Origin of the sequence: Winogradskyella sp. SYSU M77433 (assembly GCF_029911945.1) — a bacterium.
Taxonomy (GTDB): Bacteria; Bacteroidota; Bacteroidia; order Flavobacteriales; family Flavobacteriaceae; genus Winogradskyella.
In genome coordinates this window covers 115,343-173,013 of the sequence record NZ_JARYTG010000009.1, presented here as the reverse complement: position 1 = coordinate 173,013, position 57,671 = coordinate 115,343, and the positions used below count along the sequence as shown (strand labels likewise).

General features: G+C 33.6%; 53 protein-coding genes and 2 tRNA genes (1 of these 55 cut by a window edge). 32 read left to right on the top strand and 23 right to left on the bottom strand.

The window, feature by feature from the left end; genetic code table 11:
• The 3 genes in view from QGM60_RS16775 to QGM60_RS16765 are tightly spaced (at most 54 nt apart) and all read left to right on the top strand, a layout consistent with a single transcriptional unit that may run on beyond the window.
• Window positions 1-243, top strand: partial view of a transketolase gene (locus QGM60_RS16775; protein ID WP_281141408.1) — the final stretch only. 603 nt of this gene lie to the left of the window's left edge; 243 of the gene's 846 nt are visible here — the last part of the coding sequence; the start codon falls outside the window, past its left edge; it ends in the stop codon at window positions 241-243.
• 17 nt (window positions 244-260) lie between these two features.
• Complete coding sequence (locus tag QGM60_RS16770) at window positions 261-1,214, top strand: transketolase family protein (RefSeq protein ID WP_281141407.1); 954 nt, start codon at window positions 261-263, stop codon at window positions 1,212-1,214.
• Between the two features lie 54 nt (window positions 1,215-1,268).
• On the top strand, window positions 1,269-1,868 hold the full coding sequence (locus QGM60_RS16765) for a porin family protein (RefSeq protein WP_281141406.1): 600 nt from the start codon (window positions 1,269-1,271) through the stop codon (window positions 1,866-1,868).
• Between the two features lie 74 nt (window positions 1,869-1,942).
• On the opposite strand, the gene QGM60_RS16760 is transcribed toward QGM60_RS16765, so the two are convergent.
• On the bottom strand, window positions 1,943-2,980 hold the full coding sequence (locus QGM60_RS16760; RefSeq protein ID WP_281141405.1) for a hypothetical protein: 1,038 nt from the start codon (window positions 2,978-2,980) through the stop codon (window positions 1,943-1,945).
• Window positions 2,981-3,113: 133 nt separating this feature from the next.
• On the opposite strand from QGM60_RS16760, the gene QGM60_RS16755 reads away from it, so the two are divergent.
• Genes QGM60_RS16755 through QGM60_RS16745 form a run of 3 tightly spaced genes read left to right on the top strand, consistent with a single transcriptional unit; the run spans window position 3,114 to window position 4,568 of the window.
• Window positions 3,114-3,485 carry an RNA-binding S4 domain-containing protein gene (locus QGM60_RS16755; protein WP_281141404.1) on the top strand — a complete coding sequence of 124 codons (372 nt, stop codon included), beginning with the start codon at window positions 3,114-3,116 and terminating at the stop codon, window positions 3,483-3,485.
• Window positions 3,472-4,074 (top strand): methyltransferase domain-containing protein, encoded by a 603-nt coding sequence (locus QGM60_RS16750; protein WP_281141403.1) that lies wholly within the window; start codon window positions 3,472-3,474, stop codon window positions 4,072-4,074. Before QGM60_RS16755 ends, QGM60_RS16750 begins: the two co-directional genes overlap by 14 nt.
• Entirely contained in the window at window positions 4,065-4,568 is a 504-nt protein-coding gene (locus QGM60_RS16745; RefSeq protein ID WP_281141402.1) for a phosphoribosyltransferase family protein, read from the top strand. The genes QGM60_RS16750 and QGM60_RS16745 overlap by 10 nt, the downstream gene beginning before the upstream one ends.
• Here QGM60_RS16745 and QGM60_RS16740 read toward each other — a convergent pair.
• The gene (locus QGM60_RS16740; protein ID WP_281141401.1) at window positions 4,560-5,081 is read right to left on the bottom strand and encodes a shikimate kinase; all 522 of its coding nucleotides are present in this window, start codon (window positions 5,079-5,081) and stop codon (window positions 4,560-4,562) included. The genes QGM60_RS16745 and QGM60_RS16740 overlap by 9 nt on opposite strands.
• A 137-nt stretch (window positions 5,082-5,218) precedes the next feature.
• Here QGM60_RS16740 and QGM60_RS16735 point away from each other — a divergent pair.
• The 6 genes from QGM60_RS16735 to QGM60_RS16710 all read left to right on the top strand — a co-directional run bounded on the left by QGM60_RS16735 (window position 5,219) and on the right by QGM60_RS16710 (window position 9,237).
• Window positions 5,219-5,291, top strand: a tRNA-Lys gene (locus QGM60_RS16735).
• Between the two features lie 53 nt (window positions 5,292-5,344).
• Window positions 5,345-5,428: transfer RNA gene (locus QGM60_RS16730), tRNA-Leu, on the top strand.
• 120 nt (window positions 5,429-5,548) lie between these two features.
• Complete coding sequence (locus tag QGM60_RS16725; RefSeq protein ID WP_281141400.1) at window positions 5,549-6,448, top strand: MerR family transcriptional regulator; 900 nt, start codon at window positions 5,549-5,551, stop codon at window positions 6,446-6,448.
• Window positions 6,448-7,923 (top strand): phytoene desaturase family protein, encoded by a 1,476-nt coding sequence (gene crtI / locus QGM60_RS16720; RefSeq protein ID WP_281141399.1) that lies wholly within the window; start codon window positions 6,448-6,450, stop codon window positions 7,921-7,923. Before QGM60_RS16725 ends, crtI begins: the two co-directional genes overlap by 1 nt.
• 11 nt (window positions 7,924-7,934) lie before the next feature.
• On the top strand, window positions 7,935-8,774 hold the full coding sequence (locus QGM60_RS16715) for a phytoene/squalene synthase family protein (RefSeq protein ID WP_281141398.1): 840 nt from the start codon (window positions 7,935-7,937) through the stop codon (window positions 8,772-8,774).
• 16 nt (window positions 8,775-8,790) lie between these two features.
• A complete protein-coding gene (locus QGM60_RS16710; RefSeq protein WP_281141397.1) occupies window positions 8,791-9,237 on the top strand; it encodes a sterol desaturase family protein in 447 nt (148 codons plus the stop codon).
• Between the two features lies 1 nt (window position 9,238).
• Here QGM60_RS16710 and QGM60_RS16705 read toward each other — a convergent pair whose 3' ends face one another.
• The 8 genes from QGM60_RS16705 to QGM60_RS16670 form a co-directional block, all read right to left on the bottom strand.
• Entirely contained in the window at window positions 9,239-9,709 is a 471-nt protein-coding gene (locus QGM60_RS16705) for a TlpA disulfide reductase family protein (protein ID WP_281141396.1), read from the bottom strand.
• A gap of 241 nt (window positions 9,710-9,950) precedes the next feature.
• On the bottom strand, window positions 9,951-10,889 hold the full coding sequence (locus QGM60_RS16700) for a hypothetical protein (protein ID WP_281141395.1): 939 nt from the start codon (window positions 10,887-10,889) through the stop codon (window positions 9,951-9,953).
• Window positions 10,890-10,961: 72 nt separating this feature from the next.
• Window positions 10,962-11,633: a Crp/Fnr family transcriptional regulator gene (locus QGM60_RS16695; RefSeq protein ID WP_281141394.1), complete on the bottom strand. Its 672-nt coding sequence runs from the start codon at window positions 11,631-11,633 to the stop codon at window positions 10,962-10,964.
• A 111-nt stretch (window positions 11,634-11,744) separates the two neighbouring features.
• Complete coding sequence (locus QGM60_RS16690) at window positions 11,745-14,012, bottom strand: aconitate hydratase (RefSeq protein ID WP_281141393.1); 2,268 nt, start codon at window positions 14,010-14,012, stop codon at window positions 11,745-11,747.
• A gap of 397 nt (window positions 14,013-14,409) precedes the next feature.
• Window positions 14,410-15,363: a MoxR family ATPase gene (locus tag QGM60_RS16685; RefSeq protein ID WP_281141392.1), complete on the bottom strand. Its 954-nt coding sequence runs from the start codon at window positions 15,361-15,363 to the stop codon at window positions 14,410-14,412.
• A 6-nt stretch (window positions 15,364-15,369) separates the two neighbouring features.
• The gene (locus QGM60_RS16680; protein WP_281141391.1) at window positions 15,370-16,779 is read right to left on the bottom strand and encodes a peptidylprolyl isomerase; all 1,410 of its coding nucleotides are present in this window, start codon (window positions 16,777-16,779) and stop codon (window positions 15,370-15,372) included.
• A complete protein-coding gene (locus QGM60_RS16675; RefSeq protein WP_281141390.1) occupies window positions 16,772-17,623 on the bottom strand; it encodes a peptidyl-prolyl cis-trans isomerase in 852 nt (283 codons plus the stop codon). The genes QGM60_RS16680 and QGM60_RS16675 overlap by 8 nt, the downstream gene beginning before the upstream one ends.
• A gap of 4 nt (window positions 17,624-17,627) precedes the next feature.
• The gene (locus tag QGM60_RS16670) at window positions 17,628-19,571 is read right to left on the bottom strand and encodes a peptidylprolyl isomerase (protein ID WP_281141389.1); all 1,944 of its coding nucleotides are present in this window, start codon (window positions 19,569-19,571) and stop codon (window positions 17,628-17,630) included.
• Window positions 19,572-19,797: 226 nt separating this feature from the next.
• Here QGM60_RS16670 and QGM60_RS16665 point away from each other — a divergent pair, with 226 nt between their 5' ends.
• Window positions 19,798-20,253, top strand: coding sequence for an SRPBCC family protein (locus QGM60_RS16665; RefSeq protein WP_281141388.1), 456 nt, complete (start codon window positions 19,798-19,800; stop codon window positions 20,251-20,253).
• The gene (locus QGM60_RS16660; RefSeq protein WP_281141387.1) at window positions 20,246-20,485 is read left to right on the top strand and encodes a hypothetical protein; all 240 of its coding nucleotides are present in this window, start codon (window positions 20,246-20,248) and stop codon (window positions 20,483-20,485) included. The genes QGM60_RS16665 and QGM60_RS16660 overlap by 8 nt, the downstream gene beginning before the upstream one ends.
• Here the strand turns inward: QGM60_RS16660 and QGM60_RS16655 are convergent.
• On the bottom strand, window positions 20,482-21,621 hold the full coding sequence (locus QGM60_RS16655; protein ID WP_281141386.1) for a lycopene cyclase family protein: 1,140 nt from the start codon (window positions 21,619-21,621) through the stop codon (window positions 20,482-20,484). The genes QGM60_RS16660 and QGM60_RS16655 overlap by 4 nt on opposite strands.
• A 118-nt stretch (window positions 21,622-21,739) precedes the next feature.
• Between QGM60_RS16655 and QGM60_RS16650 the strand changes: the two genes are divergently transcribed.
• From QGM60_RS16650 to QGM60_RS16635, 4 genes are all read left to right on the top strand, one after another.
• A complete protein-coding gene (locus QGM60_RS16650; protein WP_281141385.1) occupies window positions 21,740-22,165 on the top strand; it encodes a hypothetical protein in 426 nt (141 codons plus the stop codon).
• 124 nt (window positions 22,166-22,289) lie between these two features.
• A complete protein-coding gene (locus QGM60_RS16645) occupies window positions 22,290-23,381 on the top strand; it encodes an efflux RND transporter periplasmic adaptor subunit (RefSeq protein ID WP_281141384.1) in 1,092 nt (363 codons plus the stop codon).
• Between the two features lie 25 nt (window positions 23,382-23,406).
• Window positions 23,407-26,655 (top strand): efflux RND transporter permease subunit, encoded by a 3,249-nt coding sequence (locus QGM60_RS16640; RefSeq protein ID WP_281141383.1) that lies wholly within the window; start codon window positions 23,407-23,409, stop codon window positions 26,653-26,655.
• Window positions 26,648-28,096 carry a TolC family protein gene (locus QGM60_RS16635; protein ID WP_281141382.1) on the top strand — a complete coding sequence of 483 codons (1,449 nt, stop codon included), beginning with the start codon at window positions 26,648-26,650 and terminating at the stop codon, window positions 28,094-28,096. Before QGM60_RS16640 ends, QGM60_RS16635 begins: the two co-directional genes overlap by 8 nt.
• Window positions 28,097-28,170: 74 nt before the next feature.
• Here the strand turns inward: QGM60_RS16635 and QGM60_RS16630 are convergent, their stop codons facing one another.
• Entirely contained in the window at window positions 28,171-29,610 is a 1,440-nt protein-coding gene (locus tag QGM60_RS16630; protein WP_281141381.1) for an aminotransferase class V-fold PLP-dependent enzyme, read from the bottom strand.
• A gap of 119 nt (window positions 29,611-29,729) precedes the next feature.
• Here QGM60_RS16630 and QGM60_RS16625 point away from each other — a divergent pair, with 119 nt between their 5' ends.
• Complete coding sequence (locus tag QGM60_RS16625) at window positions 29,730-30,209, top strand: DUF1572 domain-containing protein (protein ID WP_281141380.1); 480 nt, start codon at window positions 29,730-29,732, stop codon at window positions 30,207-30,209.
• Here the strand turns inward: QGM60_RS16625 and QGM60_RS16620 are convergent.
• Together QGM60_RS16620 and QGM60_RS16615 are read right to left on the bottom strand one after the other, a co-directional pair.
• Window positions 30,184-30,810 carry a hemolysin III family protein gene (locus QGM60_RS16620; RefSeq protein ID WP_281141379.1) on the bottom strand — a complete coding sequence of 209 codons (627 nt, stop codon included), beginning with the start codon at window positions 30,808-30,810 and terminating at the stop codon, window positions 30,184-30,186. The two genes, QGM60_RS16625 and QGM60_RS16620, sit on opposite strands and share 26 nt — an antisense overlap.
• Window positions 30,810-31,490: a DUF4294 domain-containing protein gene (locus QGM60_RS16615; protein WP_281141378.1), complete on the bottom strand. Its 681-nt coding sequence runs from the start codon at window positions 31,488-31,490 to the stop codon at window positions 30,810-30,812. Before QGM60_RS16615 ends, QGM60_RS16620 begins: the two co-directional genes overlap by 1 nt.
• A gap of 125 nt (window positions 31,491-31,615) precedes the next feature.
• On the opposite strand from QGM60_RS16615, the gene QGM60_RS16610 reads away from it, so the two are divergent.
• The 6 genes from QGM60_RS16610 (at window position 31,616) to QGM60_RS16585 (ending at window position 37,520) form a co-directional block, all read left to right on the top strand.
• Window positions 31,616-32,704: a M42 family metallopeptidase gene (locus QGM60_RS16610; protein ID WP_281141377.1), complete on the top strand. Its 1,089-nt coding sequence runs from the start codon at window positions 31,616-31,618 to the stop codon at window positions 32,702-32,704.
• A 29-nt stretch (window positions 32,705-32,733) separates the two neighbouring features.
• The gene (locus QGM60_RS16605) at window positions 32,734-33,297 is read left to right on the top strand and encodes an NUDIX domain-containing protein (RefSeq protein WP_281141376.1); all 564 of its coding nucleotides are present in this window, start codon (window positions 32,734-32,736) and stop codon (window positions 33,295-33,297) included.
• The gene (locus tag QGM60_RS16600; RefSeq protein WP_281141375.1) at window positions 33,294-33,971 is read left to right on the top strand and encodes a PrsW family glutamic-type intramembrane protease; all 678 of its coding nucleotides are present in this window, start codon (window positions 33,294-33,296) and stop codon (window positions 33,969-33,971) included. The genes QGM60_RS16605 and QGM60_RS16600 overlap by 4 nt, the downstream gene beginning before the upstream one ends.
• A 69-nt stretch (window positions 33,972-34,040) precedes the next feature.
• The gene (locus QGM60_RS16595) at window positions 34,041-34,526 is read left to right on the top strand and encodes an acetyl-CoA carboxylase biotin carboxyl carrier protein subunit (RefSeq protein ID WP_281141425.1); all 486 of its coding nucleotides are present in this window, start codon (window positions 34,041-34,043) and stop codon (window positions 34,524-34,526) included.
• A gap of 1 nt (window position 34,527) precedes the next feature.
• Window positions 34,528-35,970 (top strand): acetyl-CoA carboxylase biotin carboxylase subunit, encoded by a 1,443-nt coding sequence (accC, locus tag QGM60_RS16590; RefSeq protein ID WP_281141374.1) that lies wholly within the window; start codon window positions 34,528-34,530, stop codon window positions 35,968-35,970.
• Between the two features lie 8 nt (window positions 35,971-35,978).
• Window positions 35,979-37,520: an acyl-CoA carboxylase subunit beta gene (locus QGM60_RS16585; RefSeq protein ID WP_281141373.1), complete on the top strand. Its 1,542-nt coding sequence runs from the start codon at window positions 35,979-35,981 to the stop codon at window positions 37,518-37,520.
• Here QGM60_RS16585 and QGM60_RS16580 read toward each other — a convergent pair.
• Window positions 37,517-37,963, bottom strand: coding sequence for a DinB family protein (locus QGM60_RS16580; protein ID WP_281141372.1), 447 nt, complete (start codon window positions 37,961-37,963; stop codon window positions 37,517-37,519). The two genes, QGM60_RS16585 and QGM60_RS16580, sit on opposite strands and share 4 nt — an antisense overlap.
• 83 nt (window positions 37,964-38,046) lie before the next feature.
• Between QGM60_RS16580 and QGM60_RS16575 the strand changes: the two genes are divergently transcribed.
• Window positions 38,047-39,264 (top strand): multidrug effflux MFS transporter, encoded by a 1,218-nt coding sequence (locus tag QGM60_RS16575; RefSeq protein WP_281141371.1) that lies wholly within the window; start codon window positions 38,047-38,049, stop codon window positions 39,262-39,264.
• Here QGM60_RS16575 and QGM60_RS16570 read toward each other — a convergent pair.
• The 4 genes from QGM60_RS16570 to QGM60_RS16555 form a co-directional block, all read right to left on the bottom strand.
• On the bottom strand, window positions 39,256-40,389 hold the full coding sequence (locus QGM60_RS16570; RefSeq protein ID WP_281141370.1) for an ATP-grasp domain-containing protein: 1,134 nt from the start codon (window positions 40,387-40,389) through the stop codon (window positions 39,256-39,258). The genes QGM60_RS16575 and QGM60_RS16570 overlap by 9 nt on opposite strands.
• 8 nt (window positions 40,390-40,397) lie before the next feature.
• Window positions 40,398-41,420 carry a hypothetical protein gene (locus tag QGM60_RS16565; protein ID WP_281141369.1) on the bottom strand — a complete coding sequence of 341 codons (1,023 nt, stop codon included), beginning with the start codon at window positions 41,418-41,420 and terminating at the stop codon, window positions 40,398-40,400.
• 62 nt (window positions 41,421-41,482) lie between these two features.
• On the bottom strand, window positions 41,483-41,836 hold the full coding sequence (locus QGM60_RS16560; protein WP_281141368.1) for a hypothetical protein: 354 nt from the start codon (window positions 41,834-41,836) through the stop codon (window positions 41,483-41,485).
• 126 nt (window positions 41,837-41,962) lie between these two features.
• Window positions 41,963-42,583: an L-threonylcarbamoyladenylate synthase gene (locus tag QGM60_RS16555; RefSeq protein WP_281141367.1), complete on the bottom strand. Its 621-nt coding sequence runs from the start codon at window positions 42,581-42,583 to the stop codon at window positions 41,963-41,965.
• Between the two features lie 79 nt (window positions 42,584-42,662).
• On the opposite strand from QGM60_RS16555, the gene QGM60_RS16550 reads away from it, so the two are divergent.
• Together QGM60_RS16550 and QGM60_RS16545 are read left to right on the top strand one after the other, a co-directional pair.
• Window positions 42,663-43,622 carry an aspartyl protease family protein gene (locus QGM60_RS16550; protein WP_281141366.1) on the top strand — a complete coding sequence of 320 codons (960 nt, stop codon included), beginning with the start codon at window positions 42,663-42,665 and terminating at the stop codon, window positions 43,620-43,622.
• On the top strand, window positions 43,619-44,563 hold the full coding sequence (locus QGM60_RS16545) for a hypothetical protein (RefSeq protein ID WP_281141365.1): 945 nt from the start codon (window positions 43,619-43,621) through the stop codon (window positions 44,561-44,563). The genes QGM60_RS16550 and QGM60_RS16545 overlap by 4 nt, the downstream gene beginning before the upstream one ends.
• Here QGM60_RS16545 and QGM60_RS16540 read toward each other — a convergent pair whose 3' ends face one another.
• Complete coding sequence (locus QGM60_RS16540; RefSeq protein ID WP_281141364.1) at window positions 44,564-46,897, bottom strand: UvrD-helicase domain-containing protein; 2,334 nt, start codon at window positions 46,895-46,897, stop codon at window positions 44,564-44,566. It abuts the gene before it with no gap.
• A 134-nt stretch (window positions 46,898-47,031) separates the two neighbouring features.
• Here QGM60_RS16540 and QGM60_RS16535 point away from each other — a divergent pair, with 134 nt between their 5' ends.
• Window positions 47,032-48,303 (top strand): amidohydrolase, encoded by a 1,272-nt coding sequence (locus QGM60_RS16535; protein WP_281141363.1) that lies wholly within the window; start codon window positions 47,032-47,034, stop codon window positions 48,301-48,303.
• Here the strand turns inward: QGM60_RS16535 and QGM60_RS16530 are convergent.
• A complete protein-coding gene (locus tag QGM60_RS16530; protein WP_281141362.1) occupies window positions 48,300-49,877 on the bottom strand; it encodes a hypothetical protein in 1,578 nt (525 codons plus the stop codon). The two genes, QGM60_RS16535 and QGM60_RS16530, sit on opposite strands and share 4 nt — an antisense overlap.
• 49 nt (window positions 49,878-49,926) lie before the next feature.
• Between QGM60_RS16530 and QGM60_RS16525 the strand changes: the two genes are divergently transcribed.
• Window positions 49,927-51,483 carry an FMN-binding glutamate synthase family protein gene (locus QGM60_RS16525; RefSeq protein WP_281141361.1) on the top strand — a complete coding sequence of 519 codons (1,557 nt, stop codon included), beginning with the start codon at window positions 49,927-49,929 and terminating at the stop codon, window positions 51,481-51,483.
• A gap of 17 nt (window positions 51,484-51,500) precedes the next feature.
• Entirely contained in the window at window positions 51,501-52,022 is a 522-nt protein-coding gene (locus QGM60_RS16520; protein WP_281141360.1) for a hypothetical protein, read from the top strand.
• 18 nt (window positions 52,023-52,040) lie between these two features.
• On the opposite strand, the gene QGM60_RS16515 is transcribed toward QGM60_RS16520, so the two are convergent.
• Together QGM60_RS16515 and QGM60_RS16510 are read right to left on the bottom strand one after the other, a co-directional pair.
• Window positions 52,041-52,925, bottom strand: a complete 885-nt coding sequence (locus QGM60_RS16515) for a patatin-like phospholipase family protein (protein WP_281141359.1) — start codon at window positions 52,923-52,925, stop codon at window positions 52,041-52,043.
• Complete coding sequence (locus tag QGM60_RS16510) at window positions 52,925-54,883, bottom strand: M1 family metallopeptidase (RefSeq protein ID WP_281141358.1); 1,959 nt, start codon at window positions 54,881-54,883, stop codon at window positions 52,925-52,927. The genes QGM60_RS16515 and QGM60_RS16510 overlap by 1 nt, the downstream gene beginning before the upstream one ends.
• A gap of 157 nt (window positions 54,884-55,040) precedes the next feature.
• Between QGM60_RS16510 and QGM60_RS16505 the strand changes: the two genes are divergently transcribed.
• Complete coding sequence (locus tag QGM60_RS16505) at window positions 55,041-57,581, top strand: DUF559 domain-containing protein (protein WP_281141357.1); 2,541 nt, start codon at window positions 55,041-55,043, stop codon at window positions 57,579-57,581.
• The last annotated feature ends 90 nt before the right edge of the window (window positions 57,582-57,671 follow it).

Here is a 57,671-nt window from a genome sequence, read left to right as displayed (position 1 = left end):
GCTTTTGGCTGGTCGGTTTTAGAAATTGAAGAAGGTAATAATCTAGAAGCTGTACTTGAAGGTATGGCTAAAGCTAAATCCTTAACAGGAAAAGGTAAGCCTGTTTGCGTACTTCTAAAAACAGTTATGGGTAACGGAGTAGATTTTATGATGTACACTCATGCTTGGCACGGTAAAGCTCCTAATGATGAACAATTAGAAACAGCTTTAGCTCAGAACCCTGAAACATTAGGCGATTATTAATTCCTTTACAAAAGACAATGAAAACTTACACATATACAGAAAAGAAAGATACACGCTCTGGTTTTGGAGCTGGTTTAGCAGAATTAGGAAGAACTAACCCAAATGTTGTGGCACTTTGTGCAGATTTGATAGGTTCTTTAAAAATGAATGAATTTATAAAGGAAAATCCCGAACGCTTTTTTCAGATAGGAATTGCAGAAGCAAATATGATGGGAATTGCTGCTGGTTTAACTATTGGTGGAAAAATTCCTTTTACTGGTACTTTTGCTAACTTTTCTACTGGGCGCGTTTACGATCAAATTCGTCAATCTATTGCTTATTCTGGCAAAAATGTAAAAATCTGTGCTTCACATGCTGGTTTAACATTAGGTGAAGATGGAGCAACACATCAAATCCTTGAAGATATAGGTTTGATGAAAATGTTACCTGGAATGACAGTTATAAACCCTTGCGATTATAATCAGACAAAAGCAGCTACTATAGCAATTGCAGAGCATAACGGTCCTGTATACTTAAGATTTGGTAGACCATCTGTTCCTATTTTCACACCAGAAGATCAAAAGTTCGAGATAGGAAAAGCTATTCAATTGACTGAAGGTACTGATGTAACTATAGTAGCAACAGGTCATTTGGTTTGGGAAGCTTTAGAAGCTTCAAAAGCTTTACATGAAGAAGGCATCTCCGCTGAAGTGATTAATATTCATACTATTAAACCTCTAGATGAAGAAGCTATTTTGAATTCAGTTTCTAAAACAGGTTGTATTGTTACTGCTGAAGAACACAATTATTTAGGTGGACTTGGTGAAAGTGTTGCTAGAGTTTTAGCTCTAAAACAACCAACACCTCAAGAATTCATTGCTACTAATGACACTTTTGGCGAATCTGGTACACCTGCTCAACTGATGGATAAGTATGGATTAAACAGTGATGCCATTCAGAAAGCTGTAAAAAAAGTTATAAAAAGAAAATAACTTTGTTTTGGCAACGTTTTTGATATTAAGTTCACAATCTTAAAAACGAACAATATGAAAAATTTGCAAAAAACACTCATTGCTAGTTTAGTAATGGTATTTATTGGATTATCTGTAAATGCTCAACGAGGTAGTGCATTTGGTATTAAAGGTGGTTTAAACTATGGTGCTAATGGAGACTATTTTGAATCTATTGGCGATAATGCTAAGCATCCTGACAGAAACTTAGGATATCATTTAGGTCTATTTGGAAAGATTGGAGATAAGTTTTATTTCCGACCTGAATTAGTTTACACAGCTACCAAAAGTGATTATGACAATGATGATTTTCAGATAAAAAAACTTGATGCACCACTTTTAGTTGGAATAAAAGTTTTAGGTCCCGTTAGTGTATTTGCCGGACCATCGTTACAATATATATTAGATACTGAATTTGATGGCATAAGTATAGACGATGTAGAAGATGATTTTTCTGTTGGTCTAAACTTTGGTATCGGTCTCAATTTCAACAAAATTGGATTAGATCTTAGGTACGAAAGAGGTTTTAATGACAATGAAGCTACTTTTATTAATGATAACATCGGTACAAGTTTGGGAAGCAGGATTGACACAAGGCCTGATCAACTTATTCTAAGCTTATCAATAGCTTTATAATAGATAATAAATTCAAATAAAAAAGCAGCTTATTAGTTAATAAGCTGCTTTTTTATATATGTGAATGACCAAAATTACTCTTCAGCCTCATTATAATTAATTGATACTCCTTCATCCAAATAGTCTAAAATACCATTATTATCAGTATCTAAAGCTGTTACTGTAACAACTGTTATCTCATCATCTTCAATACTTCTACTATATTCATATTCATTTTCTTCTAAAACAGGCTCTGGATCGTTACTATTGAAAACGTAAACCGTTTGGACTAATTCATCAAATGTAGCTACACCATCACCATCATCATCACTATCGACATAATTAGGAAGCCCATTATCATCAGTATCATTATCAGAAACATCATTATCATTATCTAAATCTTCGGCATAAGATGGTATACCATCTCCATCATGATCTCTTTGCTCAAACTGAAGTAACTCAAACTTAAATATCAGACTATCATAAGAAGTTCCTGTGGCGGCACCAGCAAAATACGCCAAACCAGAAGGCAAAAACATAACCCCTAATCCAAAATCCTGAAATTCAACACTTCCATTATTATAAGAGAAGCCTGTAGAGGTTTTAAACATTGGCATTACTAATCTCCACCCTTCAATAGAACCAAAAGTATTAAATCCATCACCTTGTAAAAGTAAATCCTCAGGTGATGAAACTGATTCAAAAACTTCACCATCATTGTTTATGGAAGCACCTTCATATCTTACTCTAACTTCATCAGTGAACTTTGGTGATTCACCACCTCCTTCATTTAATGTTAAAATATAATATTCATAATCTATCTCTAAATATGTGGTATAATGAGTCTCTACAGCGTTTAATAATAATGTATGCCCTTCAGGTACTTCCTCTCCATCTTCTAACTGAGTAATTACAATATCTGTATATTTATATTCACTGTTAACTTCAAAAAAACCAGAATTGTAATAATGTGAAGATAAATAATCGTTTATCTTAGCAATATCTTCAGCTTGTTGCTCAGTTCTATCTCTTAGAGTAACACTGCTAGAAGAGTCATCATCACTCTTACATGATACAAAAGTAATTACAATTGCAGATAGTAATAAGCTAATTTTTAATTGTTTTATTTTCATAGATTTTTTTGTTTCGTATATTAAATTACCACAATTTCAATATACTATTCATTATTGCCTTGTTCAGTGGTGCAAGATACAATAATATAATATTTTTGTACGATAAGATTAACGTAGTTTTTAATAAAAAAATATGAGAATAGATAAATATTTATGGTCTGTACGATATTACAAAACTAGAAGCTTAGCAACTCAGGCGTGTAAAAAAGGACAAGTAAAAATTAATGAAGCTGTTGCCAAACCCTCTCGTGAGGTTTACCCGACTGATGAAATCCAACTACGAAAAAATCAAATTACATATAGCTTAACAGTTAATGATCTCCCTCCAAATAGAGTTGGTGCTAAACTTGTAGATATTTACAGAACAGACACAACACCTAAAGAAGCCTTTGAAGCACAAGAGCTTTTAAAGTACAGTAAAGATTATTATCGTAAAAAAGGTACAGGCAGACCTACAAAAAAAGACCGAAGAGATATTGATAGTTTTTATGATGAAGAAGAATAAATTAGATAAGAGTTACTGGGAAAAACGCTATAAAGAAAATAACACTGGTTGGAATATAGGTTACACCTCCACTCCTATAAAAACCTATATTGATCAATTAGAAAACAAAACTTTAAAAATTCTGATTCCTGGAGCCGGCAATAGTTACGAAGCTGAATATTTATGGAGTTTAGGATTCAAAAATGTGTTTTTAATTGATATTGCCAAACAACCTTTAATTAATTTTAAAGCACGCGTGCCTGATTTTCCAGATGACCAATTATTAAATATTGATTTTTTTGATTTAGATAATGAATTTGATCTAATCCTAGAACAAACCTTTTTTTGTGCCTTAGATCCTAGTCTAAGAGAAAACTATGCAAAGAAAATGTCTGAGCTACTTAAGCCTAAGGCGAAACTCGTTGGACTGCTATTTAACTTTGAACTCACAGAAAAAGGCCCTCCTTTTGGCGGAAGTACATCTGAATATATATCGTTATTTGAGCCTAAGTTTGATATAAAGAGATTGGAAACATCAATTAATTCTATAAAACAAAGACAAGGTAAAGAACTGTTTTTTATCTTTGAAAAAAAGACAATATGGCCTTAACCAAGAACACTATTTTAAGTCATAAAGAGATTGAGCACAAAATAAAACGTATAGCTTATCAAATTTATGAAAGCAATGTAAACGAGACAGAACTCATAATTGCTGGCATTGATAAAAATGGCTATATCTTGGCTAAGAAAATAAAAGCGAGTTTAGATAAAATCTCTGAGATAAATTCAATTTTATGTCGTGTTACGGTTGACAAAGAGCAACCTACAAATGCTGTAAAGACTTCATTGAAAAAAGATGAATACACCAACAAATCTATCGTATTAATAGATGATGTACTAAACTCTGGAAGCACCTTAATTTATGGAATAAAACACTTTCTAGATGTTCCTTTAAAACAGTTCAACACAGCTGTATTAGTCAATAGAAATCATAAAAAGTACCCTGTAAAAGCTGATTTCAAAGGTATTTCACTTTCTACTTCGCTTTTTGAACACGTTCACGTTAATTTATCTAAGCAGCCCTACGAAGCTTATCTAGATTAATTGTAACAAAATTGCTTCGGTAATTTCCTTTTCAGATTTATTGTCACAAGCAATAGTGAACTCAGCTTTATTATAAAACTGAACACGTTCAAAAATATGCTTGCCTATAAACTCCGTGAGATCCTCTTTGTTTTCTATATGACTTATCAAAGGCCTTGTACCTCTTTCTTTAAATAAGCGTTCTACAAGGTTAGGAATAGATAATTTAAGATATAACGATTTAACCTTTTCTTCTTGTAACAGTAGCTCTAAATTAGTTCCATAACATGGTGTACCTCCTCCTAAAGCTAAAATTATATTATCAGAACTGGTTATAACCTCTTTTAAATAAGAAGCTTCTATCTTTCTGAAGTAGATTTCCCCTCTTTTTTTAAAAATTCCGTTGATATTAGTTTTCTCTTTTTCGACTATATAATCATCTAAATCGACAAAACGATAATTTAAAACTTCTGCTAATTGCCTTCCAATGGTCGATTTTCCCGAGCCCATATAGCCCATTAAAACTATTATCATTTCGCTTATCTTTTGATTTTTAAAACCATACGTTTACTGACAACAAAAAAACAAAAAATTATATAAAAAAAGTGTTGTTTTATTAATTAAACATTATATATTTGCACCCGCATTAGAGAAACACATTTAGTGCTTTTGACCGGGTAGCTCAGTTGGTAGAGCATCTCCCTTTTAAGGAGAGGGTCCTGGGTTCGAGCCCCAGCCCGGTCACAAAAAAAGTTAAGCAAATTGCTTAACTTTTTTTTTACCTTTACTTTTTAAAGGCGCACGTGGCGGAATTGGTAGACGCGCCAGCTTGAGGGGCTGGTGGACAATAGTCCGTGGAAGTTCGAGTCTTCTCGTGCGCACTTTTTCATATTTCTTTTCTCAAAATCATTCATTTTATAACCTAACATTATTAATTTTTGTTAATTCTGGCTTTTGTATTGATTTAAAACTTATTTTTGTTTAAACATTTTTTAAAAAGAATGAACAATATTAAAAATAGGTTTAGCATTAAAGATTTAGAAAATCTTACAGGCATAAAAGCTCATACTATTAGAATTTGGGAAAAACGCTATAATCTATTAGAACCAAAGCGCACAGATACCAATATTAGATATTACGATCTAGAAAACTTTCAAAAGTTACTCAATGTTAGCTATCTGAACAATAATGGTTATAAGATTTCAAAAATCGCTACTATTGATGAGCCACAAATCCCTGTTTTGGTTAAAGAAATTGCAGCTAAAAGTAGTTTAGACAACCACGCTATAAATGCCTTTAAGCTCTCTATGCTAAACTTTGATCAAAGTTTATTCTTTAAAACTTATGCATCACTGCTTGAAGAAAAAGATTTCAATGAGATATTCTACAATATTTTTATTCCTCTGTTAGATGAAATTGGCCTATTATGGCAAACCGACACCATCACTCCTGCTCATGAACACTTTTTATCGTCTTTAATTAGACAAAAGATTCTAATTAATACCGAAAAGGCTCAAATGCAGATAAAGGAGCGATCCAAAAAAACATTTGTACTATTTCTACCTGAAAATGAAGTTCACGAATTAGGCCTAATGTTTATCAACTATAGATTATCAGAGAAAGGCTATCACACTATTTTCCTAGGACAAAGTGTCCCTTTAGATAGTCTTAAAGACATTCTTAATTATTACGATGATGTCACCTACATTTCTTATTTTACTATCCATCCTACAAAAGAAGAAGTTGTAGATTACCTTCAAGATTTTGATAATTTAATTATGAAAAAGTCAAAATCTCAACTTTGGGTATTAGGAAAAATTTTAGAAGATGTTCAACACAATAAACTTCCAAAAGGAATTACTTCTTTTCAAAATATAAAAAACCTAATAGACAAACTTTAATGAGTAAGACAGTATCTATAATCGGTTCAGGTTTTTCAGCATTATCAGCATCCTGCTATTTGGCAAAATCTGGCTATAACGTATCTATATATGAGAAAAATGATACTGTTGGCGGAAGAGCGAGACAATTAATTAAAGAGGGTTTTACGTTTGATATAGGTCCTAGTTGGTATTGGATGCCAGATATTTTTGAAAAGTTTTTTAATGATTTTGGAAAAAGCTCTAGTGACTACTATCAATTAGATAAGTTAAATCCTGCTTACAAAATATTTTTTGGGGACGATACTATTACCATTGGAGATCATATGGATGGTATTTGTGAAGAATTTGAACGTATTGAACCAGGAAGCTCCAAACCTTTACGTAAATTCATTAAAACAGCTCAAGAGCATTACGATATTGCTATCAACAAAGTGGTTTTAAAGCCTGGGATTTCACCATTTGAATTAGTTACAAAAGATACAATTACAAGAGTAGACCAGTTCTTTAAAACGATAAGTTCTGAGGTTAGAAAGAATTTTAAAAACCCTAAACTCATTTCAACTCTAGAATTTCCTGTGCTATTTTTAGGTGCTAAACCTAGTGACACTCCTTCTTTTTACAGCTTTATGAATTATGCCGATTTTGGCTTAGGCACTTGGCATCCAAAAGGCGGTATGTATGAAATCATTAAGGCTATGAAAAGCTTAGCAGAAAGTTTAGGCGTTTCAATTCACACAAATAGTAATGTTGAAAAAATTAATGTTGAAAACGGAAAATCAACAAGTATTGTTGTAAATGGCGAAACCATAACCTCTGATCTCATTCTAAGTGGTGCAGATTATCATCATACAGAAACACTATTAGACAAACAACATAGACAGTACAGTGAAACTTATTGGGACAAAAGAACGTTTGCTCCCTCTTCCCTATTGTTTTATGTTGGGTTCAGTAAGAAATTAGAAAACGTTGAGCATCATAATCTTTTTTTTGACACTGATTTTGAAGCTCACGCAGAAGAAATTTATGACCATCCAAAATGGCCAGAGAAACCATTATTCTACGCTAATTTTCCATCTGTTACAGATAAAAGCATGGCTCCTGATGATTGTGAAACGGGATTTTTCCTTATCCCAATTGCAACAGATTTAGAAGATACGGAAAAGCTTAGAGAGCGCTATTTTGAGAAAATCATTAGCCGATTTGAGAAACTCACAGGTCAAAGTGCTAAAAATTTCATACTTTTTAAGGAGTCTTTCTGTGTTAACGATTTTAAAAGCGAATACAATTCATACAAAGGCAACGCTTATGGTATGGCAAATACACTTAGACAAACCGCTTTTTTAAGACCAAAACTTAAAAGCAAAAAGGTGAAAGACCTATATTTTACAGGACAGTTAACAGTTCCTGGACCAGGAGTACCACCATCATTAATTTCAGGTAAGCTTGTTGCCGAATTAATCAATAAAAATCAAAGTTTAACCGCTAAGGCATAAATATTTTAATTATGAAATCAATTTTCGACAATGTCTCAAGAGAATGTAGCAAGACTGTTACGAATGCTTACAGTACATCATTCTCTATGGCTACAAAAATGCTGTCACCAAAAATAAGACAGGATATCTATAATATTTATGGCTTTGTAAGATTTGCTGATGAAATCGTAGATACTTTTCACGATTATGACAAAGAGAAACTCTTCAATAATTTTGAAGCTGATTTAGAAGAAGCTCTGAATGCTAAAATCAGTTTAAATCCCATTCTAAATGCGTTTCAAGAGACTTATCATAGATATAACATAGATAAACACTTGGTTGATGCTTTTATGAACAGTATGCGATTAGATCTTTATAAAAAAGATTATCTAACTACTGAAGAGTACAAAAATTACATCTACGGATCTGCTGATGTTGTTGGTTTAATGTGCTTAAAGGTGTTTGTAAAAGGTGATGAAGAAAAATACAATGACTTAAAGCAATCTGCAATGAGTCTAAGTTCTGCTTTTCAAAAAGTAAATTTCTTACGTGATTTAAAGGCTGATTTTGAAGATTTGAACCGAACCTATTTTCCAAATACAGATTTAAGTCAATTAGACGAAAATTCTAAACGAACTATCATAGAAGAGATTGAGAAAGATTTTGCTGAAGGTTTAAAAGGGATAAAGCGCTTACCTCTAGAAGCTAAATTTGGAGTATTTATGGCGTATCGCTATTACAACAAATTATTAGAAAAGTTGAAAAACACTCCTGCTCTTCAAATCAAATCAACTAGGATAAGAGTTCCTAATTATAGAAAGGTTGAGTTATTAACTAGGAGTTACGTAAAGTATCAACTAAATTTACTGTAACCTAAAATAAACTGCTATGCAAACTGTTTTTTGGATTATAATATTTCTTGGAACATTCTTTATTATGGAATTCAATGCGTGGTTTACCCACAAATATATTATGCATGGATTCTTATGGAGTTTACATAAAGACCATCACAAAAAAGATCATGATAGCTGGTTTGAGCGCAACGATGCTTTCTTTATTTTTTATGCTGTTGTTAGTATGACTTGTTTCTACCTGTGGAGCTATGAAAGCGTTTGGTACACTCTACCTATTGGTTTGGGGATTTTATTTTATGGTATTGCCTATTTTGTGGTGCATGACATTTTTATTCACCAACGCTTTAAATGGCTTAGAAATATAGATAACAAATATGCTAGAGGTGTAAGAAGAGCTCATAAAATTCACCACAAACATTTAGGAAAAGAGCATGGAGAAAACTTCGGGATGCTAATTGTACCTTTCAAATACTTTAAATAAGTTATTCACTCAAGAGTTGATCTAGCTGATTTCTTACTTTGTCACTATTCCAATTTACAGCACCAGATTCATCTACAACAATTTCTCCCTTTTTATTTATGATAAAAGTTCGAGGAATTATGCTTGTTTTAAGTGTCTTTGGACTTTCCTTTAAAGGATTATAAATTTTAAAATTATAACCTTTATCCTCTTTGAATTTTGCCACACGATCAAAATCTTCATTGGTTACAAATAGAAATATCACTTTATCTTTATAATCATCATATAACTTTTGAAAACTTGGCATTTCGGCTATGCATGGAGGACACCAAGTTGCCCAAAAGTTTACCAGCACAACCCTCCCTTGAACTTCTGTAAAATTTAGAACTTTGTTGTCTTCAGACATTAGTTGCCAATTATGGTAACTCACCGTTTTTCTTTCACTTTCTTCTATTATTGAAGATTGATTTACAAAACTCAATCCTTTATGCATAAAGACTTGTAGAGCAACTCTTGTCTTTGGAATAATCAACAGAATTATGACAATTAAAAAAATAATATTGGTTTTATTAATCTTCGATTTCATGGGAATATTAAATCATTGTATTTGCGTCAAACGTAAAATAAATTATCAGAAAATAGCGTGATAAAAGTTACATTTTAAAAATAAAAAATAGAAAAGCGCACCATAAAAAGTACGCTTCTCGTTTAACAATTAATAAATAAACTAAGCGTTATTCCATAAACACCACAGGACAATTAACCGTTGCCACGCCTGTAGCTAAAATGTTCGCCATTCCAGCAGAAGACAGGTTATTAACTATATCAAAATCCATATTGTCATAGACATTTACACTCCATAAAGGCGAGTAAAAATCATCTTGTGGTAAAGAGGCTATAACATTGTGTGTTTGGTCAGTTCCCGTTTCCGAAACAAATCCTGATGCTGGTCCACTTTCTGGATTAGAATCATCAGGGTTGATATTAAAACTTACATATATTGGTGATAACGGTACTATGTTTGAAGCACCTCCATCAAGAATTTTCTCGAAAAATGAAAAATAATATACCACTTGATCTTTATACCAACCCATATGTATTTCATTATCTTCACTTCCCAATCTCATTGATGCCGTAGAACCTTCAGGAACTACAGGACAGTTTACAATAGTTGAAGTAGCTTGAATCTCATAACCTGACGCCAATAAATCTTGCATACTTGTTATAGTATTCGCAACATAGTCATCAGAAACAATAACTCTATTTACTTGCCAAAAATCATTGTAACCAGCATCTCCTGGAATAACATCTATAAGGTTTATTTGATTTTCAACAGCATTACCTTCAGTATCAAAAAATAAAAATATTGGTGCCGGATTTGTAGATTGTACATCAAAATTATAATATCTCACTACATCACCACTTGGCGAAAAACCTTGGGTAATAAATGGTGCACCAGAGTCGTAATTAATAGGTTCATTAGCTTCAGGAAGTCCATTGGTTGCTGTTCTAACCATAAGTGTGCCAGCATTTTCACTAAACCTATCCACACTTGCCTTAGGTGCAGTTTCAGGATCTAGAGCTGCAGGACGAGTGTTATTATCGTCATCGCTACTACACGAATACATACTAAATGCCACTATACATGTGGCTAAAAACATTTTTTTAATCATCGCTTATTTAATTTTAAAATTATGGTTCAAAATTAATAAGCACGAAACTCCTAAAATGTTAGCTAGCTTACACTAAGCAGATTTTTTCAAGATTTTTATTTCTTTCCTATTAAAATCAATGAAGTTTTCATTTTTCAACTCATTCATCAAAATATTAAGTGTTGGTCTAGATGTACCAATTAAGGAAGCAATATCTTTTTGAGAATAGGGATGTCTTATAATTTGATTTCCTGTCTTTTCACAATCGTAACCATAATCTGAACAGAGCTCATTTATAAATTCAACCAAGCGCGTTTTGGTATCTTTAAAGAGTAAAAGCTGAAGACGTCTTTCAAGTTTCTTAAACTTAAAACCAATAAACTTATATACTTTTAGAGTAAATGTTTGATTATCTCTCATTAACTCGTGCATAGTGTCTACACCTATTGGACATATTGATGTAGATTTATCAATAGCTTGAGCGAATTCGGTTCTTTTATTCTCGCCTAAAATAGCTTTTTCCCCAAACAATTCCCCTTTCCCTAAAATAGCCATAATAACTTCAGAACCATCTTCATTATTATAGCCCAATTTCACCTTACCCTTATCAATTAGATAAACTTTGTTTGCCGCATCTTCTTCAAAATATATGTAATCATTCTTATTATATAAATTGAAAGTATGACATTCCTTGTACTCTTTTAACTTATGAGGACATAAAACCTTGAACAGGTTTACATCATTAAAAAACCAGATTGACTGCATTTTTAGAGGTTTTGGTTAGTTTAAAAATTGTCGCCAAAACCTAAATAATCTTACATAAAAAAGCCCTTAATTTCTTAAGGGCTTTCATGTTACTTTTAAAAAAGTATATTATTAAGCGTTTTGCTTTTTAATCAAGTTTAACGCAGAACCTTCATTATACCACTGAATTTGTGCAGCGTTATAGGTATGATTTAATTTAATAACATCTTTAGTTCCATCTGCATGAACAATTTCCAAAGTCAATTGTTTATCTGGTGCAAACTGATCTAAATCTAAGAAGTTGAATGTATCATCCTCTTGAATTAAATCGTAGTCATTTTCATTAGCAAACGTCAATCCTAACATACCTTGTTTCTTAAGGTTTGTTTCGTGAATACGCGCAAAAGACTTAACTATAACAGCCGCAACACCTAAGTGACGTGGCTCCATAGCTGCATGCTCTCTTGAAGAACCTTCACCATAATTGTGATCACCAACTACTATAGATTTGATACCAGCAGCCTTATAAGCTCTAGCAGTATCAGGAACACCTGCATACTCACCAGTCAATTGATTCTTAACAAAGTTAGTCTTCATACCAAAAGCATTTACAGCACCTATTAAACAGTTATTAGAAATGTTATCTAAGTGACCTCTAAAACGTAACCATGGTCCAGCCATACTAATATGGTCTGTAGTACATTTTCCGAATGCTTTTATTAATAATTTAGCACCTTTTACAGTATCACCAATAGGTTCAAAAGGAGTTAAAAGTTGAAGTCTCTCTGAATCTGGAGCAACTTTTACTTCTACACTACTTCCGTCAGCTTTAGGAGCTAAATATCCATTTTCTTTAACCTCAAAACCTTTAGGTGGTAATTCCCATCCTGTTGGTTCATCTAACATTACTTCTTCGCCATTTTCATTTATTAACTTATCTGTCATAGGATTAAAATCCAAACGACCAGCAATAGCAATAGCAGCAGTAATTTCAGGAGATGCCACAAAAGCATGCGTATTTGGGTTTCCATCAGCACGCTTAGCAAAGTTTCTGTTAAACGAATGCACTATACTGTTTTTTGGTGCATTTTTAGGATCGCTATATCTTGCCCATTGTCCAATACAAGGACCACAAGCGTTTGTAAATATTTTAGCATCTAATTTTTCGAATACCTCTAAAATACCATCTCTATCTGCAGTGTATCTTACTTGCTCAGAACCTGGGTTAATACCAAACTCTGCTTTGGTTTTTAAACCTTTATCTAAAGCTTGTTGTGCAATCGAAGCTGCTCTTGATAAATCTTCGTAAGATGAGTTGGTACAAGAACCTATTAGTCCCCATTCAACTTCTAAAGGCCATTCGTTTTCAGTAGCCTTTTCTGTCATATTACTACCAACTGGAGTTGATAAATCTGGAGTAAATGGTCCGTTTAATAATGGATTTAATTCAGAAAGGTTTATTTCAATAACTTGATCGAAATATTGCTCAGGATTAGCATAAACTTCAGGATCTGCAGTTAAATACTCTTTAACTTTATTTGCTGCGTCTGCAACATCAGCTCTATCTGTAGCACGTAAATAACGCTCCATAGATTCGTCATAGCCAAAAGTAGATGTTGTAGCACCAATCTCTGCACCCATGTTACAAATAGTTCCTTTACCTGTACATGACATTGATGTCGCTCCAGGACCAAAATATTCTACGATAGCACCAGTACCACCTTTTACAGTAAGAATATCAGCTACTTTTAATATTACATCTTTAGGTGCTGTCCAACCAGAAAGTTTTCCAGTTAACTTAACACCAATTAATTTAGGAAATTTAAGTTCCCAAGCCATACCTGCCATTACATCAACAGCGTCAGCACCACCAACTCCAATAGCTACCATACCAAGTCCACCTGCATTAACAGTATGAGAATCGGTACCAATCATCATTCCACCTGGAAATGCATAATTTTCTAAAACCACTTGGTGAATAATACCTGCTCCTGGTTTCCAGAAACCAATACCATATTTATTTGAAACTGATTCTAAAAAGTTAAAAACCTCACTACTTGTGTTGTTTGCATTTCTTAAATCTGTTGCAGCACCATCTTTTGCTTGAATTAAGTGGTCACAGTGAACCGTAGTTGGCACAGCCACCTTAGGTTTACCTGCTTGCATAAATTGTAATAATGCCATCTGAGCCGTAGCATCTTGACAAGCTACTCGGTCTGGTGCAAAATCTACATAATCTTTACCACGAACAAATGCTTGTGTTGGTTTTCCGTCCCATAAGTGGGAATACAATATTTTTTCAGAAAGGGTTAATGGTTTACCTACAATTTCCTTTGCTGCATCTACGCGCTCAGAAATTTGGGAATAAACCTCTTTAATCATATCAATGTCAAAAGCCATATAGTATATTTAAATGGTTGATAAATTGTTTATTTAGTGTAACAAAATTACGAATTTTAAAGAGCATTTTAAAATATGTAATAAAAATGCTTTTTCTCTGAAAATAATTCACAGTTCTTCTAAAAACCCTTTAAATCAATGAATAATTAACGGTAAAACAATTAGTTATACAATGATTTAACAAAACAAATTATTTAGAATGACTATGAATTACTTTACAACTGTTCTAAACTCGAATTTGCAGTCTAAAATTAGACAAAATCTAACGCACTACAAGCTTGAATTAATAACTTAATATTATAACTAAATAGTGATAGTTAATACTAAAATGAACTTTTGTAAAATAGAAAATTTTAAGCTCTAAAATTTAGAAGACAATTAAAACCAAAGTGCAGTATTAAAACAGACTTTCTATTATTTTTTCGTCTGTGACACCTTCGGCTTCAGCTTTATAATTTTTGATAATTCTGTGACGAAGAATTCCTGTAGCAACGGCTTGGATATCTTCTATATCTGGAGAGAATTTTCCTTTAGTGGCAGCATGCGTTTTAGCCGCCAAGATTAAATTTTGCGAAGCTCTTGGTCCAGCTCCCCAATCCACAAACTCTTTTACCACTTCTGCAGCAGTACTTTCGTTAGGTCTGGTTTTCCCAACTAAAGACACAGCGTATTCAATAACGTTGTCTGCAACTGGTATACGACGTATGACATCTTGAAAATCTATAATTTCTTGCGCAGTAAACAAAGCATTAACCGTTTGTTTTACATCTGTTGTAGTAGATTTAACCACATCTACCTCTTCTTGAAATGAAGGATATTTTAAGTTGATTGCAAACATAAAACGGTCTAACTGTGCTTCTGGTAACGGATAAGTACCTTCTTGCTCAATTGGGTTTTGTGTTGCTAAAACAAAGTATGGTAAATTTAATTTGTATTGGTGACCCGCAACCGTTACTGCTCTTTCTTGCATCGCCTCTAATAAAGCTGCTTGCGTTTTTGGTGGCGTTCTGTTTATTTCATCTGCTAAAATAATATTAGCAAATATGGGTCCTTTTATGAATTTAAAATGACGATTTTCATCTAAAATCTCACTACCAAGAATATCACTCGGCATTAAATCTGGTGTAAACTGAATTCTCTTAAAGTCTAAGCCTAAAGCATGGGCAATAGTATTAACCATTAAGGTTTTTGCCAAACCAGGAACACCTATTAAAAGTGAGTGTCCTCCTGAAAAAATAGATATCAATATCTGATTTACTACATCCTCTTGACCAATAATTACTTTAGCAATTTCTTGTTTTAAGGTGTCGTATTTTTTTACAAAATTTTCAATTTTGGTTACATCAGACATATACTATTATTGTTTTAACCAGTTACTTTGAAACTCACAATCTCTGTACTCACCGTTTATTTTTATATAAGTTTCCTTAATAGTTTCTTTTTGCCACTTTGCAATAGCTTCAACTTGCTTGTCTTGTAAGGCTAGTTCCTTAATCTTTAAATAATCTCTTGCAAAGTCAGCTTTATGGTCATCAATTCTATCTGTTACAGTAAGAATTTTGAACTTAATTCTATTTACTCGATCTTCATCTTGATACACCTTACTAATTTCACCATCTTTTAAGTCTTGTATTTGCGTATAAAGTTCGGTATCTATTTTTGTTAATTCGAAATTGAAATCCTGAGTTGTTGGATTTGTCATTTGTCCACCTTCATATTTAGTTTCTTTTTCATCACTAAATTCTCTTGCTGCTTCTGCGAATGTTAGCGTGCCATCTACAATTTTGGCTCTAACTTCATCAATTTTATCTTTTGCTTCTTTAATAGCTTCTTGTGTCAATTCTGGACGAAGTAGAATATGCCTAACATCATACTCTTGACCTCTAATTTTTTCTAACAATATAATGTGGTAGCCAAAATCCGTTTCAAATGGTTCAGAGATTTCACCTTCTTGTAATGAAAACGCAACATCTCTAAACTCTTTAACCATTCTTGGTTGTTTTCTATTTAGTGTATATTTTCCTCCTGTAGATTTAGAACCAGCGTCTTCTGTGTAAAATAACACCTTAGTTGTAAAACTAGAGCCATTCTCTTCTACATCTTTCTTGAACCCTTTTAACTTCTCTATTACAGCTTGTTTAGCTTCTTCTGTTACTTCAGGAATAACAACTATTTGCGCTAGTTTTAACTCTGTACCAAAAGTTGGACGTTCATCTTCAGGAATATCATTGAAAAATGTTCTAACTTCCTCAGGAGTTACTTCTATTTCCTGAGTTACCTTTTTTTGCATTTCACTAGCGAGATAACCACTTTTGTTAATTTCATACATTTCATCTCTCAGTGCTTTCTCAGAATCTTTCTTGTAGAATTTTAATAAACCTTCCATATTGCCTTGAGTCTGTGCTAAAATACCTTGTATTTGTTGATCTACTAAAGACTGAATATATAATTCGTTTACTAAAATACTATCTTGAATAGCTTGATGTGCATACAATTTACTCTCTAGCATACTACCAAAAAGTTCACATCTTGTTACACCAGATAAATCAGCTCCCTGTGCTTCAAGCTGTGCTATTTCTCTATCTAAATCTGATTCTAAAACTATAAAATCACCAACCACTGCCGCTACTCCATCCGCTTTAACGCGATCGGTATTACGAATAGTATCCTTAGCTTTTTCTAACTGAGGTTTTTCATCTTCTATAATTTCTTGGGCACTTAAAAAGTTGAATGAAATAAAGCAAATTAAGAGAATTGCTCTAGTCATAAATTTGGAATTTATTGTTTTCAATGGCATCTTTTGTAATATCATTTTCGAGTTGCTTGATAAGCTCTAACTTTCTTTTATTTATAACAATCTGTCTGATTGAAGGTTTTACGTAGTCTAAAGGTGCATAATCATTTTGAAGACGTACGTCATTAACTTGCATCAAATATAGGTTTAATGAATCTTTGAGTTGTAAGAAATTAGTTTTTTTTAACAGTTGGTCTTTATTTTCAAAAGAAACCACAGGAACTTTCTCTGCAACTTGACTAAACTTTACCCAAAGAGAATCATTTAATGAGTATGTTTTAAACTGTACTGAAATAGAATCTAAATAACGTTTATCCTTATTTTTAAAACGCTGAAATCTATTTTTTATAGTGTCTAAATTAATAGGGTTTAACGGTAAGCTGATATATCTAAACTGTAACAAGTCATCATTTAATTTAAATGATTCTTTATTAGCCTCATAAAACACTTCGGCTTCATTTGGATTTACAACCGTATCAATACTCTTATTTACCAAAGCTTCTAGATAAGCCTTTGTATATAAATCGCTTCTATACTGTTCTACAAGTTTTGAAAACTCATTCTGCTTTTCTTCTGATAGATTAACCAAAGCACCATCCATTAAAAGCAATTGTCTAGCCCAACGGTTTATATAAGCATTTACTAATAAGGTGCTGTCTTCTTTTGAAGCTCCTTCTGGTACAACACCATTAATATCGTCTTGATATAAATAACTATCATTAACTCTAGCTACAGGAACACGATCATCTGCTTTTTTGAAAAAATCGCAGCTAGTAACCAGTATAAAAAGGGTAAGTATGTAAAAATTGTATTTCAAAAAACTAGTTTTCGATTTTAGATTTTATCGTTTTGAGAGCTTTATCGTTAACTTCAACATCAAAACGTTTGTGTAAATCGTTAATCCAATTGGCTTCTATTTCCATTTGGTAATCATTAATAACATTGCCTTTAGCCTCTTCTAAAGTTTTATTTCCTGAAGGCAACACAGCTTTAACATCTATTACATGAAAAGCATCGTTGTGCATATAGACTTTAGATAATCCTTCTTTAGCTTCAAAAGCTTTTGGCAACTTATTATCATCTGTACTAAAAGTACCTTTTGTAAAGATGATGTTTTGCTTTTTTTCAGAGTTTAGCGCTTCAGTTATGTCTTCTTGGGATTTGCCTTTCTTCATTAACTTAAGAGCTTTCTTTGCTATGGATTCATCGGCTGAAGAAGCCATCATCACCTCTACACGATCTTTCCATTGATATTCTGATTTGTGCTCATCATAGTATTTTTCAATTCCTAAAGAATCTTTTGAAGCTTTATTCCAGACTTCCTTTTCCATAAGGTCAAAAAGTAAAAGTCCGTCTCTATACTCTTTAAGTATATTAGCAAACTCTTCATTTTCATTCTCTAAATTATCTTCTCTGAATTGAAGTATTGCCTTTTCAAAATACGAATTATATTCATTTTCAATAAGCGTTGAGAATTTCAATGATCGACCAGCATACATACGTTGAGAATTCATTAGGTGACGGCCAAAATCATCATAACTGAAAGTCTTTTCATTGATTGAAAATAATTTCTCATCTGCTTTAAAATCTTCAGGAAGTTTCCAAGAACGCTTAAAATAATCTTCGGTTAAAATACCTTCAAAATAAACTTTCGCGTTTGAATTATGTGAAATTTTATAGCGCGATTTTAACTCTTCCACCATAACATCTTTAATAAGTTTAGATCTAGAATCTCTTTGTACTTTATTTTCTAGTTCTGGTCTTAACGCTTCAAGAGTTTTTAATGGTTCTAACTTTATGCGCTTAACAATGTGCCATCCGTAAGCTGTTTGAAAAGGTTTGCTAACATCTCCATCTTCTTTTAATGTAAAAGCTTCATCTTCAAATTTAATGGAACTCAACTGACCACTTTTAAAAGGCGCTAGTTTACCACCATTTCTTGCAGAGCTTTTATCATCTGAAAATTGTTTTGCTAAAGACTCAAAAGCCTCACCTTGGTTGAGCTTTTGATAAATATCTTTTATACGCTTTTCTGGATCGAATAAAGAGTCTTTTTCATTATTAGCCACCATAATATGAGCCGCTGTAATGGTACCTCTAGACTTTCGCCTATCATCAACCTTTACAACATGATAACCAAATTGTGTTCTAAAAGGCATTGAAATTTCACCTTTTGGAGTATTGTAAGCGGCTGTTTCAAAATCATAAACCATTTTAAACGCAGAGAAGTAGCCTAAATCTTCCAAGAAAACGGTCTGCCCATTGTGCTTTTTTGCTTTTACAGCGTCAAAACCTTCTTCCAAAACTTGCTCTCTTAATTTTAAAACCTGATTATATGCTTCTAAAGTATCTTTTTCAGTTTCTGCTAAACGCACTAAAATATGAGATGCTTTTATATCTTCATTACCTCTTTCATAAGCTTCTTTTACCAATTCATCAGTAACCTTATTTTCCGATAAGTAGTTTTTGATAAGCTGATTTTTATAATTGGAAAATTCGCGTTTATAGTTTTTATCTTCATCCAAACCTAAACGACGAGCTTCTTTAAGCTTTAACTGATATTCTGTGAATAATTTTAAATAGCCACCTATATCCTTTTGGCTTTCATCTTTTACTAAATCTAAGTTTTTGTTATAAACCCTAAGGAATTCAGAAGACATGATAGAATCACCATCAACAATTAGCAAAACCTCATCTTGGTTTTGAGCATACGAAAAATTCAATGCTAAAAGCAACAATAACAAACATCTAAGTTTAGCAGTCATAATGTTTTCTTCTTTTATTGTAATTCAGTTTTTTGAAGTTCAGCAAAAATAACATAAATAGGTTATTTAGCAAGTTGAGATTTTGCAACATTTAACAGTCTAGAAAAAACTTTGCCAAAGTACTATTTTGAGTTAAAAATGTAGTTTGAACAGTTAAAACGTATAAACGTCGATTAGGTTAATCTATTGTCAGTAATTTTTCTACATTTATTAAAAATCCCTCAGAATGAAATACACCACTGAAATTATTATTGAAAAACCTATTGAAGAAGTCATTCGGAAGATGGATTCTGTAGATAATTTGAAACATTGGCAAGAAGGCCTTGTTTCTACCGAACATGTTTCAGGAGTGCCAGGGGAAATGGGTTCTACAATGCGAATGAGTTATGATTTTGGCAAGCGGAAAATGGATCTTGTAGAAACCATAACAAAACAAGATTTTCCGAATGAATTTCATGCTACATACACCACCAAAGGTATGCGAAACATTCAAGAAAATTATTTTGAAAGTACTGCAAAAGGCTTTACAAAATGGACTACCGTAAATGAGTTTCAACCTACTACTTTTGCCATGAATGCCATGTTGTTTTTAATGCCTAGCGCTTTTAAAAAACAAACAAAAAAGTACATGACCTATTTTAAAAACTTTGTTGAAAAAGGAATTTCTGTTTTAGATGCGTAAACTTAAACTTATTTGGGATTTTAGAGGTCCTGCCAGTTTAAAAACTGCAGAACACCACCTCATTCACCTAAAGGAATATAAAGAATTAAACAATTTAGATATAGACATCACAGGTATTGAAACTATAAACGATATGCATAGTTATGCCTATTTAGTTGTTGACGAACCTGAGATGAAACCAATAAGAGATGCTCTAAAACCTCATAGAGGACAAGTGTATTCTGAGAGTTAAAATAATCTTTTAATAAACGCTTGAATAAATCGCTTTTTAGGTACCGACAACACAACTTTCAACTCTTGCCACAAGCTCGATTCTTCATCAAGAAACTTAAAAATCGTTTTTACATCCGCCTTTTTGAACATTGAAGAGAAAATAGCAGCTCCTTCTCCATTATGATTTGCCAAAACATCTAATAATATAGTATCGTAAAACGTATGCCGTGTTCTATTGGCAAATTTGGACAAGTCACTGTTGATTTTTAAATAAGCTACTAGTTCAATAGTCTTTTTGGTTGTATTTTTAAAGGTATAGCCTGTACTAGCTTTTGTCCAGCCTCCAGCTGTACCTATATTTAAAATATGATTTGAATTTAGTTTAGAAAAGTCAAAAGCCGTCATAGGTATAGCTCCAATTTCCTTTTCTACTATGGTATAATCAGAAATTTTCCGTTGTTTTAAGTATGCCTCTATAGCCTCTTCATATTCTGATTTATCAAGCAATTCTTTTGAAAATAAGGTATATTCAAATAAGGCTTGTTTCTTAGAAATAGGTAGGATATACATAAACCTTGTATTACACTTCTGAGGCACTTTAAAATCCATAAAAGTGGCTACAGAATCATCAAAGGTTTCTTCACTCGTTTCTATAAACCAACCTAAAAAATGCTGTTGCAAAACAGGATACTTCACCTGATTATCATAAACACCAAGATTTGGTAAACTATTAAAAAGTTGACAACCGGTAAAAGTTGACGTTTTTGTAATAACTTCTACAGCATCTTCAACCTCTTTAAAAGATTCAACTGTATCTTCAAAAAAACTAAAATTAGATTTTAAGTGAATTGATGTCCATAAAAAATCATAAAAACCAGAACTTCTTATCATTTTATATTGATAAGGATTAATCTCAATAGTTTCAGAAAAATCTTTACTTCCAAAAAATATTTTCTTCCACTTTTGGGTTAAAAGGTGATCCCACTCACCCTTATTTTCTTCCCAATAACACCAAGTTCTATCATCACCTTTGTTTTTAATTTTATCAATGATTAAGATGGATTTATCATCAAAAAATTCATCTTGAGACATTCTGTAAGCTAACATTAAACCTGAAGCACCTGCTCCTAAAATAATGTAATCGTATTTATTCAATTCTGTTGATTTTTGAGGAAATAAAGGTAAAACGAAAACTATTTTTATTTCAAAATGTTAAATTATCAATAATCCGTTTTGGTAATATACTCCAATTCATATAATTTTGCGCACTAATATGAAAGTCACTCTTAGAAAATATTTGTTTTTTATAAGCGCAATGTTATTGTGTAGTCTAGCAAATTTACAAGCTAGCGTAGCATATAACAGTGACGAAACATCATCTTATGAAATAATAGATGAAGATTTCTCAGAAGCACTTATAACAACTTTTCTTTCAGATTCTGCAACTTTCACTCCTATTCACAAGGACACAAAGAATGATTTATTTTTTGAAGGCAACGAAATCAATGAATCAGAAAACGAAGAATCTACAGTAAAACACAAATCTAATTTTCAACTTTCATTATTTGCAGCAACACTTAGTGCTGATTTGTATAGAAGTTTTTCTAACGAACTCCAAAGAAACATCTACAGACCTCAACCTGCTGTTACACAACAAGACACAAGACTTCACCTTAAGCTTCAGGTTTTTATAATTTGATTTTTTAAAGAATAGACTTTACACTATAAGTCTAATCCCTAGAACTATTCTTGTTCTAAAAAACACAAGCATCCATCAATTTGGATACTTACATTCAATATCATTTTATAAAAATTTTGAAAAAGTGAAAATCACAATAAAAACACTCGTTTTCACAGCCCTAATTTTAACCATATCATTAACTAGCTGTGAGAAAAAACATGAAGAAAAGCAAGATCATTCTGAGTTTCTTGTTACAAAACCTATAAAAAAGGATACCTCTACAACCAAAGACTATGTTAGTCAAATCCACTCTATAAGACACATTGAACTTAGAGCATTAGAAAAAGGTTATCTGAAACAAATATCAGTAGACGAAGGTCAGCATGTTAAAGAAGGCCAACTGATGTTTAAGATTATGCCAAACATCTACGAAGCTGAACTTCAAAAAGCCAAAGCAGAATCTGATGTTGCTGAAATTGAGCTAAAAAACACACAGCTATTGGCTGATGGAAACGTTGTTTCTCCTAACGAATTAGCTATGGCTAAAGCCAATCTAAACAAAGCCAAAGCCGAAGTGGCACTTGCTCAAACACATCTTGGTTTTACAAATGTAAAAGCCCCTTTTGATGGAATCATGGATCATCTCGAAGTTAGAGAAGGAAGTCTACTAGACGAAGGTGAGTTGTTGACTACTTTATCTGACAACAGTAAAATGTGGGTGTATTTTAACGTTCCTGAAACAGAATACCTTGATTACATAATGAGTAAGGACAAGGATTCTAAAAAACAAGTTGAACTATTAATGGCCAACAATAGAAAATTCAACCAAAAAGGTATTGTTGAAACTATTGAAGGTGAGTTTAACAGCGAAACAGGAAATATTGCTTTTAGAGCTACTTTTCCAAATCCTGATGGTATTTTAAGACATGGTGAAACAGGTAGTATACTAATGACTGTGCCGTACAAAGATGCGCTAATCATTCCACAAAAAGCGACATTCGAAATTTTAGATAAAACCTATGTCTTTGTTATTGACAAATCTAATGTAGTTAGACAGAAAGAAGTAAGCATTGCTGCAGAATTACCTCACTTGTACATTATCAACAAAGGGCTTTCTGAAAGTGACACTATTCTATTGGAAGGTATAAGAATGGTTAAGAACAATCAGGAAATACACACTAAATTTCTTGAGCCTAACCAAGTACTGTCTGAGCTAGACCTCTATGCTGAGTAATTTTTAGAATTTAATCTACAAAGACATGTTTAAAAAATTTATAAAAAGACCCGTCTTGGCTATTGTCATTTCGGTAATCATACTATTTATAGGTGGTCTTTCAATCAAGCAACTACCTATATCACAATTTCCACAGATTGCTCCTACTACGGTAAACATTTTTATTGCTTATCCTGGTTCGAGTTCTGAAGTATTAGTAAACTCTACACTTATTCCTCTTGAAACTGCTATAAACGGTGTACAAGGTATGCGTTATATTGCTTCTGATGCAACCAGTGCTGGTGAAGCAACAATTAGAGTTATTTTTGAGCCTGGTACTGATCCCAATCAAGCTGTTGTTCGTGTAAAAACTCGTGTAGATCAGGTAATGCCACTTCTTCCTGAATTGGTACAACGTGAAGGTGTTATTATTACTCCTATTCAACCAAGTATGTTGATGTATGTTAACCTTTCTAGTACAGACAAAGACAATGATGAAAAATTCCTCTACAACTACGCTTACACTAAGATTGTTCCAGAAATACAACGTATTAATGGTATTGCAAGTGCCCAAATTTTAGGTAGTAGAAAGTATGCTATGCGTGTTTGGTTAAAACCAGACCGTATGCGCGCTTATAATATATCTGCAGAAGAAGTGCTGGAAGCTATGCAAGAACAAAGTATTCTAGCACGTCCTGGACGTTTGGGTAGAAGTTCTGGTATTACCTCACAATCTTTAGAATATGTATTAACCTATCAAAATCGCTATAATGAACCCGAGCAATATGAAGATATTATAATTCGCGCCAACAAAGAAGGTGAAATTATAATGCTGAAGGATATTGCCGATGTAAAATTAGGAAGTGAGTTTTTTGATATCTACTCCAATTTAGACGGAAAACCTTCAGCCTCTATAGTCTTAAAACAAACCTTTGGTAGTAATGGTAGTGATGTTATTGATGCGGTTAAAGAAAAATTAGATGAGTTAAAAGAAGAACTACCACCAAATGTAGACTTCAATATAAGCTATGATGTCTCTAACTTTTTAGATGCTTCCATAGAACAAGTATTACACACACTACGAGACGCGTTTATATTGGTTGCTGTAGTTGTATTTTTATTTTTAGGTGATTGGCGTTCTACATTAATTCCAATTATTGCCGTTCCTGTATCCTTAGTTGGTGCGTTTTTTATAATGCAACTTTTTGGACTTTCCATAAATTTAATTACTCTTTTTGCCCTAGTACTTGCTATTGGTATTGTCGTCGATGATGCTATTGTTGTCGTGGAGGCTGTCCATGTTAAAATGCATGAAAAACACTTGAGTCCGTATCAAGCTTCTAAAGAAGTTTTAGGTGAAATTGGTGGTGCTATTATAGCTATAACATTAGTGATGGTTTCGGTGTTTATTCCAATATCATTTATGACAGGACCTGTTGGTGTATTCTATCGTCAGTTCTCAATTACTATGGCTGGTTCTATTTTAATTTCAGCACTTGTTGCATTAACATTAACTCCTGTTTTATGCGCCATGTTACTTAGAAACAATCATGGCAAAAAGAAAAAATCGCTGGCTGATAAGTTTATTGATGGTTTTAATAATGGTTTTGAAAAACTGACAGGTAAATACGTAAAAGTACTTAACAAAATTGTAGCGAGACGCATCGTAACTTTTGGAATATTAGCGGTGTTTTGTGCCGGAATATTTTTCACAAACCAAGTATTACCAGCCGGATTTATTCCTAACGAAGACCAAGGAATGATCTATGCCATCATTCAAACACCTCCTGGTGCAACTTTAGAGCGCACTAATGATGTGGCTAAAAAACTTCAAAAAATATGCGAAGAAACCGAAGGTGTAGAATCGGTATCATCTCTTGCTGGTTATGAAATTATGACAGAAGGTCGTGGTTCTAACGCTGGTACATGTTTAATCAACCTAAAACCATGGTCTGAGCGTCATCATTCAGTACACGAAATCATGGAAGAACTAGAAGAAGAAACCAAAGATTTGGGTGCCGTAATTGAATACTTTGAGCCACCAGCTGTACCTGGTTTTGGTTCTTCTGGTGGTTTCTCAATGCGTTTATTAGATAAAACCAATTCTACTGACTACCATAAGTTTGAAGACATCAATAACAAGTTTATGGAGGCGTTATCTAAACGTAAAGAAATAACTGGTCTGTTTACTTTCTATTCGGCTAATTATCCTCAATACGAACTTAAAATCAACAATAAAATTGCCATGCAAAAAGGGGTTACCATTAGTAAAGCTATGGAAAACCTAAACATTTTAATTGGTAGTACTTATGAGCAAGGTTTTATTCGTTTTGGTAGATTCTTTAAAGTTTACACACAAGCAGGACCTGAGTATCGTAGATTACCTTCGGATCTAGAAAAACTATTTGTGAAAAATGAAGAAGGCGAAATGGTGCCTTATTCGGCATTTATGTCTATTGAAAAGAAATTAGGTCCTAACGAAATTACACGTTACAACCTTTACAATTCAGCTTCAATACGTGGATTGCCTGCAAAAGGTTTTACTAGTGGTGATGCTATTAATGCTATCCAAGAAGTTGCCGCAAAAGAACTACCAAGAGGTTATGATATTGCTTGGGAAGGTCTGTCATACGACGAAGCTGGCAGAGGTAATGAATCTATTTACATTTTTATTGTAGTATTGGTATTTGTATACTTTGTTTTGGCAGCACAATACGAAAGTTTCCTATTGCCATTAGCAGTTATTTTATCCTTACCTGTTGGTGTTTTTGGATCATTCTTCCTATTAAAAGTTATGGGACTAGCCAATGATGTTTACGCGCAAATTGGCGTCATAATGCTCGTCGGCTTATTAAGTAAAAATGCGGTATTAATAGTAGAATATGCTGTACAAAAACAACAGCAAGGTGCTACGGTTTTAGAAGCTGCAATTGAAGGAGCAAAAGCACGTTTCCGTCCTATTTTAATGACATCTTTTGCATTTATCGCTGGATTAATTCCATTGGTTATTGCAACAGGTGCTGGTGCTATTGGTAACAAAACTATTGGTGGTTCTTCTATGGGTGGAATGCTTGTAGGTACCTTTTTTGGAGTGCTTGTCATTCCAGGCCTATACTACATTTTTGCTAAAATGGCAGAAGGAAAAAGCCTTATTAAAGATGAGAGCAACGAGCCACTTTCAGAAGAATTTATTAGAAACAGTGAGGCTGAAAACCAAACGCGCACTAATACTGAAAGCATTAGCAAACTGAAAAAATTATTAAAAAAACTTAGTAAAAGTAATAAAGATGAATAAATCTAAATTTAAAAGCTGGTACCTACTTAGCCTTTTGATTATTCTCTTTTTAAATTCTTGTGTACCTACACAAAAAGCTATTAGAGAAGAAAACAAGGAAGTACCTCAGCAATATAAAAATCAGTCTTCAGACACAGTCAGCTCTGCATCTGTACAGTGGAAAGATTTTTTTAAAGATCCAAAATTAGTCGCTCTTATTGATACCGCTTTAGCTAACAACCAAGAGTTGAATATTATGCTTCAGCAAATCACAAGAGCTAATAATGAAATTACTGTTAAAAAGGGTGAATACCTTCCTTTTGTAAACATTTATGCTGGTGCGGAAGTAGAAAAAGTTGGCGAATACACCAGAAACGGAGCTGTAGAACACAATCTTAACGTTCGTGAAGATGAAGAATTTCCAGAACCATTGACTGATTTCTCGGTTGGACTTTCTGCCTCTTGGGAATTAGATGTCTGGAAAAAACTACGGAATGGTAAAAAAGCAGCAGTTTTAGAATACCTCAGCACTATTGAAGGCAAAAACTTTATGGTTACAAATTTGGTTTCTGAAATAGCGAGTTCGTATTATGAGCTACAAGCTTTAGACAATCAACTAGAAATCATTGAGCAAAACCTAGACATCCAACAAAATGCTCTTAAGATGATAAGACTGCAAAAAGAAGCGGCGAGAGCAACACAATTAGCAGTGAGACGTTTTGAAGCTGAAGTGTACAAGAATCAAAGTAATAAATTCAAAGTTCAGCAAAGTATTGTTGAAACAGAGAATAAAATCAATTTTCTTGTAGGTCGTTTTCCTCAAACTATCGAGAGGGATTCCGATGAATTTATTGGTACTCCAATAGATACTATTTACACTGGTATTCCTTCTCAATTATTGGCAAACAGACCAGATATCAGACAAGCCGAATATGAACTTGAAGCTTCAAAACTAAATGTTAGTATAGCTAGAGCTAACTTCTACCCTTCTGTAGGAATAAAAGCTGGTGTTGGTCTACAGGCATTTAAAACTAAATATCTAACCTCAACTCCTGAATCGTTACTGTATTCTTTAGTTGGTGATGTGGTGAGTCCGTTGATTAACAGAAATGCTATTAAAGCAGAATATAAAAATGCAAATAGCAGACAGCTTCAAGCCGTTTTTGAGTATGAGAAAGCTATTCTTAATGGTTACATTGAAGTGGCCAATGAACTTTCTAATATCAGTAATTTAAAAGAAAGTTACAGATTAAAAGAAGAGCAAGTTAATGCGCTTAATGAGTCTATTGAATTATCTATCAAACTGTTTAAATCTGCAAGAGCTGAATATACAGAAGTACTCTTTACACAAAGGGAAGCCCTGGATTCTAAAATTGAAATAATTGAAACCAAAAGAGATCAACTTTTGGCTAACGTAAAACTATATCAAGCTTTAGGTGGAGGTTGGAATACTTCTATGTAAAAGGACTTTTTAAAATAACAAAGCACTTAAACAGTTGTATAAATAGACTTCTGTTTAAGTGCTTTTATTTTGATTTAAACTATTTCCTCAGCAAAGCCCAAACACATATCTAAAGTTTCCTTTACATCATCTAATGTTGTTCTAGGATTAATCAAACACATTCTCAATACAACCTGACCTTGCAGAACAGTAGTTACCAATAATGCTTTTTTGGTATCTATAACACGCTTTGAAATTTCTTGATTAAGCGCATCTAATTTCTTTTCTGAAAATTGCTTTTTCATAGGGTTGTACCTAAAGTTAATCACAGCTAAAGTTGCATGAGATACAATTTCCCAATCGCTACTTTTTCTTAATATATCCTCTACAGACTCAGCCAAATCAATATTATAGGCAATGGCTTCTCTGAAAGCTTTTAATCCAAATGTTTTTATGGACATGTAAAACTTTAGAGCTCTAAACCTACGAGTGAGCTGAATACCATGATCGTAAAAATTGATTTCAGACGTGTTTCCTTCAATATCTCTTAAATATTCTGGTTTTTCACTAAAAGTAGCACTTAGCCATTTGTGGTTTCTAACTAAAAGACATCCCATTTCGTAAGGCTGAAAAAACCATTTATGAGGATCTATGGTTAAAGAATCTGCTTTTTGAATACCTTTTAAAAGTTTAGCACCCTTTTCAGTTAAAATTGCGGCTCCACCATAAGCTCCATCAACATGAAACCAAAGGTTTTCATTTTTACAAAGCTTTGCCAAATCATCTAGTTGATCTACACTTCCTGTATTTGTTGTTCCTGCATTGGCTATTAGACAGAAAGGTTGACACCCTTCTATTCTATCTTTTGCAATAGCATTTTTCAACTTATTGATTGATATTTTATAATCCGAATCTACTGGAATTAAACGTACTTGTTCTTTTTTAAATCCAATGGTTTTTAACGCTTTTATGTTTGACGAATGAGTTTGGTTAGACATATAAATGATAGCCTTAGAAAAATCATCTCCACATTTTTGGCGTCTTGCTGTAACCAAAGCCGTTAAATTAGCCATAGAACCACCACTAGTAAAAATACCTCCACCCTTCTTATTGGGGAATTTAAAAAGTTTTAAAAGCCAATTAATCGTTACAATTTCCAATTCTGTTGCAGCAGGTGAAGCTGCCCAACCCCCAGAAAACACATTAAAACCGGTCGCTAAAGTATCTGCCATAGCACTTATAAAATTACTAGGTCCAGGGACAAAAGAATACGATTTTGGATGCGAAACAATGTTACTTTCCGTAAGCACTTTGTCTATAACAAAATCTAAAACCTGATGCGCGTCTGTTCCTCCTTCAGGGACGTTTTCTAAAAACAGATTATCCATTTCTTCACGAGTAGCTGTAACTACAGGATTCTTTGTGTCTTGCGTATCAAAATGTTCTACAATAGCATCTACAATTTTATAACCATAAGATTGCATTTCGGCTTTTGAAACGGTTAACTTGTGAGCTTCTAAGTTATCTTTAGACATAGTAATTTTCAATTTTGCTGCAAAGATACAGCTTCAAAAGAGCTCTAAAAACTTTTGAGGAACTGTTCTGTAAATTATTACACTAAAAATTTTCTATTTTAGTAATAGATTAATGCATCATGATGACTTCAAAACTACTCGCTAAACAATTACATCAAGTATATTTTGGTGGTAATTGGACGGCTTCAAACTTTAAAGATTCGTTACAGGATATTACTGTAGAAATGGCCAACGAAAAAGTTGCTGAACTCAACACTATTTTAGCATTAACATTCCATATTCATTATTACGTAAAAGGAACTGCTGAAGTTTTTAAGGGTGGTGAACTAACTATCAGAGATAAGTTTAGTTTTGATCATCCAACTATTAAAAACAATGAGGAATGGCAAGAGTTTCAAAACATTATGTGGGATGAAGTTAAAGAATTCATTTCACTCATAGAACAACTTGATGACAATAAATTAAATGATTTTATGGCTGAGGAAAAGTATGGTACTTACTTTAAAAACATCACTGGAATTATTGAGCATACTCATTATCACCTTGGGCAGATTAATGTGATAAAGAAAATTATTATATCACATAAAGAAATATCATAAAGAAATGACAAATCGCTCCAGCAAGAACAAATAAATGCCAAATAACATGATTATAAGGAATACGTTCTATTACATAAAACACAATACCTACAGTATAAAACAATCCACCTGCAAATAACCAAAAAACTCCATTTGGAGTTAATGCATTGGCAACATTGGTATAATCAAACACAATGAGCCAACCCATTACCAAATACAATAATGTTGAGAAAATCTCAAATTTCCCAGTAAAGAATATCTTTAAAACCACACCAAAAACTGCAATACCCCAAACAACCCAAAACAATAGCCAACCCAAACTATCAGTAAGTAAAATGAGTAGTACTGGTGTATATGTCCCAGCGATAAGTAGATAAATACTTATATGGTCTACAATTCTAAAATAGTGTTTTCGTTTTTCTCCCTTTACAGCATGGTAAAATGTAGATGCTAAAAACAATATAATAATTGAAATACCATAAACAACCACACTAAATAAATGCCAAGGTTTTGTTTCATCGGAATATACTATGAGTAGAACTAATGCTACAATACCCAAAGCCGCACCAAGACCATGTGTCCAAGAATTGAGTTGCTCTTCTAATTTTGTTTGCGCTCGCATTATTTTTTAGGTTCTGATTTGCTAGACCATTTATCTACACAAGCATAAAAATCAATATCAAATGCTGGTTCTTGTCTATCTAATCGTTCGTCTTGAAAAGCTCGCTGTAAAATATCTTCAATAAGATAATCTTCTTCTTCATCTATAGGACTAAATTCCTTTTTTAAAGAAATATCAAACAAACTTGCTGTACTATTAAACCAAAAAGCACGCCAACCACTTCGTAATTCTTTAATCAGTTCAAATGTGGTTTTACCAGTTTGTCTGTGAATTAATTTTACTAAAATTTGGCCTTCTGTTTTTGTTAGTTTTTTCAATTCTTCAGAAAACTCATCTTCAATATAACGCTGAATAACTTTTGCGTAGCGTTTTTTATCACGTTTACGCTCTAAAGTTGCCAATCGTTTTTGAAGTGACTCCAATCGTTCCGCAGCTAACTTAGCATAAGGATAGACTTTGAGTGTTTTTCTCCTTAAAATAATATATCTAACACGTGCATCCCTATCTTTAAATTTCAAATTAGGTAATACCAAAACCTCCTTTAAATCTACAGAGGTTACAGGTACTGAATCTCCTTCAATAATCATATAATGCACTACAGTAGTGTCTTGCTTAACAGGATCTTCCTGAGCAAAAATAGTTACTGAAAAAAGTAGCAGTATGTAGGTTATATATTTCATGTTAAAACATTGAACCAAAACCGTTCCAAACTCATGGTTTTAGTCGTTTTCAAAATTAACAATTAATACTACCATTAACCCAAAAATCATATTAATATTATTATTTTTAGGGAAAATTTATAATAATGGCAAAACAACAATTACTGAATAAAAAGTCTATGGACTTTTTAGAAAAATATTTAAATAATGCATCACCAACAGGATATGAATGGGAAGGACAAAAAATATGGATGGATTATTTAAAACCTTATGTAGATGAATTTATTACCGATACTTACGGAACAGCTGTAGCTGTCATAAACCCTAAAGCAAAATTTAAAGTTGTTATTGAAGGTCATGCCGATGAAATCTCATGGTATGTAAACTACATTTCTGACAACGGTTTACTTTATGTAGTTAGAAATGGTGGTAGCGACCATCAAATTGCACCTAGTAAAGTGGTTAACATTCATACTAAAAATGGTATTGTAAAAGGTGTTTTTGGATGGCCTGCAATACATACGCGTAACAAGTCTAAAGAAGAAGCACCAAAACCAGATAATATCTGTATCGACATAGGTGCAAAAGACAAAGATGAAGTTGAGAAAATGGGTGTTCATGTTGGATGCGTAATTACTTACCCTGATGAATTCCATATTCTAAACAAAGACAAATTTGTTTGTAGAGCTTTAGATAACCGAATGGGAGGTTTTATGATTGCTGAAGTTGCGCGCTTACTACATGAAAACAAAAAGAAATTACCTTTTGGGTTATATGTAACCAATTCAGTTCAAGAAGAAATTGGACTACGTGGTGCGGAAATGATAACTCAAACCATTAAGCCAAACGTAGCTATCGTAACCGACGTAACGCACGATACTACTACTCCAATGATTGATCCTAAAACACAAGGTTTAGCTGAAATCGGAAAAGGACCTGTTGTTGCCTACGCTCCTGCTGTACAACAAAAATTAAGAGATCTTATTACTGATACTGCCGAGGCAAAGAAAATTCCTTTTCAACGTGCTGCGCTTTCTAGAGCAACAGGAACTGACACAGATGCCTTTGCTTATAGTAATGGTGGTGTTGCTTCTGCTTTAATTTCATTGCCTTTACGTTATATGCATACTACGGTTGAAATGGTGCATAAAGATGATGTTGAAAATGTAATAAAACTGATTTATGAAACACTATTAAAAATAGAAGACGGAGAAACGTTTAGCTATTTTAAATAGATGATTAAACTCACTTAACCAATCTCTTAATGGAAGAAGAATATTTAGACATAGTAGACGAAAAATGCCGACCTATTGGTGAAAGGGCTTTAAAGTCTGAAGTTCACAAACATGGTTATTTACATAATACCGTTCATGTTTGGTTCTACACTCCTGATGGTAGTATTCTCTTGCAACAGCGTTCCCACAAAAAAAAGATTTGTCCTTTACTTTGGGATGTCTCAGTTGCAGGCCATGTAGATGCTGGTGAAACAATAGAAGAAGCTGCCGTAAGGGAAACTAGAGAAGAAATTGGTTTACAGATTAATGCTAATCAATTACGAAGAATAGGAACGTTTTTCCATTCGGCTTCATATAATGATGGTGAAATTCAGGATAATGAATTTCACCATGTTTTTATTATAGAGTTAAAAGTGAGCTTAGATGATTTGGTTCCTGATCCTGCAGAAGTTGAAGCGCTTAAAATCGTAGACAATACTACATTTACTGACTTAGCTTTTAATAGTGGTAAAAATATGCACTTTATTGAAAGTAATAGCACCTATTATCAAATGGTAGCCTTTGAGATTGTTAACGAAATTCATGGTGAATGAACTTACTCCTACTAGCAGTTGCCCCTGTTTTAACCATTATACTTTACATTTATTTTCAGGATAGATACGACAAAGAACCAACAGGTTTACTTGTTGTTAGTTTTCTGCTTGGCGCAATAGTAAGTGTACTTTTAGTCTTTGGTCTTTATTTCGTTACTGGTCATTTGTTACCTATTACAGATGAATTTAGTATTTGGCAGCAATTTATACAGGCTTTTGTGGTTGTTGCATTGGCTGAAGAATTCAGTAAATACATCATTGTAAAATACTACGCCCAAACTAGGAAAGCTTTTAATGAACCTTACGATGGTATTATGTATGCTGTTATGGTATCTATGGGTTTTGCCTGTACCGAAAATATTCTTTATGTACTACAAGGCGGCTATAGTACAGCGATTTTAAGAGCATTTACTGCTGTTCCTGCACATGCTACTTTTGGGATTTTAATGGGTTATTATATGGGAAAAGCTAAGTTTTCAAATAACCGATTTCTACTAAATATGGCAGGATTATTCTTGGCCGTATTATTTCATGGTGCCTATGACTTTTTCCTATTCATCAACTTTATTCCCGGAATTTCCATTGGCGCATTTATCTCTTTGATAATTGGAATTGTACTCTCTAAAAAAGCTATAAAACGTCACCAAGACAATTCAAACTTTAAAACTTTGTAAAATTCTTAATTTAAGCTGATTTATTTCATATTTTAGAAGAAAATTACGCAATAACTTAGCAAAAATAAAATCACAATTATGTACAAAGTAAAAGTGAATGCTTCCCATCTATTTGACGTTGACAAAAAAGATGTGGAGGCACTAGATTGTATTGAGGTATCTGATAAAAATTTTCATGTACTTCAAAACAATGTTTCCGTAAAAGCTTCTATTCTAAATTCTAATTTTAATCGTAAGAAGTATACCGTAAAAGTCAACAACAATACTTACCAAGTAGACATTCAAGATGCTTTAGATCAGCAAATATTAGCCTTAGGTTTTGAGGTTGGGGCTTCTAAGAAAGTTAATAATATTAAAGCACCAATGCCTGGACTCATATTAGAAATTAATGTTTCTGAAGGTCAAGAGGTCAAAGAAGATGATGCGCTTCTAATTCTTGAAGCCATGAAAATGGAAAATGTTATTAATTCACCAAGAGATGGTGTTATTAAATCCATTAAGATTGACCAAGGAAAAACTGTTGAAAAAAACGCTTTGCTAATTGAATTTGAATAAGATGAAAAAAATATTAGTTGCCAATCGTGGGGAAATCGCCATTAGAGTAATGCGAACCGCAAAAAAGATGGGAATAAAAACCGTAGCGGTATTTTCTGAAGCCGATAGAAATGCACTACATGTAAAATATGCAGATGAAGCCGTTTGTATCGGTCCTGCTCCATCCAATCAGTCATATCTCAAAGGTGATAAAATTATTGAAGTTGCCAAAGACTTGGGTGTTGATGCTATACATCCAGGTTATGGATTTTTAAGTGAAAATGCAGATTTTGCTGAATTAGTAGAGAAAAACGACATTACTTTTATTGGGCCTCGTTCTAAAGCCATAAAAATGATGGGAGATAAACTTGCAGCCAAAGATGCTGTTAAAGATTATAATATTCCTATGGTTCCAGGTGTAGACCATGCCATCACAGATCCTGAAGAAGCTGTGGAAATTGCTAAAAATATTGGTTTCCCTATTTTGATAAAAGCTGCTGCAGGTGGTGGTGGAAAAGGTATGCGTGTCGTAGAGAAAGAAAAAGATGTGGTTGAGCAGATGAAACGTGCTATCAGTGAAGCTACTTCTGCTTTTGGTGATGGTTCTGTCTTTGTTGAAAAATATGTCACTTCACCAAGACATATTGAAATTCAAGTGATGGCAGATAGCTACGGAAATATTCTTCATTTCTTTGAACGTGAATGTTCTGTACAACGTCGTCATCAAAAAGTTGTTGAAGAAGCTCCCTCTTCTGTTTTATCACCAGAATTAAGAGAACGTATGGGACAAGCTGCTATTGACGTAGCTAGATCTTGCGACTATCTTGGGGCTGGAACTGTTGAGTTTCTTCTAGATGGAGATCATAATTTCTACTTCTTAGAAATGAACACCAGACTTCAAGTTGAGCATCCTGTAACAGAATGGGTTTCTGGTGTTGACTTGGTAGAGCTTCAAATTAAAGTCGCAAGAGGTGAAGCTATTGATATGAAACAAGAAGATTTAAAAATAAATGGTCACGCGCTAGAACTTCGCGTATATGCAGAAGATCCAATGAACGATTTCTTACCAAGCGTCGGTAATTTGGAAGTTTACCAACTTCCTGTTGGTGAAAATATCAGAGTTGATAATGGTTTTGAAGAAGGTATGGATATTCCTATTTATTACGATCCTATGCTTTCAAAATTGATTACCTATGGAGATACTCGTGAAGAAGCTATAGAGCTTATGATAAAAGCTATAGACAATTATCATATAAAAGGTGTAGAAACTACCTTACCTTTTGGAAGGTTTGTTTGCGAACATGATGCTTTTAGAAGCGGAAATTTTGACACCCATTTTGTGAAAAAGTACTACTCACCTAGTCTACTAGAAGAGCAACATAAAAAAGAAGCTGAAATCGCTGCAAAGATTGCCTTGAAGCAATTTTTAGAAGACCAAAAAATATTAAGGCTACCAACAAACTAAAAACAACTATGGAAACTAAAATAAAATCACTTAATGATAAAATTGCCTTATCCAAACTTGGAGGAGGTCAAGCCAGAATAGATAAGCAACACGAAAAGAAAAAACTAACAGCTAGAGAACGTGTTTTATATTTTCTTGATGAAAACTCGTTCGAAGAAATAGGAGCTTTGGTAACACACAGAACTAAAGACTTCGGAATGGCTGATCAAAAGTTCTACGGAGATGGTGTTGTTACTGGTTATGGTACTGTAGATGGACGATTAGTATATGTTTTTGCTCAAGATTTTACGGTTTTTGGTGGTTCTCTATCTGAAACACACGCTGAGAAAATTTGTAAAATTATGGACATGGCTGTTAATGTTGGCGCACCAATTGTTGGGCTTAACGACTCTGGTGGAGCTCGTATTCAAGAAGGTGTTCGTTCTTTAGGTGGCTATGCTGATATTTTTTATAGAAATGTTCAGGCTTCTGGAGTGATTCCTCAGATTTCGGCTATCATGGGACCTTGTGCTGGTGGTGCTGTATACTCACCTGCAATGACAGATTTTACAGTTATGGTACAAGACACAAGCTATATGTTTGTTACAGGTCCGAATGTTGTTAAAACAGTAACAAATGAAGAAGTAACAAGTGAAGAACTCGGTGGTGCCAGTGTACATTCTACAAAGTCTGGTGTAGCTCACAAAACTTCTACAAATGATGTTGAGTGTCTTGAAGACATTAAAAAACTATTAGGCTACCTACCACAAAGTAATCGAGAAAAACCACAAGATATAGCCTATGATTTTCAAGATGAAATTAGAGACGGTTTAGCAGATATTGTTCCAGAAAACCCAAACAAGCCTTATGATATGCATCAGGTTATAGAAGGGATTATTGATAAAGATTCTTTCTATGAAATCCATAAAGATCATGCAGAAAATATTATTGTAGGTTTTGCGAGACTTGGTGGTAAATCTATTGGTATTGTTGCTAATCAGCCCATGTTTTTAGCTGGTGTTTTGGATGTAAATAGTTCTAAAAAAGCAGCACGCTTTGTTCGTTTTTGTGACGCTTTCAACATCCCTTTACTGGTACTAGAAGATGTCCCTGGTTTCTTACCTGGAACAGATCAAGAATGGAACGGTATTATTGTTCATGGTGCTAAATTACTCTATGCTTTCAGCGAAGCTACAGTTCCTAGAGTAACTGTTATTACCAGAAAAGCTTATGGTGGCGCTTATGATGTAATGAACTCTAAGCACATTGGAGCCGACATGAACTTTGCTTGGCCAAATGCTGAAATTGCAGTTATGGGTGCTAAGGGTGCGGCTGAAATTATATTTAGAAGAGAAATAAGCAAAGCTGAAGATAAAGAGGCTAAATGGAAAGAAAAGGAAGCAGAGTATGCTGAACTTTTTGCTAATCCATATAGTGCTGCTGAACGTGGTTTTGTAGACGAAGTTATTCTACCTAAAAATACACGTAGAAAACTTATAAAGGCATTTAGTATGTTAGAAAATAAGACGGTTAATAAACCTAAGCGAAAGCATGGGAATATTCCGCTTTAATTATCTAACAATCTTCTGTGATAATTAATTTGACCTAAATGATAGGCTAAATGCATTGTAAGATGTACTAAGAAATATTCTGTAGTCATAGGTTCACCAAAAACTCTATGTCTATATTCCTTTTGCAAGTCATCATTTGAAAGTTTACCTAACACTTCCTCAACCATAGCAATAGTATCATCTACTTGAGCTATGAGTTGAGATTTAGGTACATCTTTTAATGAAAATTCCAACTCTCGCTGCCTCACATAGCCTGTGTTTCCTAAACCTTCTCCAATAAAGTGATTCAAGTTACCTACTAAGTGTAAACATAAATTACCTGAAGAATTAGAAATACCTTCTTCAAGAATCCAAAGGTTAGGTTCTGTTTTATAAAGATTTATCTCTTCTTTTAGTTTTTCAAGATCTCGTTTGAATAAGTTTAATAGAACTTCTGTTAACATGCTATTGTTTATTTGAATGTTAATGTTGCGTTATAGTATTGTCGCACCTCAAAAATAGATAATAATTGGCTTACTTTTGCGCCATGGAAAACCAAAAAAAATCACAATTAGAGTTTGTAGTCTTAATGGCTGCTTTAATGTCCATAGTAGCACTTTCTATTGATGCTGTTTTACCAGCCTTACCAATGATTGGAGATCACTTAAGTGTTTCAAATCCATTAGATACTCCTAAACTTATTACAACAATATTTTTGGGTATTGGTGTGGGACAATTATTTTTTGGACCTATTTCTGATAGTTTGGGACGAAAATTTGTAGTCTATGTTGGTTTTGTAATCTTTATTATTGCTTCAATAATATGTGTGACTACAAAAAGTTTTGAGATAATGATTCTTGGCCGTTTTCTACAAGGAGTAGGACTTGCTGCACCAAGAACCATGAGTATTGCTATGGTTAGAGATACTTACGAAGGAGATTATATGGCAAAAATATTATCGATTGTAGTAATGGTTTTTATCCTTGTACCAGTAATTGCCCCAACACTAGGTCAATTTATAATGAACCACTACGATTGGAAAACCATTTTTATTTTCAACCTTATTTTTGGGATCTTAGTTATGATTTGGTTTTGGCTAAGACAACCCGAAACGTTACGAAAAAAATATAAAATTCCTTTTAGATTAGCTATTTTCAAAACAGGAACGCAGGAATTTTTCAGAATAAAATCTGCTGTTATATACACTTTACTTTCAGGATTTATCACAGGTTCTTTCATGGTGTATTTGAGTACATCTCAACAGATTTTTGAAAATCAATATAATTTAGCCGAAGAGTTTCCTCTAATATTTGCAAGCTTAGCAATTTCAATAGGTTTATCTACTTTTATGAATAGTCAACTCGTAGTGAGATTTGGAATGCGGAATATTGCCCATGTTTCATTATTAAGCTTCTTAGTCATTTCCCTGGTATTTATCATTTTATATCATTCAGGAAATAACCCAAGTATTGAAGTTTTGATCACCTTTTTTGCACTTCAATTCTTTACTATAGGCTTTATTTTTGGAAACCTAAGAGCTTTAGCAATGGAACCTATTGGTCATATTGCTGGTATAGGTTCTGCTTTAAATGGTTTTATTTCCACCGTAATGGCTGTTCCTATTGCAAATTATATAGGTGGATTTGTGAAGGATTCTGTAACACCTCTTTTTGTTGGTTTCTTGGTTTGCGGATTGATTTCTTTAGTACTCTTTTACCTAAATAGTAATGCTGTTTCTAAAGTTTTGAAGTTAAGATTAAGATGAGAATCGCTGAGCTAAAATCACTCTAGTTCTATTTACAAATCTTAAAATTACAGGTAAAGGGTCTTTTATAGAAAAAAACAATGGTGTCTGATTTTTCAGAAAAGAAAAATTAAACACCTTTAAAGGTGCTCGTTTTATATGTTTGACTAGTCCTTTTAAGCTAAGATATGTCTTAGTTTTATAATTTATTTGTTCAACATTTTCTCCTAAAGATACTCTAATGTAAAGGTCTGCAAAGTTAACGCCAACTAGCATAGAGGCATCAACCGATCCCCAAAACCTTCCATTTATTTCTATGACTTTAAATGTATTAGTATCACTATCAAACCTAAGATCTATATGAGCTAATCCAGACCATTGAAGTGACTTCATGAGTTTTTTAACAACATCTAAGAGGTCTTCATTGTATAAAAACCCAATACCTATTGGTGGTGCAAATCTTCGGTTCTCATATTCAGATCCTTTTTGAATTGTATTTGCTATTATCTGACCATCTTTACAAAGTACACTACAATCTATATCGTATCCATTAATAAATTCTTGGATGACATATGTTTTTGAAGTAGTGAGTACAAAATCTTTTAACTCAGACGGCTCTTTAAAAATATGAATTCCTTCACCACTAATACCTGAAGCTGGTTTTACAATGCATGGAAAAGATAAACTTTTTATATTACCATCTGCGATAGTACTATTTTTTAGAATATATGTTGAAGGACATGGTATATCAAAGGTTTTCATATGCTGAGCTAGCTCAGCTTTATTTATTCCTTTTTTATAAAATTCACTAGATGTTAGAATTGTTGTTTTATTAAAATTGTCCCAAGAATTTTTATGATCTAAAAGAAATAATATCCCATCTTCAGAAATGGGCATAACTAAATCAATATCATTTTTCTCTATAATTCCGTCTAAATGATTAAACCACTTTTCAGAATTTTCAAATTCAGGAACATGAAAAAACTTATGAATATATCTTGAGTGTTTCATTGGGACTTTGTCATTTTTAGACACCACATACACTCGAATATTTGAAGATTTTGATAAACAATAAACCACTTGTGTCAAAAGCGGATGCTCACCATCAGAAATCAATATCGATATATTTTTAGACTTTAACCCCATAAATAGTTTTACTTTCTAATTTTTTTCTTTAAACGTTCGTATAGAATTGGAGAGAGAAACCCTATCAATGACCAAAATAATATCATAAGACAGATATATTTTGCTACACCATCAAAAAGAAAAAGTATTCCCATTTCTGAAAATAATAGCAAAATATAAAACCCTGTTGTACTCATAAGCATGTATGTTATAGCTTTTCTACCGCTATACACTCTTCCATCAATAGTTGCATTTATTTCAGGCTTTATAGTTCTCCTTTTTAAAACAAATCGTTTGTCAAAATCTATCAGCTTAAAGAATGTTATAAATATTTCATTGAAACTAGACGAACTATATTTTACTTCAGATTTATCTTTTGGCCAAGACCTAAAAGCTATTAAAATAATAAGAACATCTTCCATAAAATAACCAAATGTTTCACCAGTAAATGAAAATAAAATGCTGTGAAAAACTAATATCAGAGCAATAGCATAAAAACGAAACTTTGGAATTAATAAAACAATAGCAATAACTAGCTCTACAAACATTGCCGAGTAAGACATGATTTTTGCCAAGACAAAACTTTGAGTTGCGTCAAACCAAGCATTATACAAAGGGTTTTCAAGTGCAACGGACAACCAGTTATGCATAAACTGACCACTCCACCATTCTATCTGCCACATTTTATTTAGTAATGCTCCAAAATAGATAACACTAAGCTGAAAATATAACAACCATGGCGCTTTGTTTTTCTCTGAAAGCCCTGATAAAAATAACATACAACCTATAACAAACAGATGATTTCTAAACAATGGTTTTGAAGCAATTATGGCTAAGAAGATAGTCATAGCAATAAGAATAGCACTCAACCTAACTTTGAAGTTAAAAATCAAGGAAAGACCAGCTATTACAAATAACGATTTTAATGTAATCTCAAAAAATCTAGGATATTCATTAAGATTATTTAACCCTTCTAAGAATGGAATGTATGGGTCTGATATGCTACTATAAAATCCATGAGCAACAAGTAAAAGCACAAAAATCTTACACATTAATAAAATGCTTGGACTCATTGATGTTCCATATACACTAACAGGTCGTCGCAGCATATTTATCACTCTGTTGGTCGCCATATCTGCTCTGAATTACCGTTAGTGTTATATCTGATTTCTACCTTAGCTTGATCGTTCTTACCATATGTATCTTCATATTGTTGAACCATTGAAAAAACATTATCAATACTTCTAGTCTCCCAACCCTCAGGCCTGTAATGATAACGTTGTTTTATCTGGTTTTTTGAAAGTGCTTGACCATCTATAGTCACATTAATAGAATAATGTGTATGCTCATCGTATGGCGCCCAGCAGAAAAAACGCTCAGGAATGAATCTCGCATAAATTATTGACGCCACTTGTAAGAGCAAGAAAACAACTCCAATAACTTTAAAAAACTTAGTAGATTTAATCAAAATAGGTAGCAGTTTGTTTGTGAGTCTAAATTTGACAAAAACGATTCAAAAACAACAATCTCTTAGACCAAAAGACAAAATACTCTACAAAATAACCGTTTGAAATTCAGAACAATAAGATACTAATTAAAAAATCTCTAAAGAGCCTTTCCCTTCTCTTACAACTGTTGGCTGATCTTCAGATAAATCAATTATTGTAGAGGCTTCATTTCCACCGTAACCACCATCGATAACAATATCTACAAGGTTATCCCATTTTTCTAAAATCAACTCAGGATCAGTGGTGTATTCTATAACATCATCATCATCTCTAATAGAAGTTGAAACAATTGGGTTTCCTAAAGCAGATACTAAAGCTAAGGTAATGGCATTGTCTGGCACTCTTATACCAACTGTCTTTCTTTTTTTGAATGGATTTGGTAGGCTTTTAGATCCAGGAAGAATAAAAGTATATGGACCAGGTAAGGCACGCTTAAGTATTTTAAAAGTTGTCGTATCTATCTGTTTTACGTAATCACTAAGGTTACTTAAATCTTCGCAAACAAAAGAGAAGTTGGATTTTTCCAGCTTAACTCCTTTTATTCTTGCTATTTTTTCAAGAGCTTTTAGATTAGTGATATCACAACCCAACCCATAAACGGTATCGGTAGGATAAATGACCAAACCACCTTCTTTAAGGACTTTTATAACCTTTTGTATTTCCCTTGGGTTAGGGTTTTCAGGATATATCTTTATAAACTCTGCCATAAAGTAAAGATAATCTATTTTTTAAATGTTAAAACAATAAATTTCTGTAACATTTTAGCTAAATTACAGTCTATATTATATGCATCAATCAATCAAAATAATCATCCTTTTATTATTATCGGCAAAACTTTTTGCTACGGAATATACACCTCCAATAGTTTTTACTCAGGCCGAGTTTGTTAACAACACCACAACTCGTATCCCTTTTAAGGTTATAGATCAACTCATTATTGTTGAAGTTGAAATCTTAGACAAATCAGGCAACTTTATCATTGATACTGGTTCTGAAACTTTAATATTAAATAATGTTCATTTTAAAGCTCCTAAAAAATATTTAGACAGTGGTAAAGAAACCAATGGAGTTCATGGAAGCTTAGAAAATGTAAAGGAAAAATATCTTGAAGAACTCAGAATTCACAACCTAAACCTTGAACAACTCAATGCAGATGTCATTGACCTTTCTCATTTTGAAAAGGTTAAAAAAATTGAACTTTTGGGTATTATAGGCTACAGTGTTTTAAAAGATTTTGAAGTATTCATAGATATGCACCTTAATCAAATCACCTTAACAAGAACCGATAAAAAAGGGAATCATTTAAGTGATAAGGTATATGCAGAAACCATTCAAGATAGTATTGATTTTAAATTAAAACAGCATACCATCGTCGTTGACGCTTATGTTGGAGACCAAAAAGTAAAGTTTGGTATAGACACTGCGGCTGAATATAATCAGATTAATAAAGACATAGATTCAGAAATTTTGGAGTATTTTTATCCTAGCAGAGAATTAAAACTTACTGGTGCTAGCGGTAAAAAGAAGAAAGTTTTGGCAGGGAAATTGTATAGAGTTAGTTTGAACGATTCAATCTATCTTGGTCCGATGAAAACTGTGCTTACTGACTTAAAACATATGAAAAGTGCATTTAGCACTAAACTCGACGGCATTTTAGGTTTTGAATTTTTCGCTCAAAAAAGAACGATAATCAATTACAAAAAAAGGAAACTTTATTTTATAAAGAGTCCTATTATAAAACCTTGAAAACCCAACAAAAATATAGTTTATTCCTATTTATCTTCATCATTTCATTAAGCTCCTTTTCACAAAGCAAAACCAAGAAAGGATATGATATCAAAGGTGAAGAAGTTACTTTTATTTTCAATCTAAAAGATTATCCAAACATAGAAAACAATGGTGATTCGGTCGATGATGTTTTCGTTTCTGGTGAATTCAACAATTGGGCAAAAGATCAATGGAGAATGACCAAACTTAATGACACCCTTTACACGCTGAAAAAAGATTTATCTGATTTTACCACCGATTTTGATTGGGAGTTTAAATTCATCGTTAACAGCGAACATTGGGCAGAACCTACTAGCGATTTCAAAAATGCTACCGACGCTATGTCTGACCAAGGTTGGTATTATGGCGTATACAACCTAAAACTCTACAGTGCTTTTGCTACAGATTATGGTAATATTACCTTTAGACTTAAAGGTTATGAAAATGCAAAAAAAGTAATTCTAAGTGGCACTTTTAACCGTTGGGATGAAACAGGTTTTAAAATGAAACGTACCGAAGACGGCTGGAAGGTAACATTACAATTACGACCAGATATTTACCAATATAAATTTATCATTGATGGCAATTTTTGGTTAACCGACCCACAAAATCCTTCAAAAACAGAAAATGAGTTTGGTGGTTATAATTCGGTTATTGACGTTCAAAAAAATGTAAAATTCCGGCTTTGTGATTATCAAGATGCAGAAATCGTAATCCTAAGTGGTGATTTCAATAATTGGTCAGAACACGAATTTGAAATGCAAAAAGTAGATGGCTGTTGGATTTATAACCAAAGATTATCTGGTGGAAAACACCATTACAAGTTTATTGTTGATGGCGAATGGATTACCGACCCTATTAACACCGTTAAGGAATATGATGACGAAGGCAATATAAATTCGGTTTGTATGGTGAAGTAGTTAGCTTATAACTTCAAGCTTTGCGAAACGTAATAGTAACTTCTTAGTATCTCCATTCTGAAATTTGATTTCTGCTTTCACATCTCCTCCTGCACCTTCAATTTTTATAACCTCTCCTCTACCAAAACGTTGATGGTTTACAATATTTCCAACTGTAAGTTTACTATCAAATAAATTTGAAGTACCACCATTGCTCTCAGTTACTTTCTTGAGTTTTTTTGGAGTGCTGATTTTAAAGTTTTCAGCTTTCTTTTGAGTATCCTTTTTCTGAAACTTAGGTGATTTTGGTTTAGCAAAACGTACTTTATTAGGTTCTACATCACCAAAAATTGAAGCATCCAACATCGGATTGAAACGTTGCTCTTTTAAAGGAGTTTCAATATCTACATACTCATCATCAATTTCTTCTATAAATCGGCTAGGCTCTGCATCAATAAGTTTTCCCCAACGGTAACGCGAAACGGTATAGGTTAAATACGCTTGCTTTTCTGCTCTGGTTAAAGCCACATAGAACAGGCGACGCTCTTCTTCTAGTTCGCTTCGTGTGTTCATACTCATGGCACTCGGAAATAAATCTTCTTCCATACCAACAATAAACACATTATTAAACTCCAATCCTTTTGCTAAGTGAATGGTCATTAACGCCACATGATCTGGATCACCTTTATCACCATCTAAATCAGTAGCTAAAGCCACATCTTCTAAAAACTCTGCTAAAGATCCTGTAGTATCAGCAACTTCAATTTGTCCTTCAACAAAATCTTTGATACCGTTAAGTAATTCTTGAACGTTATCCATCTTGGTCACACCTTCTGGCGTACCGTCTTTGCCCAACTCTCTAATTAAACCACTAGTTTTAGCAACATGTTCTGCTAAATCAAACGCATTAGAGGTTTTATTCATTACTTGGTAGCTTTCAATAAGCGTTACAAAGTCTCTTAGTTTATTTTTTGTACCTCCATTGACATTAACATCTAAACTGTCAATATTTTGAATAACCTCAAAAATACTTTTACCATAACCATTGGCTGCCACCACTAATCTGTCTACAGTAGTTTGGCCAATGCCTCTAGCAGGATAATTTATAATTCGTTTTAAGGCTTCTTCGTCAGCAGGATTTAATATCAGTCGTAAATAAGCTGTAACGTCCTTTATTTCCTTTCGCTGATAGAAAGATAAACCACCATAAATTCTGTAAGGAATGTCTCGTTTTCTTAAAGCATCTTCAATAGCACGAGACTGCGCATTAGTACGATACAAAACAGCAAAATCACTGTTATGCAATTGCTCGTTCATTTTGGTTTCCCAAATAGTACTTGCTACATAACGTCCTTCGTCAGCATCAGTCATAGAACGATGCACTTTTACTTTTTCGCCTTCTTCATTTGCCGTCCAAACAATTTTATCGAGTTTGGTTTTATTGTGTTCAATAACCGAATTTGCAGCTCCTACAATCATTTTTGTAGAACGGTAATTCTGCTCTAAACGGTACATCTTTACACCATCATAATCCTTCTGGAAGTTTAGAATATTATTGATATTCGCACCACGGAACGCATAAATACTCTGCGCATCGTCACCCACTACACATATATTCTGAAAACGATCTGCCAAAGCTCTTACAATAAGATATTGCGAATGGTTAGTATCTTGATACTCATCAACCAAAATATATCTAAAACGATCTTGATATTGAGCCAAAACAGCTGGAAAACGCGTTAGCAACTCATTAGTTCTAAGCAATAAGTCATCAAAATCCATCGCTCCAGCCTTAAAGCATCTATCCACATACTCTTTGTAAATCTCACCCATTTTAGGACGTCTAGCCATAGCATCAGCCTCCATTAATTCAGGATTTCTGAAATAAGCCTTTACCGTAATAAGACTGTTTTTATAAGAAGAAATTCTGCTATAAACCTGCTTGGTCTTATAAACATCCTTATCTAGTCCCATTTCCTTAATTATGGAACCCAAAAGCTTCTGAGAATCTTGAGTGTCATAAATAGTGAAATTACTTGGGAAACCTAAATGATGCCCTTCAAAACGTAGAATTTTTGCAAAAACCGAATGAAAAGTTCCCATCCATAAGTTTCTAGCTTCACCGTCACCTACAATATCTGCAATTCTGCCTTTCATTTCTTTGGCAGCCTTATTGGTAAAGGTTAGTGCTAAAATATTAAAAGCATCTACACCTTGACTCATCAAATAAGCAATACGAAAGGTTAACACTCGTGTTTTACCAGAACCAGCACCTGCAATGATTATCATTGGGCCATCTTTCTGAATTGTTGGTGCTAATTGTGCGTCGTTTAGTTGACTGAGATATTTTTCCAAGGCTACATTTTTTCAAAGGGTAAAATTACACATAGCCTTAGGTTTTTCCATAGAGATTTACCATTAATTATAAACAATATATTAAGACTCAAGTTTTGACCTTTTTTCAATATCTTAGTACAAAATTCAACTTTATGAAAGCCTTAACCATCCTCTTTTTATTTGTTTCTGCACTCTCATTTTCCCAAAACTCGATTGAAAAAGATATCGAAAACATTGAAGAAAAAATGATTGAGTGGAGGCATTACTTTCATCAAAACCCTGAATTATCTAACCACGAAACAAATACCGCTAAGAAAATAGCCGAACATTTAAAATCACTTGGACTGGAAGTAAAAACCAATGTTGCAAAAACTGGAGTTGTAGGACTATTAAAAGGTGATAACCCAGGAAAAGTAGTAGCAATACGAGCTGATATTGATGCATTACCTGTTACCGAACGTAATGATTTACCCTATAAATCTGAAGTAAAAACAACATTTTTAGGCACAGAAACAGGAGTTATGCATGCTTGTGGACACGATACACACATATCCATTTTAATGGCTACAGCCGAAGTGCTTTCTAAACACAAAGATAAAATTAACGGAACTATTAAATTCATTTTTCAACCTGCAGAAGAAGGTCCGCCTCCCGGCGAAGAAGGTGGTGCTAAACTTATGATAAAAGAAGGAGTTTTAGAAAACCCAAAAGTTGATGCCATCTTTGGATTACACATTAATTCAGAAACACCTGTTGGCACCATTAAATATAAAGCTGGTGGTATAATGGCTTCTGTAGAACGCTTTGTTATTGATGTAAAAGGCAAACAATCTCATGGCTCACAGCCTTGGTCTGGTGTTGACCCAATTCTTATTTCAGCAAAAATTATTGATGGACTGCAAACGATTATTAGTCGTGAATCTAAATTGACCGATGAGGCAGCAGTAATTACAGTTGGTAAAATAACTTCTGGAACACGATTTAATATTATTCCTGAATCTGCTGAAATGATAGGAACTGTTCGTACGCTAGATCCTAAAATGCGTGAATTGATTATAAAACGAATGACCGAAATGACAGAAACCATTGCCAAAGCTTATGGTGGCGAGGCAACAATCACTTTTCAAAATAACACCTCAATAACCTACAACGATCCTGAATTGACTGCTAAGGTTTTACCATCTTTACAAAAAGTTGCTGGCGAAGACAACGTACAAATTACGAAAGCAGTGACAGGCGGAGAGGACTTTTCATACTTCCAAGAAGTGGTTCCTGGAGTTTACTTCTTTTTAGGAGGTATGGAACCAGGAACAACCGAAGCGTTTCCTCATCACACACCAGATTTCAAAATTGATGACAAGGGAATGTTACTAGGTGTAAAAGCGTTTACGCAAATGACATTAGATTATTTAAACAATCATTAATCCTTTTCACCATCTCCTGTCATTGCTGAGAGCAAACCTCCTTTGATATTTAGCCAAATAAAATTAAATACCGATTTCGTTTTGTCACGCTCAATATTGTTGCCTTTTCCGTATCTAAAATGATCTTCTTTATCATTGCTATCTTTGGAAACAAATAAGTTTATTAAACCTGATAGTAACTTTTTCTTTTCTCTACCATTATCTTTTAAAACCGAGATTTTAAAATCATCATACTTAATTCTTAAATCAGTGTTTCCTATATTTTCATTACCATAAACCGAAAAATAGGTTTTATCTAACACGCCTTCTAACCTTACTTTTAAATCTGGCTCTATAAATTGATTCATTTTATCTGCACTAAATTGATTCAGTTCTGCTTTAAAAGTAAAAGCATCTGTAGAATCTTGTACTTTAAAGTTCCAATCAACATCTAGTTGTGGCCCTTCCATAAATACAGCGCCTATATTTATTTGGGTATCGTCATTTCCAAATACATTTCCAACGTTCTTGATGTTTGCATTCAAACTCGAAAAATCTAACTCTCCTGCAGGATCGGAAGCATTCACTTTTTCAAAATATTTTAAAGTCCCATTTTTAATTTCAATTGTATTTAATGCCAAATCAAAGTTTAAATCCCTAAGCATTTTACTATAAAGTGGTTTTTGGGTAAAATCATCTGGCACCAATTTATCTCTGTAAATTTCAGCCAAAGGTGAGTTGATTAACGTTTTTTCGGATTTAAAGAAAAAACTGTTGTCTTTTTCAAATCCGAAACTCATGTTATATAAATCGAGGTTTTGAATCTGGATTTTAAAATGGTCTCGTTCTTCCTTCAAAATTTTAGATAACGAATCTTTAGACATTCTCGTCTCCAACTTTAAATCATTAAAACTTGCATTGTCTTCTGCAATTTTAAAATTGCTTACATACAAATCATCATAAGCATTCAGTACCCATTTTAGATTTTCACCTCCAACACCAAAGTTTTTATACTCCAATTTTGAAGTTTTATTAGGATAAAGGTTAATTTCATGCATATTAAAATTGAAATCTGAAACTGCTAATATGGTAGAATCTTTTTCAACATCAACCATTAAGATATCTGCATTATTAACCGCTATCTTACCAACAGCGATTTCGGTTTCAAGATTTTTTAGAAGTCCTTGGTTATAGCTTTTATTCTTTACTTTAGAATTATGACGATATTTTATCACTGGTTGGTCTAAAATAATAGCATCTAAAGAAATTTTATCATTAACCAAATAATCCCAATAGCCCAAATCCTTAATATAAATATCTTGAAAATCAGCATCAAACAAAATGGTATCTGTAGTTTTTCCTTTAATTAAAATGTATGGTGAAAACAATCTTAAATCTCCAGAAAACACATCAGCTTCAATAGCAGTGTGCTGAAAAAGAATATGTTCTGGCAATTCCTTTAGTTTATTGATGATTTTTCTTTCAATAACAATATTTAAAATAAAAGGTAATACAACCACCAAAAACACTATGGCTATTGCGACTCCAAGGATTTTTTTATTTCTAGACTTCATTTCATAAAGATAAAGTTTCATTGTTTTGGGAACAATAATTTTTGAAATATCTTTACTTCAAATTAAGTATATGGATTCATTTTTAGACTTTATTTCAGATATTCCTTGGTGGGCTTGGATTCTGATTGTGCTGGTAATAATTTTCCTAAGAGATATTACTCAAAGAAAACATACCATAGTTCATAATTTCCCATTAGTAGGTCATATTAGATATTGGCTAGAAAGTATTGGTCCAGAATTACGCCAGTATTTAGTCGCAAATAACAGAGAAGAACTTCCTTTTAATAGAATTGAGCGTGGTTGGGTGTATGCGTCTTCAAAAAACGAAAATAATTATGAAGGCTTCGGAACCGACAGAGACATCTACGCACACCAACACATCTTTGTCAATAATGCGATGTTTCCTTATAAAACAGGTGAAAATCATCCAAATACTTTAGATAAATACTTTTTACCATGCGCAAAGGTCATGGGTGCTTACAATAAGCGAAGAAAACCATACAGACCAGGCTCTGTAATTAATGTCTCTGCTATGAGTTTTGGGTCGTTATCCGCAAGAGCTATTGAATCTCTAAACAAAGGAGTGAAAATCGCTGACGCCTACCATAATACAGGTGAAGGAGGACTTTCTCCTTACCACAGTAATGGTGGAGATGTTGTATTTCACTTCGGGACAGGATATTTTGGTGTTAGAGATGAAAACGGGAATTTTTCCATGGATAAGTTGGTAAAACTTGTTGAGGATAATCCTTTTGTAAGAGCTATTGAAATTAAATTATCTCAAGGTGCTAAACCTGGAAAAGGTGGTGTTTTGCCTGGTGCAAAAATCACGGAAGAGTTAGCTAAAATCAGACATGTTGAAATTGGTAAAGACGTCTTATCTCCACCTAACCATTCAGCTTTTTCAACAGTACAAGAAATGGTTGATTTTATTGAAGAAATTGCAGAAAAAACAGGCTTACCTGTTGGTATAAAAGCTGCTATTGGTAAATTGGGCCAATGGGAAGAGCTTGCTAATATTATGCTAAAGACCAATAAAGGTCCAGACTTTATTACTGTAGATGGTGGTGAAGGTGGAACTGGCGCTGCTCCACCTAGTTTTGCTGATCACGTATCTTTACCTTGGGTCTATGGTTTTGGAGATTTATATAAGTTATTCAAAGAAAAAGACCTAACAGAACGTATTGTTTTTATAGGAAGTGGAAAGCTTGGTTTCCCTGCCAAAGCCGCTATGGCCTTTGCTATGGGTGTAGATTGTATTAACGTGGCACGTGAAGCTATGATGAGTATTGGTTGTATACAAGCGCAGGTTTGCCACACCAATCGTTGTCCTGCTGGTGTAGCTACACAAAACAAATGGCTACAACGCGGTATTGATGTTCCTCTAAAATCTGAACGTTTAGCACAGTATTTTAAAACCTTCAGAAAGGAGTTTATTGAAATCACCCATGCGGCTGGCTACGAACATCCTTGCCAATTTACAATGGATGATATTGAAGTGAATGTAGACGACCATAACTTAGCTAAAGATTTGAGCAGTACTTACATGTACCATAAAACAAAAGTTCCGTTTACATCTATGCAAGATTTAAAGGATTGTCAGTATCTTGGCGGTCACAAAAAATAAAAAACTAAACATTAATAATGGACATCGATCAAATCACAGACGTATTAATTAATCTTTTACCTGCAGTTTTAGTTGCTGCTATTGCGATATTTTTCTTTAAACAATTTGTAGATAACGAACAACGTAGAAGACGTTTTCTTATTCAAAAAGATTTAAAAAAAGAAAGCTTACCTGTTAGACTTCAAGCCTATGAAAGAATGACTTTATTTCTTGAAAGAATATCGCCTACAAAACTAATTACCAGAGTTAACCCAACCTCCTCAAATAAAGAAGATTACGAAGCCTTACTTATTGCAAATATAGAACAAGAATTTAACCATAATTTATCACAACAAATCTATGTTACTGATGAATGTTGGAGTGTTATTACAGCTTCAAAAAATGCTACTATACAGCTTATTAGAAAAGCTAACATGCAAGAAAAAACAGATTCTGCAGATAAGCTTAGAGAAGTTATTTTGACAGATCTTATGGATAAACAAGCACCAAGTAACACAGGCTTATCATACATTAGACAAGAAGTGAGTCAACTTTTATAAAATTTAGGATGACCTTAATTATTTCTGGTGACGTTTTTCAGCGTAGTCAAAACCTTGTTGCCACCATTTTGCCATCAATCTTTTACTAAAGATTAACGAGTTTTCAGTTAAAGTCGTTGGAGTGTAATACAAATTTAGCTTTACATTTTTGTTTCTAGCTGCAAGCTTTCCGATGATGATATCATTTCGCTCCACCTGATCTAATAAGTGACCAAACAAGCTAATCATTAATGAGAATGGGTTTTTACCCAAAACTTTTTGTTTCCCTAAACTTTCCGCCTCAAGAACTATAGCATCAACTTCTGTAGCACCTCTGAGAATAGCCTCTCGAATTGGTATTACGCTTCCTAAGCCACCATCTGCATATTCATAACCATCTACTTTCGCCAATGACATAAAAGGGATGTAATTGCACGAAATCCAAATCCAATTACAGAATTCCTCATAAGAACATTCCTGAATAGACTTATATTCCACTCTATTCATAGACAAATTAGAAACCGTCACCACAACATCATGCTTGGTCTCTTTTATTCTTTGATACTCTTCAAAAGTGAAATTCTTCTTGATGTGTCTTCGCAAGGCTTTACTCTCTCCAAAGGTTCTTTTACGTTTCATAAACTGCCACAAAGAATTCACAAAATCGATAGACACATATTCCCTATCTCCTTTTTTGCGCTGCACAAATGGACTTACACTAAAAATATCCTGTTGCTGTACATTGGTAAAAATATCGTAAAGCTTATCTATTTTATTTAAAGCTAAGTGCGGCACCAACAAACTACCTGTAGATGTTCCAAGGAACATATCATATTCCTTTTTTTCAATTTCCATAAGGTATTGCGCTACTCCTCCGGCAAAAGATCCCTTACTGCCTCCTCCGGAAATTACCAATGCTCGCATTAATTTTTGTTTTGTAGTTGTTCCGATAATTCTTTTGCAAACTTAACTAATCTCCAGTTATGATGCGATTTTGCATTTTCAAGGTTCTTTTTACAGTTATCATCGCAAGATTTTATCATTTTCAAATAGTTGAACGCATTGATGCGCAAATCTGCATCATAGCGCTCACTGGTATAATCAACCAATTCGTTGTACAATGCTGCTTTATTATCTGCTTCGTAGAAAGGCGTATTCAAATTCAAAACAATCCATAATAGTCGTACATTTTTGTCACTGAAACCATGGATATTTCTTGTTTTAAACAAATACTTTGTGCGTTCTTCAGGAAAATTCACCCACAAATTATACAACGCACTTTCAATAGTAAGGTAGGACTTATCATCTAACAAGGATTCAAATTCTTCTTTTAAACCCTTTGGGATAACGGTCATATACTGCGCAATTGCCTGCCGTACCTTAAGGCTATTTTTAAACGCATCTTTAGTTACCCATTGCGGATTTTGCGCAATAATTCTAACTTTAGCTTTATCCGAAATATAAGACGTTAGCTGTTCGGCACATTTTGAAGAATTTGCTTCACAATCCACCATAACGTACTCATTTATTTTCACAGCTTGCTTTTGCAACAGATGAATAGCCGAATCAAATGGAAATTCCTTTTGTTCAACCCAAAGATTAAAGAAGCTTGTTAGCTTAGCTCCATAAACTTTCTCAACTTCTGTTATAAAATCATTGGTTTCAGCACTCGAAAATTGATATTTAACTAAATAATTCTTTACTGCTTGCGTAAACACATTATCACCAACTTTAGATCTTAAGGCATGAAGCACCCAAGCACCACGCTGATAAAACGTAAGACTACTCGACTTCGGATTTAACAACGAAGTGCCTTCACCAGCAACATCTTGCCTTCCGAGTTCTTGTGCAGTATCAAAAAGTGCAAAGTAGAAATATTCATTACCAAAAATTTCCTTTTCAGCCAACAAAGCGTAATAGGTCGCAAACCCCTCCTGCAACCAATGATGCTCACCAGATTTCGCCGTTACCAAATCTCCAAACCATTGATGCGCCAATTCATGAGCATTCACATTAACGTAGTTTCTATCGTTAAACCCAATAGAATCTACTACATAAGCGTCAGAAAAAATAGTACAGCTGGTGTTTTCCATTCCAGCATATAAAAAGTCGTGCACAGGCACTTGCTTATAATTTTGCCAAGGAAATGGCACAGCTATTTCTTCCTCAAGATAATCGAACATTTGTTTGCTATAACGGTATGTCGGTTCCACTTTTAAGGAGTCTTCTAGGTAGTAATAATATTCTAGAGGAATACCGCTTTTTGAGGTTTCTGTCTTTTTGCTATAGTTGCCAACAGCCAAAGCCACTAGATAGCTAGACATTGGTTTTTGCATATCATAATGCCAAATAAACGACGAGCCATTAACTTGCTTATCTACAAGTAGACCATTAGATACTACTTCATACTTTTTATCACAGGTTATAAGTAAATCAAATTCAATTTTGTCGTTAACATCATCTATACTTGGCAACCAATTACTTGTGTATTTTCCCTGACCTTGCGTCCAAACCTGTTTATGCTCACCACGATTAACAAAGTACATTGCCTTTTTTGGTTTTGCTGAATACAAAATCAATACATCGTTGTCTTTTGAAGTTGAAAACTGATTTTTTATAACCACCTTATCCTTAAGTTGATTAAAAGCAATCGGTTCATTATTTAAAAACACATCAGCAATATCAAGGTTTTCTGCATCAACAAATATTGAATCTACAGGCTTTTTAATATCAAATTTATAAGCTACCATTCCAGATATTGAATTCGAATCTGGAACAACCTCCAGCTTCACCATACCATGAGTAAAATCCACATAATCCGTTTGCTGAGCAAAGCTTAAACTCGATAAAAAAATAAAAAATATAATAAAGAATTGTTTCATGCTTTAGATTTGAACAAGAATAAGACCAAAATACAATTTTCTGTCATTTCCAAAGCGGAACGATTGAGAAATCTCTTCTTTTCATTAGATTCTTCACTACGTTCTGAATGACAAAAAGAAACTTTATCGTTAACAAGAATTTGGTAAATTCGCAATCATGAGTGTGAACTTACAAACTCCTATAGACTACCTCAAAAGCGTTGGACCAAACCGAGCGGATTTATTGCGTTCGGAATTGGGCATTCACACCTACCAAGATCTTATCAACTTGTTCCCAAATCGTTATATCGATCGCACCAAATATTACAAAATCAACGAACTACAACGCAACAATGCCGAAGTACAAGTTATTGGTGTAATTACAAGCTTTAGGGAAGTTGCCCAAAAACGTGGCAAACGCTTAGTTGCCGAGTTTAGAGACGACACAGGCATGATGGAATTGGTGTGGTTTAGAGGTCATAAATGGATACGCGAAAGCATTAAAACAGGGAAACCTTACGTGGTTTTTGGTCGCACCAATTGGTATAACGGCACCTTTAGCATGCCGCATCCTGAAATGGAACTGCAATCTGAGCACGAAAAAAACCTACGCTCAGCCATGCAAGCCATTTATCCCTCCACCGAAAAATTATCAAACAAGGGTATTACCAATAAAGTGGTGAGCAAAATAATGCAACAATTGTTCTTGGAAACCAAAGGACGATTTGTAGAAACCTTATCGGAAACAGTTAAAGGAGAATTGAAATTATTATCCAAATCTGACGCCCTTTTTAACATCCATTTTCCGAAGTCTCCAGAGCTACTTTCTAGGTCTCAATTTCGATTAAAATTTGAAGAATTATTCTACATTCAATTGCAATTAATTCTGAAAAATTTAATCCATAAATCCAAAATCAAAGGCTTTACTTTTGATAAAGTTGGAGACTATTTTAATAGTTTTTTTAACACGCATTTACCCTTCGATTTAACCAATGCACAGAAACGTGTTCTTAAAGAAATAAGAGCCGATTTAGGCAGTAATGCACAAATGAATCGTCTTTTACAAGGAGATGTGGGTTCTGGAAAGACCATTGTTGCGTTTATGTCAATGCTAATGGGACTTGACAACGGTTTTCAATGCTGCTTAATGGCACCAACTGAAATTTTGTCAGTTCAGCATTATAACGGATTACTTGAATGGTGTAATAAATTGAATATCAGCATTTCATTATTAACTGGTTCAACTAAAACTTCAGAAAGAAAAATAATTCACCAAAATCTTGAAAATGGCGATTTACAGATTTTAGTTGGTACTCATGCCCTACTTGAAGACAAGGTAAAATTCAAAAATTTAGGGCTTGCGATTATAGATGAACAGCATCGGTTTGGAGTCCAGCAACGATCAAAATTGTGGAAAAAAGGCCCCCTTCAATTCCCCCAAAAGGGGAACGTAAAATCGGTTCTAAAAAAATATCAAACCGCTCGTCCTTCAACCTACAAATTGATGAAGAAATTACAACAAGAAAATAAAAAAAATGGCACTGAAGCCGAGCGTATTTTATGGGAATGTTTAAGAGCAAAAAAATTAGATTTTAAATTTAGAAGACAACATATCATCGATGAATTTATTGTTGATTTTGTTAACCTAGAAAAAAATCTAGTTATAGAAGTTGACGGAGGTTATCACAACACTCAAGAACAACAAGAAGTAGACGAAATTAGAACATTAATTTTAAATGAACTCGGTTTTAAAGTCATCAGATTTTCCAATGAACAAATTATTGGAGATATCGATTCTGTTCTAAATACTATAGAGCAACGCTTAAAAAGCCTCCCTTCTGGGGAGGTTGGTGGGGCTTCGCATATCCCTCCACATATTCTGGTCATGACTGCAACTCCAATTCCACGAACTTTAGCCATGTCCGTTTATGGTGATTTGGATATCTCAATTATTGACGAATTACCAGCCGGAAGAAAGCCTATAAAAACAGTCCATCGTTATGACAATAATCGTCTGAAAGTTTTCAAGTTTTTAAAAGATGAAATTGCTAAAGGCAGACAGATCTATATCGTTTATCCTTTAATTCAAGAAAGCGAAAAAATGGATTACAAGGATTTAATGGATGGCTACGAAAGTATCTCTAGAGAGTTTCCGATGCCCAACTATCAAATCTCTATTGTTCATGGGCAAATGAAAGCTGCCGACAAGGATTACGAAATGCAACGTTTTGCCAAAGGCGAAACCAATATTATGGTGGCCACAACGGTTATTGAAGTTGGCGTTAATGTGCCAAACGCTTCGGTAATGGTGATTGAAAGTGCCGAACGCTTTGGTTTATCGCAATTACACCAGTTGCGTGGACGTGTGGGTCGTGGTGCCGAACAAAGCTACTGTATTCTTATGACTGGACACAAACTTAGCAACGATAGCAAAACACGTTTAGAAACCATGGTTCGCAGTAGTGATGGTTTTGAAATTGCCGAAGTTGATCTAAAACTTCGTGGTCCTGGTGATATTATGGGTACACAGCAAAGTGGTGTTCTTAATCTTAGAATTGCTGATATTGTAAAGGATAAAGACATTCTAGATCGTGCGCGCTATTACGCCAAACAGGTTTTAAAACTCGACCCAAGCCTTACCTTGCCAGAACACAAAATGATTCTCTACACCTATCGCCAAATGAGCAAATACCGCAACATTTGGAACTATATTAGTTAAGAAAAATTTAGCATTCTCAATTGTCTTTTGCTAGTCTATTCACTTGATTTTCATTCAAAAAAGAAGTAACTTTAAGGAAGGTCGTAAAAA

Excerpts from the sequence above, each read along its gene's own strand:
- QGM60_RS16770 (WP_281141407.1), top strand. The coding sequence starts at position 261 with ATGAAAACTTACACATATACAGAAAAGAAAGATACACGCTCTGGTTTT.
- QGM60_RS16765 (WP_281141406.1), top strand. The coding sequence starts at position 1,269 with ATGAAAAATTTGCAAAAAACACTCATTGCTAGTTTAGTAATGGTATTT.
- QGM60_RS16760 (WP_281141405.1), bottom strand. The coding sequence starts at position 2,980 with ATGAAAATAAAACAATTAAAAATTAGCTTATTACTATCTGCAATTGTA.
- QGM60_RS16755 (WP_281141404.1), top strand. The coding sequence starts at position 3,114 with ATGAGAATAGATAAATATTTATGGTCTGTACGATATTACAAAACTAGA.
- QGM60_RS16750 (WP_281141403.1), top strand. The coding sequence starts at position 3,472 with ATGAAGAAGAATAAATTAGATAAGAGTTACTGGGAAAAACGCTATAAA.
- QGM60_RS16745 (WP_281141402.1), top strand. The coding sequence starts at position 4,065 with ATGGCCTTAACCAAGAACACTATTTTAAGTCATAAAGAGATTGAGCAC.
- QGM60_RS16740 (WP_281141401.1), bottom strand. The coding sequence starts at position 5,081 with ATGATAATAGTTTTAATGGGCTATATGGGCTCGGGAAAATCGACCATT.
- QGM60_RS16725 (WP_281141400.1), top strand. The coding sequence starts at position 5,549 with ATGAACAATATTAAAAATAGGTTTAGCATTAAAGATTTAGAAAATCTT.
- crtI (WP_281141399.1), top strand. The coding sequence starts at position 6,448 with ATGAGTAAGACAGTATCTATAATCGGTTCAGGTTTTTCAGCATTATCA.
- QGM60_RS16715 (WP_281141398.1), top strand. The coding sequence starts at position 7,935 with ATGAAATCAATTTTCGACAATGTCTCAAGAGAATGTAGCAAGACTGTT.
- QGM60_RS16710 (WP_281141397.1), top strand. The coding sequence starts at position 8,791 with ATGCAAACTGTTTTTTGGATTATAATATTTCTTGGAACATTCTTTATT.
- QGM60_RS16705 (WP_281141396.1), bottom strand. The coding sequence starts at position 9,709 with ATGCATAAAGGATTGAGTTTTGTAAATCAATCTTCAATAATAGAAGAA.
- QGM60_RS16700 (WP_281141395.1), bottom strand. The coding sequence starts at position 10,889 with ATGATTAAAAAAATGTTTTTAGCCACATGTATAGTGGCATTTAGTATG.
- QGM60_RS16695 (WP_281141394.1), bottom strand. The coding sequence starts at position 11,633 with ATGCAGTCAATCTGGTTTTTTAATGATGTAAACCTGTTCAAGGTTTTA.
- QGM60_RS16690 (WP_281141393.1), bottom strand. The coding sequence starts at position 14,012 with ATGGCTTTTGACATTGATATGATTAAAGAGGTTTATTCCCAAATTTCT.
- QGM60_RS16685 (WP_281141392.1), bottom strand. The coding sequence starts at position 15,363 with ATGTCTGATGTAACCAAAATTGAAAATTTTGTAAAAAAATACGACACC.
- QGM60_RS16680 (WP_281141391.1), bottom strand. The coding sequence starts at position 16,779 with ATGACTAGAGCAATTCTCTTAATTTGCTTTATTTCATTCAACTTTTTA.
- QGM60_RS16670 (WP_281141389.1), bottom strand. The coding sequence starts at position 19,571 with ATGACTGCTAAACTTAGATGTTTGTTATTGTTGCTTTTAGCATTGAAT.
- QGM60_RS16665 (WP_281141388.1), top strand. The coding sequence starts at position 19,798 with ATGAAATACACCACTGAAATTATTATTGAAAAACCTATTGAAGAAGTC.
- QGM60_RS16660 (WP_281141387.1), top strand. The coding sequence starts at position 20,246 with ATGCGTAAACTTAAACTTATTTGGGATTTTAGAGGTCCTGCCAGTTTA.
- QGM60_RS16650 (WP_281141385.1), top strand. The coding sequence starts at position 21,740 with ATGAAAGTCACTCTTAGAAAATATTTGTTTTTTATAAGCGCAATGTTA.
- QGM60_RS16640 (WP_281141383.1), top strand. The coding sequence starts at position 23,407 with ATGTTTAAAAAATTTATAAAAAGACCCGTCTTGGCTATTGTCATTTCG.
- QGM60_RS16635 (WP_281141382.1), top strand. The coding sequence starts at position 26,648 with ATGAATAAATCTAAATTTAAAAGCTGGTACCTACTTAGCCTTTTGATT.
- QGM60_RS16630 (WP_281141381.1), bottom strand. The coding sequence starts at position 29,610 with ATGTCTAAAGATAACTTAGAAGCTCACAAGTTAACCGTTTCAAAAGCC.
- QGM60_RS16625 (WP_281141380.1), top strand. The coding sequence starts at position 29,730 with ATGATGACTTCAAAACTACTCGCTAAACAATTACATCAAGTATATTTT.
- QGM60_RS16620 (WP_281141379.1), bottom strand. The coding sequence starts at position 30,810 with ATGCGAGCGCAAACAAAATTAGAAGAGCAACTCAATTCTTGGACACAT.
- QGM60_RS16615 (WP_281141378.1), bottom strand. The coding sequence starts at position 31,490 with ATGAAATATATAACCTACATACTGCTACTTTTTTCAGTAACTATTTTT.
- QGM60_RS16610 (WP_281141377.1), top strand. The coding sequence starts at position 31,616 with ATGGCAAAACAACAATTACTGAATAAAAAGTCTATGGACTTTTTAGAA.
- QGM60_RS16605 (WP_281141376.1), top strand. The coding sequence starts at position 32,734 with ATGGAAGAAGAATATTTAGACATAGTAGACGAAAAATGCCGACCTATT.
- QGM60_RS16600 (WP_281141375.1), top strand. The coding sequence starts at position 33,294 with ATGAACTTACTCCTACTAGCAGTTGCCCCTGTTTTAACCATTATACTT.
- accC (WP_281141374.1), top strand. The coding sequence starts at position 34,528 with ATGAAAAAAATATTAGTTGCCAATCGTGGGGAAATCGCCATTAGAGTA.
- QGM60_RS16585 (WP_281141373.1), top strand. The coding sequence starts at position 35,979 with ATGGAAACTAAAATAAAATCACTTAATGATAAAATTGCCTTATCCAAA.
- QGM60_RS16580 (WP_281141372.1), bottom strand. The coding sequence starts at position 37,963 with ATGTTAACAGAAGTTCTATTAAACTTATTCAAACGAGATCTTGAAAAA.
- QGM60_RS16575 (WP_281141371.1), top strand. The coding sequence starts at position 38,047 with ATGGAAAACCAAAAAAAATCACAATTAGAGTTTGTAGTCTTAATGGCT.
- QGM60_RS16570 (WP_281141370.1), bottom strand. The coding sequence starts at position 40,389 with ATGGGGTTAAAGTCTAAAAATATATCGATATTGATTTCTGATGGTGAG.
- QGM60_RS16565 (WP_281141369.1), bottom strand. The coding sequence starts at position 41,420 with ATGTGTAAGATTTTTGTGCTTTTACTTGTTGCTCATGGATTTTATAGT.
- QGM60_RS16555 (WP_281141367.1), bottom strand. The coding sequence starts at position 42,583 with ATGGCAGAGTTTATAAAGATATATCCTGAAAACCCTAACCCAAGGGAA.
- QGM60_RS16550 (WP_281141366.1), top strand. The coding sequence starts at position 42,663 with ATGCATCAATCAATCAAAATAATCATCCTTTTATTATTATCGGCAAAA.
- QGM60_RS16535 (WP_281141363.1), top strand. The coding sequence starts at position 47,032 with ATGAAAGCCTTAACCATCCTCTTTTTATTTGTTTCTGCACTCTCATTT.
- QGM60_RS16530 (WP_281141362.1), bottom strand. The coding sequence starts at position 49,877 with ATGAAACTTTATCTTTATGAAATGAAGTCTAGAAATAAAAAAATCCTT.
- QGM60_RS16525 (WP_281141361.1), top strand. The coding sequence starts at position 49,927 with ATGGATTCATTTTTAGACTTTATTTCAGATATTCCTTGGTGGGCTTGG.
- QGM60_RS16520 (WP_281141360.1), top strand. The coding sequence starts at position 51,501 with ATGGACATCGATCAAATCACAGACGTATTAATTAATCTTTTACCTGCA.
- QGM60_RS16515 (WP_281141359.1), bottom strand. The coding sequence starts at position 52,925 with ATGCGAGCATTGGTAATTTCCGGAGGAGGCAGTAAGGGATCTTTTGCC.
- QGM60_RS16510 (WP_281141358.1), bottom strand. The coding sequence starts at position 54,883 with ATGAAACAATTCTTTATTATATTTTTTATTTTTTTATCGAGTTTAAGC.
- QGM60_RS16505 (WP_281141357.1), top strand. The coding sequence starts at position 55,041 with ATGAGTGTGAACTTACAAACTCCTATAGACTACCTCAAAAGCGTTGGA.